The organism is Amycolatopsis stemonae (assembly GCF_054781455.1).
The window spans coordinates 1,114,477-1,169,560 of sequence record NZ_BAAGUJ010000001.1; the positions used below are offsets into that span (position 1 = coordinate 1,114,477).

58 protein-coding genes and 1 tRNA gene (2 of these 59 running past the window's edge) are annotated in these 55,084 nt (G+C 71.8%); 26 read left to right on the forward strand and 33 right to left on the reverse strand.

All coding sequences use genetic code 11. The features are described 5' to 3' along the window. Positions 1-639, forward strand: the end of a protein-coding gene (gene acs, locus ACYVLJ_RS05510) for an acetate--CoA ligase (protein ID WP_451969344.1). 1,344 nt of this gene lie to the left of the window's left edge; 639 of the gene's 1,983 nt are visible here — the last part of the coding sequence; its start codon lies off the left edge, out of view; it ends in the stop codon at positions 637-639. A gap of 141 nt (positions 640-780) precedes the next feature. Then, positions 781-1,257 (forward strand): DUF6319 family protein, encoded by a 477-nt coding sequence (locus tag ACYVLJ_RS05515; RefSeq protein ID WP_451969345.1) that lies wholly within the window; start codon positions 781-783, stop codon positions 1,255-1,257. Positions 1,258-1,356: 99 nt separating this feature from the next. On the opposite strand, the gene ACYVLJ_RS05520 is transcribed toward ACYVLJ_RS05515, so the two are convergent. After that, entirely contained in the window at positions 1,357-1,698 is a 342-nt protein-coding gene (locus ACYVLJ_RS05520) for a cupin domain-containing protein (protein ID WP_451969347.1), read from the reverse strand. 130 nt (positions 1,699-1,828) lie between these two features. Between ACYVLJ_RS05520 and ACYVLJ_RS05525 the strand changes: the two genes are divergently transcribed. Then, the gene (locus ACYVLJ_RS05525; protein ID WP_451969348.1) at positions 1,829-2,557 is read left to right on the forward strand and encodes a VIT1/CCC1 transporter family protein; all 729 of its coding nucleotides are present in this window, start codon (positions 1,829-1,831) and stop codon (positions 2,555-2,557) included. 27 nt (positions 2,558-2,584) lie between these two features. Here ACYVLJ_RS05525 and ACYVLJ_RS05530 read toward each other — a convergent pair whose 3' ends face one another. Next, positions 2,585-4,042: a peptide MFS transporter gene (locus tag ACYVLJ_RS05530; protein ID WP_460437950.1), complete on the reverse strand. Its 1,458-nt coding sequence runs from the start codon at positions 4,040-4,042 to the stop codon at positions 2,585-2,587. Positions 4,043-4,230: 188 nt separating this feature from the next. On the opposite strand from ACYVLJ_RS05530, the gene nhaA reads away from it, so the two are divergent. The 3 genes from nhaA (at position 4,231) to ACYVLJ_RS05545 (ending at position 6,949) form a co-directional block, all read left to right on the forward strand. Further along, positions 4,231-5,430, forward strand: a complete 1,200-nt coding sequence (gene nhaA / locus ACYVLJ_RS05535; protein ID WP_460437951.1) for a Na+/H+ antiporter NhaA — start codon at positions 4,231-4,233, stop codon at positions 5,428-5,430. A gap of 98 nt (positions 5,431-5,528) precedes the next feature. Continuing rightward, positions 5,529-6,023, forward strand: coding sequence for a phage holin family protein (locus ACYVLJ_RS05540; protein ID WP_451969352.1), 495 nt, complete (start codon positions 5,529-5,531; stop codon positions 6,021-6,023). 5 nt (positions 6,024-6,028) lie between these two features. Further along, positions 6,029-6,949 (forward strand): alpha/beta fold hydrolase, encoded by a 921-nt coding sequence (locus tag ACYVLJ_RS05545; protein ID WP_451969354.1) that lies wholly within the window; start codon positions 6,029-6,031, stop codon positions 6,947-6,949. Here ACYVLJ_RS05545 and ACYVLJ_RS05550 read toward each other — a convergent pair. Next, positions 6,942-8,030 (reverse strand): Rossmann-fold NAD(P)-binding domain-containing protein, encoded by a 1,089-nt coding sequence (locus tag ACYVLJ_RS05550; RefSeq protein ID WP_460437952.1) that lies wholly within the window; start codon positions 8,028-8,030, stop codon positions 6,942-6,944. The two genes, ACYVLJ_RS05545 and ACYVLJ_RS05550, sit on opposite strands and share 8 nt — an antisense overlap. A gap of 110 nt (positions 8,031-8,140) precedes the next feature. Between ACYVLJ_RS05550 and ACYVLJ_RS05555 the strand changes: the two genes are divergently transcribed. Continuing rightward, complete coding sequence (locus ACYVLJ_RS05555) at positions 8,141-9,022, forward strand: TetR/AcrR family transcriptional regulator (protein WP_460437953.1); 882 nt, start codon at positions 8,141-8,143, stop codon at positions 9,020-9,022. Here the strand turns inward: ACYVLJ_RS05555 and ACYVLJ_RS05560 are convergent. The 4 genes from ACYVLJ_RS05560 to nth are packed head-to-tail and all read right to left on the reverse strand — an operon-like array spanning position 9,019 to position 12,182. Next, the gene (locus ACYVLJ_RS05560) at positions 9,019-10,203 is read right to left on the reverse strand and encodes a MarP family serine protease (RefSeq protein ID WP_451969357.1); all 1,185 of its coding nucleotides are present in this window, start codon (positions 10,201-10,203) and stop codon (positions 9,019-9,021) included. The genes ACYVLJ_RS05555 and ACYVLJ_RS05560 overlap by 4 nt on opposite strands. Positions 10,204-10,207: 4 nt before the next feature. Next, a complete protein-coding gene (locus tag ACYVLJ_RS05565) occupies positions 10,208-10,906 on the reverse strand; it encodes an NUDIX hydrolase (protein ID WP_451969359.1) in 699 nt (232 codons plus the stop codon). Beyond that, entirely contained in the window at positions 10,903-11,502 is a 600-nt protein-coding gene (locus tag ACYVLJ_RS05570; RefSeq protein ID WP_460437954.1) for a TlpA family protein disulfide reductase, read from the reverse strand. Before ACYVLJ_RS05570 ends, ACYVLJ_RS05565 begins: the two co-directional genes overlap by 4 nt. Further along, positions 11,499-12,182, reverse strand: a complete 684-nt coding sequence (gene nth / locus ACYVLJ_RS05575) for an endonuclease III (protein ID WP_451969363.1) — start codon at positions 12,180-12,182, stop codon at positions 11,499-11,501. Before nth ends, ACYVLJ_RS05570 begins: the two co-directional genes overlap by 4 nt. Positions 12,183-12,408: 226 nt before the next feature. On the opposite strand from nth, the gene ACYVLJ_RS05580 reads away from it, so the two are divergent. The 4 genes from ACYVLJ_RS05580 (at position 12,409) to ACYVLJ_RS05595 (ending at position 16,253) form a co-directional block, all read left to right on the forward strand. After that, the gene (locus tag ACYVLJ_RS05580; protein ID WP_013230551.1) at positions 12,409-12,660 is read left to right on the forward strand and encodes a hypothetical protein; all 252 of its coding nucleotides are present in this window, start codon (positions 12,409-12,411) and stop codon (positions 12,658-12,660) included. Positions 12,661-12,807: 147 nt separating this feature from the next. After that, positions 12,808-13,482, forward strand: coding sequence for a Crp/Fnr family transcriptional regulator (locus tag ACYVLJ_RS05585; RefSeq protein WP_003081747.1), 675 nt, complete (start codon positions 12,808-12,810; stop codon positions 13,480-13,482). A 402-nt stretch (positions 13,483-13,884) separates the two neighbouring features. Next, complete coding sequence (locus tag ACYVLJ_RS05590) at positions 13,885-15,141, forward strand: MFS transporter (RefSeq protein ID WP_460437955.1); 1,257 nt, start codon at positions 13,885-13,887, stop codon at positions 15,139-15,141. A 44-nt stretch (positions 15,142-15,185) separates the two neighbouring features. Then, on the forward strand, positions 15,186-16,253 hold the full coding sequence (locus ACYVLJ_RS05595; protein ID WP_460437956.1) for a DNA polymerase III subunit beta: 1,068 nt from the start codon (positions 15,186-15,188) through the stop codon (positions 16,251-16,253). Positions 16,254-16,337: 84 nt separating this feature from the next. Here the strand turns inward: ACYVLJ_RS05595 and ACYVLJ_RS05600 are convergent, their stop codons facing one another. The 7 genes from ACYVLJ_RS05600 to ACYVLJ_RS05630 all read right to left on the reverse strand — a co-directional run bounded on the left by ACYVLJ_RS05600 (position 16,338) and on the right by ACYVLJ_RS05630 (position 20,722). Beyond that, entirely contained in the window at positions 16,338-16,592 is a 255-nt protein-coding gene (locus tag ACYVLJ_RS05600; RefSeq protein ID WP_451969369.1) for a glutaredoxin family protein, read from the reverse strand. Continuing rightward, positions 16,589-17,359, reverse strand: a complete 771-nt coding sequence (locus tag ACYVLJ_RS05605; protein ID WP_451969371.1) for an MBL fold metallo-hydrolase — start codon at positions 17,357-17,359, stop codon at positions 16,589-16,591. The genes ACYVLJ_RS05600 and ACYVLJ_RS05605 overlap by 4 nt, the downstream gene beginning before the upstream one ends. Continuing rightward, positions 17,356-18,174, reverse strand: coding sequence for an NUDIX hydrolase (locus tag ACYVLJ_RS05610; protein ID WP_451969373.1), 819 nt, complete (start codon positions 18,172-18,174; stop codon positions 17,356-17,358). Before ACYVLJ_RS05610 ends, ACYVLJ_RS05605 begins: the two co-directional genes overlap by 4 nt. Before the next feature lie 108 nt (positions 18,175-18,282). Continuing rightward, positions 18,283-19,437 carry a hypothetical protein gene (locus ACYVLJ_RS05615; protein ID WP_460437957.1) on the reverse strand — a complete coding sequence of 385 codons (1,155 nt, stop codon included), beginning with the start codon at positions 19,435-19,437 and terminating at the stop codon, positions 18,283-18,285. A gap of 36 nt (positions 19,438-19,473) precedes the next feature. Further along, positions 19,474-20,100 (reverse strand): hypothetical protein, encoded by a 627-nt coding sequence (locus tag ACYVLJ_RS05620; protein ID WP_247058879.1) that lies wholly within the window; start codon positions 20,098-20,100, stop codon positions 19,474-19,476. After that, entirely contained in the window at positions 20,100-20,555 is a 456-nt protein-coding gene (locus ACYVLJ_RS05625; protein ID WP_451969377.1) for a RidA family protein, read from the reverse strand. The genes ACYVLJ_RS05620 and ACYVLJ_RS05625 overlap by 1 nt, the downstream gene beginning before the upstream one ends. A gap of 5 nt (positions 20,556-20,560) precedes the next feature. Continuing rightward, on the reverse strand, positions 20,561-20,722 hold the full coding sequence (locus ACYVLJ_RS05630) for a DUF4177 domain-containing protein (protein WP_086679227.1): 162 nt from the start codon (positions 20,720-20,722) through the stop codon (positions 20,561-20,563). A 138-nt stretch (positions 20,723-20,860) separates the two neighbouring features. Here ACYVLJ_RS05630 and ACYVLJ_RS05635 point away from each other — a divergent pair, with 138 nt between their 5' ends. Genes ACYVLJ_RS05635 through ACYVLJ_RS05645 form a run of 3 tightly spaced genes read left to right on the forward strand, consistent with a single transcriptional unit; the run spans position 20,861 to position 23,244 of the window. Beyond that, positions 20,861-21,109 (forward strand): hypothetical protein, encoded by a 249-nt coding sequence (locus ACYVLJ_RS05635; protein WP_451969379.1) that lies wholly within the window; start codon positions 20,861-20,863, stop codon positions 21,107-21,109. Between the two features lie 21 nt (positions 21,110-21,130). Continuing rightward, positions 21,131-22,138, forward strand: coding sequence for an ArsA-related P-loop ATPase (locus ACYVLJ_RS05640; RefSeq protein WP_451969381.1), 1,008 nt, complete (start codon positions 21,131-21,133; stop codon positions 22,136-22,138). 20 nt (positions 22,139-22,158) lie between these two features. Further along, entirely contained in the window at positions 22,159-23,244 is a 1,086-nt protein-coding gene (locus ACYVLJ_RS05645; RefSeq protein WP_451969884.1) for an ArsA family ATPase, read from the forward strand. 45 nt (positions 23,245-23,289) lie between these two features. On the opposite strand, the gene ACYVLJ_RS05650 is transcribed toward ACYVLJ_RS05645, so the two are convergent. Further along, positions 23,290-23,586, reverse strand: coding sequence for a WhiB family transcriptional regulator (locus ACYVLJ_RS05650; protein WP_451969383.1), 297 nt, complete (start codon positions 23,584-23,586; stop codon positions 23,290-23,292). A gap of 344 nt (positions 23,587-23,930) precedes the next feature. On the opposite strand from ACYVLJ_RS05650, the gene ACYVLJ_RS05655 reads away from it, so the two are divergent. After that, positions 23,931-26,105 (forward strand): transglycosylase domain-containing protein, encoded by a 2,175-nt coding sequence (locus ACYVLJ_RS05655; protein ID WP_451969385.1) that lies wholly within the window; start codon positions 23,931-23,933, stop codon positions 26,103-26,105. Between the two features lie 32 nt (positions 26,106-26,137). On the opposite strand, the gene ACYVLJ_RS05660 is transcribed toward ACYVLJ_RS05655, so the two are convergent. Then, a complete protein-coding gene (locus ACYVLJ_RS05660; protein ID WP_460437958.1) occupies positions 26,138-27,820 on the reverse strand; it encodes a serine/threonine-protein kinase in 1,683 nt (560 codons plus the stop codon). A 119-nt stretch (positions 27,821-27,939) separates the two neighbouring features. On the opposite strand from ACYVLJ_RS05660, the gene ACYVLJ_RS05665 reads away from it, so the two are divergent. Next, positions 27,940-28,920, forward strand: a complete 981-nt coding sequence (locus tag ACYVLJ_RS05665; RefSeq protein ID WP_451969387.1) for a metallophosphoesterase — start codon at positions 27,940-27,942, stop codon at positions 28,918-28,920. Positions 28,921-28,949: 29 nt separating this feature from the next. Next, positions 28,950-29,023 (forward strand) — tRNA-Pro (locus tag ACYVLJ_RS05670). Between the two features lie 41 nt (positions 29,024-29,064). On the opposite strand, the gene ACYVLJ_RS05675 is transcribed toward ACYVLJ_RS05670, so the two are convergent. Next, entirely contained in the window at positions 29,065-29,829 is a 765-nt protein-coding gene (locus ACYVLJ_RS05675) for a class I SAM-dependent methyltransferase (RefSeq protein ID WP_460437959.1), read from the reverse strand. A gap of 39 nt (positions 29,830-29,868) precedes the next feature. Here ACYVLJ_RS05675 and ACYVLJ_RS05680 point away from each other — a divergent pair, with 39 nt between their 5' ends. Continuing rightward, positions 29,869-31,719, forward strand: a complete 1,851-nt coding sequence (locus tag ACYVLJ_RS05680) for a S9 family peptidase (protein ID WP_451969390.1) — start codon at positions 29,869-29,871, stop codon at positions 31,717-31,719. A 37-nt stretch (positions 31,720-31,756) separates the two neighbouring features. Here ACYVLJ_RS05680 and ACYVLJ_RS05685 read toward each other — a convergent pair whose 3' ends face one another. From ACYVLJ_RS05685 to ACYVLJ_RS05710, 6 genes are read right to left on the reverse strand one after another with little or no spacing between them, the layout of a single operon-like run. Then, positions 31,757-31,942 carry a tautomerase family protein gene (locus tag ACYVLJ_RS05685; protein WP_460437960.1) on the reverse strand — a complete coding sequence of 62 codons (186 nt, stop codon included), beginning with the start codon at positions 31,940-31,942 and terminating at the stop codon, positions 31,757-31,759. Positions 31,943-31,957: 15 nt separating this feature from the next. After that, entirely contained in the window at positions 31,958-32,995 is a 1,038-nt protein-coding gene (locus ACYVLJ_RS05690; RefSeq protein ID WP_460437961.1) for a GNAT family N-acetyltransferase, read from the reverse strand. After that, positions 32,989-34,029 (reverse strand): GNAT family N-acetyltransferase, encoded by a 1,041-nt coding sequence (locus ACYVLJ_RS05695; protein ID WP_460437962.1) that lies wholly within the window; start codon positions 34,027-34,029, stop codon positions 32,989-32,991. Before ACYVLJ_RS05695 ends, ACYVLJ_RS05690 begins: the two co-directional genes overlap by 7 nt. Next, positions 34,026-35,084, reverse strand: a complete 1,059-nt coding sequence (locus ACYVLJ_RS05700) for a hypothetical protein (RefSeq protein WP_460437963.1) — start codon at positions 35,082-35,084, stop codon at positions 34,026-34,028. The genes ACYVLJ_RS05695 and ACYVLJ_RS05700 overlap by 4 nt, the downstream gene beginning before the upstream one ends. After that, positions 35,081-36,112 carry a GNAT family N-acetyltransferase gene (locus ACYVLJ_RS05705; RefSeq protein ID WP_460437964.1) on the reverse strand — a complete coding sequence of 344 codons (1,032 nt, stop codon included), beginning with the start codon at positions 36,110-36,112 and terminating at the stop codon, positions 35,081-35,083. The genes ACYVLJ_RS05700 and ACYVLJ_RS05705 overlap by 4 nt, the downstream gene beginning before the upstream one ends. Then, positions 36,109-36,813 (reverse strand): hypothetical protein, encoded by a 705-nt coding sequence (locus tag ACYVLJ_RS05710; protein ID WP_451969887.1) that lies wholly within the window; start codon positions 36,811-36,813, stop codon positions 36,109-36,111. Before ACYVLJ_RS05710 ends, ACYVLJ_RS05705 begins: the two co-directional genes overlap by 4 nt. 323 nt (positions 36,814-37,136) lie before the next feature. On the opposite strand from ACYVLJ_RS05710, the gene ACYVLJ_RS05715 reads away from it, so the two are divergent. Genes ACYVLJ_RS05715 through ACYVLJ_RS05735 form a run of 5 tightly spaced genes read left to right on the forward strand, consistent with a single transcriptional unit; the run spans position 37,137 to position 43,133 of the window. After that, on the forward strand, positions 37,137-38,147 hold the full coding sequence (locus ACYVLJ_RS05715) for a glycosyltransferase family 2 protein (protein ID WP_460437965.1): 1,011 nt from the start codon (positions 37,137-37,139) through the stop codon (positions 38,145-38,147). Continuing rightward, the gene (locus ACYVLJ_RS05720; protein ID WP_460437966.1) at positions 38,144-39,385 is read left to right on the forward strand and encodes an ATP-grasp domain-containing protein; all 1,242 of its coding nucleotides are present in this window, start codon (positions 38,144-38,146) and stop codon (positions 39,383-39,385) included. The genes ACYVLJ_RS05715 and ACYVLJ_RS05720 overlap by 4 nt, the downstream gene beginning before the upstream one ends. Next, positions 39,382-40,629 carry a hypothetical protein gene (locus ACYVLJ_RS05725; RefSeq protein WP_460437967.1) on the forward strand — a complete coding sequence of 416 codons (1,248 nt, stop codon included), beginning with the start codon at positions 39,382-39,384 and terminating at the stop codon, positions 40,627-40,629. Before ACYVLJ_RS05720 ends, ACYVLJ_RS05725 begins: the two co-directional genes overlap by 4 nt. A 15-nt stretch (positions 40,630-40,644) precedes the next feature. Beyond that, a complete protein-coding gene (locus ACYVLJ_RS05730; protein WP_451969403.1) occupies positions 40,645-42,444 on the forward strand; it encodes a carbamoyltransferase family protein in 1,800 nt (599 codons plus the stop codon). After that, positions 42,441-43,133: a hypothetical protein gene (locus ACYVLJ_RS05735; RefSeq protein WP_460437968.1), complete on the forward strand. Its 693-nt coding sequence runs from the start codon at positions 42,441-42,443 to the stop codon at positions 43,131-43,133. Before ACYVLJ_RS05730 ends, ACYVLJ_RS05735 begins: the two co-directional genes overlap by 4 nt. Here ACYVLJ_RS05735 and ACYVLJ_RS05740 read toward each other — a convergent pair. Further along, a complete protein-coding gene (locus tag ACYVLJ_RS05740) occupies positions 43,099-43,725 on the reverse strand; it encodes a TIGR03085 family metal-binding protein (RefSeq protein ID WP_451969407.1) in 627 nt (208 codons plus the stop codon). The genes ACYVLJ_RS05735 and ACYVLJ_RS05740 overlap by 35 nt on opposite strands. A 74-nt stretch (positions 43,726-43,799) precedes the next feature. Between ACYVLJ_RS05740 and ACYVLJ_RS05745 the strand changes: the two genes are divergently transcribed. Next, the gene (locus ACYVLJ_RS05745) at positions 43,800-44,855 is read left to right on the forward strand and encodes an NADH:flavin oxidoreductase/NADH oxidase (RefSeq protein ID WP_460437969.1); all 1,056 of its coding nucleotides are present in this window, start codon (positions 43,800-43,802) and stop codon (positions 44,853-44,855) included. A gap of 27 nt (positions 44,856-44,882) precedes the next feature. Here ACYVLJ_RS05745 and ACYVLJ_RS05750 read toward each other — a convergent pair whose 3' ends face one another. The 4 genes from ACYVLJ_RS05750 to ACYVLJ_RS05765 all read right to left on the reverse strand — a co-directional run bounded on the left by ACYVLJ_RS05750 (position 44,883) and on the right by ACYVLJ_RS05765 (position 47,974). Next, a complete protein-coding gene (locus tag ACYVLJ_RS05750) occupies positions 44,883-46,271 on the reverse strand; it encodes a PLP-dependent aminotransferase family protein (protein ID WP_460437970.1) in 1,389 nt (462 codons plus the stop codon). 72 nt (positions 46,272-46,343) lie between these two features. Beyond that, the gene (locus tag ACYVLJ_RS05755; protein ID WP_451969412.1) at positions 46,344-46,820 is read right to left on the reverse strand and encodes a Dps family protein; all 477 of its coding nucleotides are present in this window, start codon (positions 46,818-46,820) and stop codon (positions 46,344-46,346) included. Positions 46,821-46,867: 47 nt separating this feature from the next. Further along, positions 46,868-47,290, reverse strand: coding sequence for an organic hydroperoxide resistance protein (locus ACYVLJ_RS05760; protein ID WP_451969414.1), 423 nt, complete (start codon positions 47,288-47,290; stop codon positions 46,868-46,870). A 135-nt stretch (positions 47,291-47,425) separates the two neighbouring features. Beyond that, positions 47,426-47,974, reverse strand: coding sequence for an NADPH-dependent FMN reductase (locus tag ACYVLJ_RS05765; protein ID WP_451969889.1), 549 nt, complete (start codon positions 47,972-47,974; stop codon positions 47,426-47,428). Positions 47,975-48,125: 151 nt separating this feature from the next. Between ACYVLJ_RS05765 and ACYVLJ_RS05770 the strand changes: the two genes are divergently transcribed. After that, positions 48,126-49,178: an alpha/beta hydrolase gene (locus ACYVLJ_RS05770; RefSeq protein WP_460437971.1), complete on the forward strand. Its 1,053-nt coding sequence runs from the start codon at positions 48,126-48,128 to the stop codon at positions 49,176-49,178. A gap of 93 nt (positions 49,179-49,271) precedes the next feature. Here ACYVLJ_RS05770 and ACYVLJ_RS05775 read toward each other — a convergent pair whose 3' ends face one another. The 3 genes from ACYVLJ_RS05775 to ACYVLJ_RS05785 form a co-directional block, all read right to left on the reverse strand. After that, complete coding sequence (locus ACYVLJ_RS05775) at positions 49,272-49,796, reverse strand: hypothetical protein (RefSeq protein ID WP_451969417.1); 525 nt, start codon at positions 49,794-49,796, stop codon at positions 49,272-49,274. Positions 49,797-50,333: 537 nt separating this feature from the next. Then, positions 50,334-50,933 (reverse strand): acyl-CoA-like ligand-binding transcription factor, encoded by a 600-nt coding sequence (locus ACYVLJ_RS05780; RefSeq protein ID WP_451969419.1) that lies wholly within the window; start codon positions 50,931-50,933, stop codon positions 50,334-50,336. After that, a complete protein-coding gene (locus tag ACYVLJ_RS05785; protein ID WP_460437972.1) occupies positions 50,914-52,440 on the reverse strand; it encodes an efflux MFS transporter permease in 1,527 nt (508 codons plus the stop codon). The genes ACYVLJ_RS05780 and ACYVLJ_RS05785 overlap by 20 nt, the downstream gene beginning before the upstream one ends. Before the next feature lie 182 nt (positions 52,441-52,622). Between ACYVLJ_RS05785 and ACYVLJ_RS05790 the strand changes: the two genes are divergently transcribed. Beyond that, positions 52,623-53,759, forward strand: coding sequence for an MFS transporter (locus ACYVLJ_RS05790; RefSeq protein WP_451969891.1), 1,137 nt, complete (start codon positions 52,623-52,625; stop codon positions 53,757-53,759). 18 nt (positions 53,760-53,777) lie between these two features. Here the strand turns inward: ACYVLJ_RS05790 and ACYVLJ_RS05795 are convergent, their stop codons facing one another. Next, positions 53,778-54,158 carry a hypothetical protein gene (locus ACYVLJ_RS05795; RefSeq protein WP_451969421.1) on the reverse strand — a complete coding sequence of 127 codons (381 nt, stop codon included), beginning with the start codon at positions 54,156-54,158 and terminating at the stop codon, positions 53,778-53,780. Positions 54,159-54,174: 16 nt separating this feature from the next. Next, positions 54,175-55,084, reverse strand: the 3' portion of a protein-coding gene (locus tag ACYVLJ_RS05800) for an RtcB family protein (RefSeq protein ID WP_460437973.1). Its footprint extends 269 nt past the window's final position; 910 of the gene's 1,179 nt are visible here — the last part of the coding sequence; the start codon falls outside the window, past its right edge — the gene reads right to left on this strand; the stop codon is at positions 54,175-54,177.

The window sequence follows — 55,084 nt, forward strand, 5'->3', positions numbered from 1 at the left end:
CCGGGCATCTCCGCGAAGGTCGTCGACGACACCGGCACCGAGGTCGCGCACGGCGGCGGCGGGTACCTGGTGCTCGACAAGCCGTGGCCGTCGATGCTGCGGGGCGTCTGGGGCGACGAGGAGCGCTTCCGCGACACCTACTGGTCGCGCTTCAAGGAGCAGGGCTTCTACTTCGCCGGCGACGGCGCGAAGTACGACAACGACGGTGACATCTGGCTGCTGGGCCGCGTCGACGACGTGATGAACGTGTCCGGCCACCGCATCTCGACGACCGAAGTCGAGTCCGCGCTGGTCTCGCACCCGACGGTGGCCGAGGCCGCGGTCGTCGGCGCGACCGACCCGACGACCGGGCAGGGCATCGTCGCGTTCGTCATCCTCCGCGGCAACGCCGTCGACGGCGGCGACGAGGCCGTCCAGGAGCTGCGCAACCACGTCGCCAAGGAGATCGGGCCGATCGCGAAGCCGCGGCAGATCATGGTCGTGCCGGAGCTGCCGAAGACGCGCTCGGGCAAGATCATGCGCCGCCTGCTGCGTGACGTCGCGGAGAACCGGCAGGTCGGCGACGTCACCACGCTGGCCGACTCGTCGGTGATGGACCTGATCTCGTCGGGCCTGCAGTCGGGCAAGTCCGAGGAGTGAGCTAGCGTTCTTCCGTCAGGGCCCTTCCGGCTTCGCACCGGGAGGGCTCTGTCATGACACCCCGAGTGGCACGCCTCGAACGCATGTTCTACGCTGTGCCGCGAACCACACCCCCTTCCCGGGCAAGGAGACGACACGACGATGACCGTGGATGTCCTGACGCACGACGAGGAAACGGCTGCTGCCGAGGCTCCGGCTTCGGCTCCGGAGGTTTCCACCGCCGAGGCGGCCGTCACCGAGTCCGCGTCCCCGGCCTCTTCGGAAGGCTCTGCCGAGCCTGCCGCCGAGGAGGCTCCCAAGCCGAAGCGCGGCCGCCCGAAGGGTGCGACGGCGTCGACGGCGAAGAAGACCCGCACGGTCGAGCTCACCCTGACCGTCACCGGCACCGCCGACGGCGAGTGGCAGGCCGAGCTCAAGAACGGCTCCAAGTGGGTCGCGAAGGGCCTCGAGATCCCGGCGGCGGCGGTCTCGCGCGCGGCGAAGGAGCTGCACGCGGACCTGTCGGGCCCGATCGACGAGGTGATCAACCAGGCCCGCGAGGCGCAGGCGGCGAAGGTCGCGGCGCTGGAGGCCGAGCTCGAGAAGGCCAAGCAGGCCCTCGCCGAGCTGGACGCCTGAGCTTCACTCCAGGAGACGCCCGGTCCCGCCTCGAGCGGGGCCGGGCGTTTCCGCGTGTTCGGAAGGTCGACACGCGTGATTGAAGGGTCGACACGGGGGTCAGGCGATGGGGGGTCTTGCCGGGAGCGGGGACTTGAACTCCACCCACATGGAGTCCGTCAGGGCCTCGACGTGGTGGGCCACCCCGCGCGGGTGCAGCACCGAGTCACCCGGGCCGGCTTCCGCCTCCAGGCCGTCGACCGCGCCCCGCAGGCGGCCGGACAGCACGTAGACGATCGAGTCGTGGTCGTGCGCGTGCGTCGGCGAGGCCACCCCCGCCGGGTAGTGGATCAAGTACGCCAGGCCGTGCTCGGCCTTCTCCAGCAGCCGGTACCGGCCCTCGCCGCCTCGCAGCGGGAGGCCCTCCACCGCCACCAGCGGCTGCCAATCCTGCTCCTCCATGCCGCCCATGATGACCCATGGCGGCTGAGAGTCCACACAGGACGGCTTAGGTAAGGCACGCGTTAATTAGGCGTACCTGACAAAAAGAACAAGTCTCGCCACGATTCTGCGTTCGTGTTTCACTGTTCTCGTGACCGAAACGATTGACGGTGACGCCGTGGAGCACGCGCACGAACCGCACGAGGACGTGGGCGGGAAGCTGAACTGGCTGCGGGCCGGGGTTCTCGGGGCGAACGACGGGATCGTGTCCGTCGCCGGGATCGTCGTCGGCGTCGCCGGCGCGACCACCGAAAGCACCGCGATCCTGACCGCCGGAATCGCCGGGCTCGTCGCCGGCGCCTTTTCCATGGCCGGTGGTGAATACGTCTCGGTGAGCACCCAGCGCGACACCGAACAGGCTTTGCTCCGGCTGGAAAAGCACGAGCTCAAGACGATGCCGGAGGCCGAGGAGCGCGAGCTCGCCGAGATCTACGAGCAGAAAGGGCTTTCGCCCGAGCTCGCCGGCCGGGTCGCCCGCGAACTGACCGAAAAGGACGCCCTGCAGGCGCACGCGGAGGCCGAGCTCGGGATCGACCCGGACAACCTGACCAGCCCGTGGCAGGCGGCGTGGGCGTCGCTGCTCGCGTTCTCGGTCGGCGCGCTGCTGCCGATCCTCTCGATCGCCTGGGCCGGGGTCTCCCTGCGCGTGTGGGCCTGCGCGGCCGCGGTCGTCGTCGGCCTGACGCTGACGGGCTACGTCAGCGCCAGGCTCGGCGACGCCCAGGTGGGGCGCGCGATCCTGCGCAACGTCGGGGTCGGCGCCCTCACCATGGTCGTGACGTACTTCGTCGGGGTGCTCTTCGGCGTCACCGTCGGGTGACGGCCGCCCGCCGAGGGCCCACCCAGCTCAGTGGACGCCCTTCATCAGCTTGCGGATGAAGGGCGTCGCCACCAGCAGGAGCACGCCGATGACGATCGCGACGCCGCCGACCGTGCCGAAGTACGGCGTCTCGTCGTCCACCGAGTAGTACTCGGCGAGCTTGCCCGACATCGCCGTGCCGAACGAGATCGACAGGAAGTTCAGCGCGACCATCTGCGTCCGGAAGGCCTTGGGCGCGAGCTTCGTCGACAGGGACAGCCCGACGGGCGAGAGGCACAGTTCGGCGATCGTGAAGACGAACAGGATGCCGACCATCGCGAGCATCGGGCTCGCGTTCTTGCCGCTGCCGACCATCGGCAGGAACAGCAGGAACGCCACGCCCATCAGCACCGTGCCGAGCACGAACTTGACCGGCGTCGACGGCTGGCGCTCGCCGAGCTTCGTCCACAGCGCCGCGATGATCGGCGCGAACACGATGATGAACACCGGGTTGATCGAGTTGACCCAGGACACCGGCATCTCCCAGCCGAACAGGTCCCGGTTCAGCCGCTGGTCGGTGTAGGCCGCGACGACCGTGAACTGCTGCTGGTACAGCGAGAAGAACGCGGCGCTGGCGATGAACATCGGGATGAACGAGAACACGCGGCTGCGCTCGTCCGACGTGATCTCGCGGCTGCTCAGGATGACCACGAAGTAGATCACCGAGATGATGCCGACCACCCAGACGACGACGTCGGCCAGGTTGTCCGGGTTGACGACGCCGGTGAGCACCAGCGCGACGATCGCGGCGACCAGGACGACGGCCGCGCCGACGGCCAGCAGGCGGCGGGACGACGGCAGCGGGTTCGGCACCTCCTTGGCCTTCTCGCCGAGGTTCTTGCGGCCGAGCGTGTACTGGATCAGGCCGAGTGCCATGCCGATCGCGGCGAGGCCGAAGCCGAGGTGGAAGCCGACCTCGGTCTGCGCGAGCCCGGTCAGCAGCGGACCGACGAACGCGCCGAGGTTGACGCCCATGTAGAAGATCGTGAAGCCGGCGTCGCGCCGCTCGTCGCCCTCGGCGTAGAGCGTGCCGACGATCGCCGTCGCGTTGGACTTCAGCCCGCCGCTGCCGACCGCGACGCACACGAGGCCGACGCCGATCCCGGCCATGCCCGGCAGCAGGGCCAGGCTGATGTGGCCGATCATGATCAGCACGGCGCTGTAGAAGAGCGTCCGTTCGGAGCCGAGCAGCCGGTCGGCCACCCACGCGCCGACGACGGCGGAGAGGTACACGAGCCCGCCGTAGGCGCCGACGACGCCGAGCGCGGCGTCCTGGTTCAGGCCCAGGCCGCCCTGGTCCGCCTTGTAGTAGAGGTAGATCGGCAGGATGCCGAGCATCCCGTAGAAGGAGAAGCGCTCCCACATCTCGACGCCGAAGAGGTTCGCCAGTCCTCGTGGGTGCCCGAAGAACCTCGTGTCCTGCTGGACCTCGGTAGAGGTGCTCACAACTCTGTCTTCCTTTGTCTCGGACTTCGTTGTCGCTTGGCATGGTATGAGTGCTCGCCGGTGAATCACCACCGGCACCCCGTGTGGCGACGGCCATAACAGTCCGTGACAAACAGGCATTAAAATGGCGTCAAGGTGCGCCGGGAAGTCTGGTCGGCAACGGTTGTCAGCGACCCGAGGAGCCGTCCGTGTCCCGTCCTTTGAACGAGTTCGCGCGCTACCTGCGCACCGAGACCACCGGCGGGCTGATCCTGCTCGGCGCGACCGCCGTCGCCCTGCTCTGGGCCAACTCCCCGCTGCGCGACAGCTACCACGCGCTGCGCGACTTCCGGCTCGGCCCGCAGTTCCTGCACCTCGACCTGACCGTCGGCGACTGGGCGAAGGACGGGCTGCTCGCCCTGTTCTTCTTCGTGGCCGGCCTCGAGCTCAAACGCGAGCTGGTGATCGGCGAGCTGTCCCGGTTCAAGCAGGCGATCCTGCCGGTCGTGGCCGCGATCGGCGGCATGGTCGTGCCCGCGCTCGTCGCGCTGGCCGTCGGCTGGGGGACGCCGGGCATCGACCGCGCGTGGGCGATCCCGGTGGCCACGGACATCGCGTTCGCACTCGGCGTGCTGGCCCTGACCGCGTCGAACCTGCCCTCGAGCGCGCGGGTGTTCCTGCTGTCCCTGGCCGTGGTGGACGACCTGGGCGCGATCCTCGTCATCGCCATCCTGTTCACCACCGGCTTCGACCTGGTCGCCGTGGGGGTGGCCGTCGTGGCGCTCGCGCTGTACGCGTTCCTGCAGCACCGCCGGGTGCGGACGCCGTGGCTGTACGTGCCGCTCGCGCTCGTCACCTGGGTCGCGGTGCACTCGGCGGGCATCCACGCGACGATCGCCGGCGTCGCGCTCGGCCTGCTCACCCGCGTCCGCGCCGACGAAGGCGAGGCGGAGGCACCCGCGCTGCGGCTCGAGCACCGGCTCCAGCCGTGGTCGGCCGCGGTCGCCGTGCCGGTGTTCGCGCTGTTCGCGGCCGGGATCTCGGTCGACGGCGACGCGCTGGGCGCGGTGTTCACGACGGCGTTGCCGCTCGCGGTGCTGGCCGGCCTGCTCGGTGGCAAGGTCGTCGGCATCCTCGGCGCCAGCATGCTCGCGGTGAAGCTGCGGCTGGCGGAGAAGCCCCGCGGGATGGGCTGGCGCGACATGGCCGCGTTGTCGGTGCTCGGCGGGGTCGGGTTCACCGTCAGCCTGTTGATCGCGGAGCTGGCGCTGCCCGAGGGGACGAGCGAGCTGGCGAAGGCCGCGGTGTTGATCGCGTCCGCGACGGCGTCCCTCCTGGCGGCGGCCCTGCTACTCCGCCGTAGCAAAGTGCACGCTCGAATCTCCGACGCTCCCTCTTCCGGGGCCTAGCCCCGGACCCCGGCCGGGGGCGAGCCCCCTGGACCCCCAAACGCGACTCGCCGTGACTCCGCCGCGCCCGCTTTCGGGACACATGGCACGATGACCCGGTGAGCAGCCCCAAACACGAACGCACCGGCCCCGACGGCGTGGGGGCCGTGCCTTACCTCCCGCTGTCCTCCGACTCCGACGTCCCCGGCGACCAGTCGATCGGCCGGCTCGTCGGCGACGCGACCCAGCACATCTCGACCCTCGTCCGGGCCGAGATGGAGCTCGCGAAGTCCGAGCTGGTCGGCGAAGTGAAGAAGGGCCTCAAGGGGGCCGTCTACTTCCTGATCGCGCTGACGGTCTTCCTGTACAGCACGTTCTTCCTGTTCTTCTTCGCCGCCGAGGGGCTCGCCGAGTGGGTGCGCTACCGCTGGATCGCGTTCGGCATCGTGTTCGTCCTGATGCTGCTGGTCGCGGGCGTGGCCGGGTTCCTGGGCTACCGCAAGGTGAAGAAGTTCAAGGCGCCCGAGCGGACCATCGCCAGCGTCAAGGAGACCGCCGCCGCGCTGAAGCCGCAGAAGGCGCCTGAAGCCGACTTGACCACTACGCGCGACTGAGTTCGTTGCCCGCGTCCCCCGACCCGTCGAGCGTCCGCCTCGACGGCCCGTGGGTCCACCGCGACGTGTCCGCGAACGGCATCCGGCTGCACGTCGCCGAGCTCGGTGACGGCCCGGTCGTGGTGCTGCTGCACGGGTTCGCCGAGTTCTGGTGGACCTGGCACCACCAGCTGCGTGCGCTGGCCGAAGCGGGGTTCCGCGCGGTCGCCGTCGACCTGCGCGGCTACGGCGACTCGGACAAGCCACCCCGCGGCTACGACGCCTGGACCCTCGCGGGCGACGTCGGGGGCCTGGTCAAGTCCCTCGGGGCGCGACGCGCGCACCTCGTCGGGCACGCCTGGGGCGGCATGCTCGCCTGGACGGTCGCGTCGCTGCACCCCCGGCTCGTCTCGTCGGTGACGGCGATCGGCGCCGCCCACCCCCTCGCCCTGCGCTCGGGCGCGGCCCGCCCGTGGCGCGGGCAGGGCCGGGCGGCCGGGCACCTCTTCCGCTTCCAGGTGCCGATGGCGCCGGAGAAGTGGCTGGTGAAGGACGACGCCCAGGCCGTCGCCGACCTCTTCGGCGGCTGGGCCGGGAGCCGCTGGCGGTCCACTTCGGACTTCTCCGGCAGCGTCGAGGCGTTCCGGCGGGCGATGCTCGTGCCGGGGGTCGCGCACAGCGCGCTGGAGTACTACCGCTGGGCGTTCCGCGCGCAGTTCCGCGGCGAAGGCCGTCGCTTCACCGACGCCGTCGGCAGCCGGATCGCGGCGCCGACGCTGCAGCTGCACGGCGCCGACGACCCCTGCATCCTCCCCGAGACCGCGACCGCGTCGGTGCGCTGGGCGGGCCCGCACACCGAGCCGGCCCTTTGGCCGGGCGTCGGGCACTTCCCGCACCTCGAAGCCCCGGACCGCACGTCGGCGGCCCTGATCGACTTCCTCAACTGAGGTCGATGGCGTTCTTCGCCCGCTCGATCGACTCCTCCGCCGGCCCGCCCGTCGGGTTCTCGGTAGCCAGGGCCTGGTTGAGCTCGGCGAACGGCCGCATCCGGCGCTCGTAAGCCGCGAAGGCCGTTTCGTGGTCCGCGCGGCCCAGCTCCTGCGCGAGGACATACGCGCCGACGAGCGCGAGGCTCGTCCCCTGGCCCGACAACGCCGAAGCGCAGTAGGCGGCGTCGCCGAGCAGCACGACCCGGCCCGCCGACCAGCGGTCCAGGTGGATCTGCGCCATCGCGTCGAAGTAGAAGACGTCCGCGGTGGCCATGGCTTCCAGCAGCTTCGGCACCTCCCAGCCGACCCCGGCCAGCCGCTCGGCGACCAGCCGCTTCTGCTCCGGGACGGTCAGCGGGGGCAACGGCTCCGAGCCGAAGCCGAGGGTGACGCGCAGTTCGGTGTTGTCCCGCACCGGGTAGACCGCGCCGCCGGTTTCCTCGTGCTGGAACCAGACCTGCCAGTCTTCGAGGCCCAGGGAGTTCGGCGCCGGGAAGATCGCCAGGTACTGGCCGAGGTGGCGGGCGAACTCCTCCTCCGGCCCGAAGGTCAGCCGCCGCACGGCCGAGTGCAGCCCGTCCGCGCCCACGACCAGGTCGAACGTCCGGGCGTCGCCGTGCTCGAACGCCACGCGCACGCCGTCCGGCCCGTCGGTCAGGGCCTTGATCGCGTCGCCGAAGACGTATTCGACGTCGGTTGCCTCGTGCAGGATCGCGACGGCGTCGTCGCGCAGCAGCTCGAAGTCGTCGCTGTCGAGCCGGCCGCTGCTGTAGGTGAACTCCTCGGTCCGGAACAGCTCCTGCCCGGCACCGTCCACCATGGACATCCCGCGCATCCGGGTGCGCACCGCGCGCATCCGGTCGCCGAGGCCCATCGCGTCGACGACGTCGAGCGCGGCGCCCCGCACGTCGATCGCCTGGCCGCCGGTGCGCGGGCCGGGCGCGCGCTCCACCACCGTCACGGTCCACCCGTCGCGCGCCAGGAACCACGCCAAGGTGCCGCCGGCGACGCCGGCCCCCGAGATCAGAACGTTTCGCATGTGCCCTCCAGAGTCGTACGCTTGTCTGCGCCCACTGTGGAGTTCATGCAGCTCGAAAGCTAAATCTGTCCTAGTACAGATGGCCGGCTGTACTAGGTCAGGAGGCAGCCGTGAAGTACGTGGCCATCGCCGACGAGCTGCGTGGCCGGATCGTGCGCGGCGAGCTCCCGCCGGGCGCCCGCGTGCCCTCGACCCGGCGGCTCGCCACCGACCACGGCGTCGCCATGGCGACCGCGGCCAAGGCGCTGGCCCTGCTGAGCCAGGAAGGCCTGGTGCGCGCGGAGCCGCGGTCCGGCACGGTCGTCGCCGGCCGTGACCGCCGCGGTGGTCAGCGCGGCCTGACGCGTGACCGGATCGTGCGCACGGCGATCGAGGTCGCCGACGCCGAGGGGCTGGCCGCGCTGTCGATGCGGGGCATCGCCGCGCGGCTCGGCGTCGGGGCCATGGCGCCCTACCGGTACGTCACCGGGAAGGACGAACTGGTCCTGCTGATGGCCGATGCGGCGTACGGCGAAGGCCAGTACCCGGCCACCCTGCCGTCCGGCTGGCGCGAGCGGCTGCTGCTCGTCGGCCGCACGCTCTGGGAGATCTTCCGGCGGCACCCCTGGCTGGCCCAGCTCACCCCGATCACCCGGCCGCTGCCGCTGCGGAACCTGGCGGCGCACGGCGAGCGCACGCTCTCGGCCTTGACGCAGCTGGGCGTCGACGCGGCCACCCTGTGCGACCTGCACGTGGTGTTCTTCAGCCACGTCCAAGGCGTGGCGATCCATCTGGAACGCGAGCAGAACGCGCTGGCGTCGTCCGGACTGTCCGAAGACGACTGGATGAACCGCCAGACCCCGGCGATGATGGCCGTGACCAGCGGGTACCCGACCTTCACCCGGATGCTCGGCGAACTCGGCGAGACCGGCTACGACCTCGTCCTGGACGACATCTTCGAGTCGGGCATGCGGGCGCTGCTGGACGGCCTCGCGCTGCGCTACGGGCGTTAGGCGGCGCAGGAGCCGGTGGACACGTTCGTCGACTGCGACGGCGCCGCGTCGACCTCCGCCCGCACCTGCTCGGCCGTGAGCGTGAAACCGGTTTCCGGATCCTCGACCGCGGCCCCGAACACGACGCCGATGACCCGGCCATCCGGCGTCACCATCGGGCCGCCGGAGTTGCCGCTGCGGATCTCCGCGCGGACCGTGAAGACGTCCCGCTGCACCGTGTTGGCGTCGTAGATGTCCGGGCCGCGCAGGTTGATCCGGCCGCGCACGCGGGCCGGCGTCGCCCGGTACGGGCCGTCGAGCGGGTAGCCGAGCACGATCGCGCTGTCCCCCGCGCGGGCGGTTTCCGGCGCGAACTGCAGGGGCTCGGCCCGCAGGCGCGGCACGGCGAGCACCGCGATGTCGACCTCCGGGTCGAAGTAGACGACGCGCGCCGGGTAGTCGCCCTGCGTCGTCTCGATGCCGACGGTGTCGGTCCCGGCCACGACGTGCGCGTTCGTCATCACCCGCTGCGGCGAGATCACGAAGCCGCTGCCTTCCAGGGACCGCGAACACGAGCTGGCGCTGCCGCGGATCTTGACGACGCTGCCGTGCAGCTGCTGGACCGTCGAGCTGGTCTGCAGGGCCGGGTCCGGCGGCGACGTGTCGGCCGTCGGGGCCTTCTGGAACGGGTCGACGATGGACGGGAAGCCGGACGCGTCGAGCAGCTTGCGCAGCTGGCTCGGGAACCCCTGGGCGGCTTCCGGCATGGCGTCGTTGACCTTGCCGAGGACCACCGAGCCGTTGATCGCCTTGGCCAGCCCGGGCAGGCCGGACACGGTCGTCAGCGGCGTCGCGATCAGCCACGCCACCACGAACACGACGGCGGCCTGCACGACCGCGCCGAGCGTCTTGTCGATGCCGGAGAGCTTGTCCGGGTTGATCTTCTGGCGCAGCTTGCGCCCCACGTAGACGCCGATCGCCTCGCCGAAGGCGACCAGGAAGACCACGGTCGCGACCGCGAAGGCGACCTTCCAGACCGGGTCGTCGAAGAACGAGACCACCACCGGCGCGAGCTTGATCCCCACGACCGCGCCGAGCACCACGCCGACCAGCGACGGCAGCGCGATGATCACGCCCTGGTATGCGCCGGACACCGCCGCCAGCACGGCCAGCAGCAGCACCAGCACATCGACCCAGTTCACCGCGTCACTCCTCGCCCGTAATTCGTGCCCGGTAGGCGGCCAGCGCCTCGTCGAGGTCCCGGACGTCGCCCGGGTCCCATTGGCGCTCCCAGCCTCCCAGGCCGAGGAGGACGGACAGCAACCCGGCGGTGAATCCCCAGACGAACAGGCCCGCGACCTCGAAGGCCGGCCCCTTCCACGGCGCGCCGGCCTTCTGGACGGTGAACCGGTTGGCCGGGTCGACGAGGTCGGCGATGGGCACGCGGGCGACGGACGCCGTCTCGGCCGGGTCCACCGCGTGCACCGGCGACGGGGTCTCCCAGTGCGCCAGCACGGGCGTCACGGCGAACTTCGAGACCGGGACGAACAGCTCCGGCAGCACCGCGACCGGCCGGACGCCGGACGGGACCACCCCGGTCTCCTCCTCGGCTTCGCGCAGCGCGGTGCCGACCGGGCCGCCGTCGCCTTCCTCGGCGCCGCCGCCGGGGAAGGCGACCTGCCCGGCGTGCGAGCCCAGCGTGTCGGCGCGGCGCTGCAGGAGGACGTCGGGCTCGCCGTCGGCCTCGCGCTCGCCGAAGAGGATGAGCACCGCGGCCGGGCGCGTGTAGGCGTCCTCGGGCGGGCTGAACCGGGTGAACGTCTTCGAATCGACTTCGCCGCTGACCTTGACCAGCGGCCGCAGCCACTCGGGGACGGAGTCCGGCTCGACCAGTGGTCCGATCACGATGCTCCCTCGACTGCCGCGCGCACCTGGTCAGTGTTCCCGAAGGTGCGTGGATTCGCGATGAACCGCACGTCACCGGCGGCGGTGACCAGGTAGGACGCCGGCAGCGACGACGGCACCTCGAGCGCCGTCCGGACGGGCCCGGTCCGCCCGTCGCCGTCGAACACCGACGGTAGGTGCACGCCCAGCTGGGCGAGGAGGTTCAAGCCGTCCTTCGCCGGGCTCTGCACCTGGACGCCGAGCACCCGCACGGCCCCCGGCTGCTTCGCGTACTCCTGGAGCACGGGCAGCTCGGTCCGGCACGGCTGGCACCACGACGCCCACACGTTGACCAGCACCGGAGCGCCCGCGAGCGCGCGCCCGACGTCGACACCCGCGCCGTCGCCGAGGCAGTCCGCCTTGACGCCCTCGAGCTGCTTCACCGGCTGCGCCGAGCCCGGCGCCGGGCACGGCTGGAGCGCCGCCGCGGACCGGGCCGGGGCCAGGTCTTCGGACGGCTTCGCGGCGCTGTCACCACCCCCGCGGGGGAGCAACGCGACGATGAGCGCCACGGCCACCACGGCGGCCGCGAGCGCCCACTTGGTGACTCTCGTCACCGGGGCGCCGCCAGCGCCAGGATGTGGTCCTTTTCGACGCCTTTGACCAGCTTCGCGGCTTCCTCGAACCCGGTCGGGCCGGTGCCGTACGACGGGCAGTCCTTGGCCAGCGGGCAGGCGCCGCAGGCGGGCTTCTTGGCGTGGCAGACACGCCGGCCGTGGAAGATCACCCGGTGGGAGAGCATCGTCCACTCCTTGCGGGGGATCAGCTCGCCGACCGCGTGCTCGACCTTGACCGGGTCCTCCTCGGCCGTCCAGCCCCAGCGCCGGACCAGCCGGCCGAAGTGGGTGTCGACGGTGATGCCCGGGACGTCGAAGGCGTTGCCGAGCACGACGTTGGCCGTCTTGCGGCCGACGCCGGGCAAGGTGACCAGGTCGTCGAGCTTGGCCGGGACCTCGCCGTCGAAGCGCTCGACGAGCGCCGCGCCGAGGCCCATCACGGAGTTCGCCTTCGCCCGGTAGAAGCCGGTGGAGCGCAGGTACTCCTCCAGCTCGGTGCGGTCGGCGCCCGCGTAGTCGGCGGCGGTCCGGTAGCGCTTGAACAGCGCGGGCGTGACGAGGTTCACCCGGACGTCGGTGGTCTGTGCGGACAGCACGACCGCGACCAGCAGTTCCAGCGGCGTGGTGAAGTCGAGCTCACAGTGGGCGTCGGGGTACACGTCGTCGAGGCAACGCTTCATCCGCCTGGCGCGTCTCACCAGAGCTAACCGGCTTTCACCAGCGGCCTCACGGGGGGCGTTCGTGGTGGCAGGTGGCACCCCGATAGCCTACGGGCGCCGTCGGACGAGCCGGTGACTGACCGGTGGACGACCGACACGCCAGAGCACCACCTCGGCGCAGTTTTCCGGCCGCCATGAGCGAGGATCTGGAGTAGATGCTTTTCATCGAGTGTTTCGGGGTCCGGTCATGACTGTCTGGTTCGTCATCCTGGTCCCGTTGGTGATCATGTTCTTCGCGCTGTTCATGGAGCGCGTCGAAAGCCGGCTCAAGCACGTCGCGGTGCAGGAGAACGAGGTCGAAGAGTTCCTCGAGCAGGCGCAGCCCAACGAGGTCCGGGCGCTCTACGGGCACGGCATCGGCCGCGCGCTCGAGCTGTTCCGGCTGCGTAGGCTGGGCGGACGGGCAGCCAGGCTACGCGCGCGACGCGTGCGGAGTTAGGCTCCACGTTCGAACGAGATCATCTGGCGGGCGCGCGTCCGACAGGCGATCTCGCGAGTACGCCCTAGACTGACGCGCAAGTGATCGGCGTCACGCCCTTCCAGCCACGGGAGGGCGTGAACGTTTCTCGACGAGGAGGCACCCGAGGTGGACGAAACCCTGGCCCGTGCGGGCATTTTCCAGGGTGTGGAGCCGGCAGCGGCGGAGGCGCTGGCCCAGACCTTGGAATCCGTGGAGTTCCCCCGCGGCCATGTCATCTTCAACGAGGGTGAACCCGGCGACAAGCTGTACATCATCCAGTCCGGCAAGGTGAAGATCGGCCGCAAGAGCCCGGACGGCCGCGAGAACCTGCTGGGCATCTTCGGCCCGTCGGACATGTTCGGTGAGCTGTCCATCTTCGACCCCGGCCCCCGGACGTCGAGCGCGACCACGGTCACCGAGGTCCGCGCGGTCACGATGGACCGCCCGGCCCTGCGCCAGTGGATCTCGACCCGGCCGGAGATCGCCGAGCAGCTGCTGCGCGTGGTCGCGCGCCGCCTGCGCCGGACGAACAACATGGTCGCCGAGCTGATCTTCACCGACGTCCCCGGCCGCGTGGCGCGGGCGCTGCTGCAGCTCGCGCAGCGCTTCGGCAGCCAGGAAGCCGGCCTGCTGCGGGTCACGCACGACCTGACGCAGGAAGAGATCGCCCAGTACGTCGGCGCCTCGCGCGAGACCGTCAACAAGGCGCTCGCCGACTTCGCCCACCGCGGCTGGCTGCGGCTCGAGGGCAAGAGCGTGCTGATCCTGGACCCCGAGCGGCTGGCTCGCCGCGCTCGCTGAGTCTCTCTCACGTCGAAGGCCCCTCGGCTTGCCGAGGGGCCTTCTTCATGGCTTGATGTAAAAACGGTGCTGGTTACAAACAAAGAGCCGGGCGCCACCCCCGACGTGGCGCACCGGCTCTTCGTTTGTCGCGCGGACCATCCCCCGACGATCCGCGCTCCCCGCCCTCCGGACCAGGCCCCGACCCATATGCCGGAGGGAGCTGGGTTCTCTGCTGTTGTTCAACCATCACGGCCCATACCCACGAATTCAAGGCCATTCACTCTCAAGGACGCTGACCCGGCTGTTTCGTTGCACGGGTTCACGGAGAATATCGCGAGTGTTACCCGATCGAGACCTGGTGACGCAGCTGACCCGCAAATAACTGGTACCCACGTACCACTCTGCGGCATACTGGTACGCGTGTCCCACTCCGAAGGTCGTACGACTCTGGCCGATTACCGCAGCGCGCTGACGACCCGCGCGGCGCGGCGGCCCGCTGTCGCGTCGGTGCTCGCCCGGCTGCCGATCGCGATGATCGGCATCTCGGCGCTGCTCTACGTCCAGCGCGAGACCGGCTCCTTCGCCGCGGCCGGGCTCGTCTCGGCCGGTTCACTCGTCGGGGTGTCGGTGGGCGCGGTGATCCAGGGCCGGCTGATCGACCGCTTCGGCCCGACGCGGCCGCTGCTCGTCGTCGCGGTCACCCTGGCGCTGTCGATGACCGCGCTGGTGACGTCGATCGAGTCGCACGCGCCGACCCCGGTGATGGTCGCGCTGGGTGCGGTCACCGGGCTGTCCGAGCCGATGGTCGGCTCGGCTTCGCGCGCGCTGTGGAGCCGTCTGCTGCCTCCGGGTGGCGCGCGCAACGCCGCGTTCTCGTACGAGGCGATCAGCATGGAGGTGTTCTTCATCCTCGGCCCCGGCCTCGCCGGGCTGCTGGTCATGGCGCCGTGGGCGGGTACCGGCCTGGTGCTGGGCGTCGCGCTGCAGTTCACCGGCGCGGTGATGTTCGCGCTGAGCCCGGCGGTCCGCTCGTGGGGTCCGTCGGCCTCTTCCTCGGGGACGCTGCTGGGTGCGCTGGCGAGCCCGGGCATGCGGACGCTGGCGCTGGCCGCGCTCGGCTTCGGCATCGTGATCGGCTTCGTCGAGGTCGCGGTGCCGGCGTCGGCCACCGAGGCGGGTCACGCGTCCGTGGGTGGCCTGCTGCTTTCGGCGTGGTCGCTGAGCTCGGTGGCGTTCGGTGTGGCGTACAGCCTGCGCCCGTGGCCGCGCCGGCTCGGCCTGCGGCTGCCGGCGCTGCTGGGCGCGTTCGGTGCGCTGGTGGCGCTGCTCGCGTGGCCGTCGTCGCTGTGGGGACTGGCGCTGATGATGCTGCTGGCGGGCGCGTTGATCACGCCGCAGTCGACGGCCCATTCGTCGGCGATCGAGGTGGTCGCGCCCGCCGGGACGGCCGCCGAGGCGTTCGGCTGGGTCCTGACGGCGGTGACGCTCGGCTTGGCGGCCGGGCAGTCGGTCAGCGGGTACGTCGTGGAGCACGCCGGGCCGTCCGCCGCGTTCCTCGCGGCGAGCGTGGCCGGGCTGGTGCTGGCGGTGGCCGTCTGGCAGCTGCGCGGGACGGTCCGCGCGCCTCGGCAAGCGTCGGCGGTCGAGTCGCCTTCGCTGGTCGGTGCGGGCCGGTAGGTCTCGCGCCGTTTTTGTCGGTGGTCGCCGCTAGCTTGGCGGGTATGGACGTCACCGCGCCTGCCCACCGCCTCTCGGCGGCTGTCTCCGCCGCTGCCCGGCTGCTGCCCGCCCGCGCCGGGCTGCGGTTGCGGGCGGACGCGGCCGGGCTGACGGTCGCCGGCAGCGACCCGGATCTCACCGTCCGGTTCGCCTGCCCGGCGACCTCGCACACCGACGGCGAGGTCGTCGTCCCGGCGGCACCGCTGGCCGAGACGCTGAAGATGCTCGACGCCGAGCTGGTCCGCCTGGTCGTCGAAGGCAGCCGCCTCGCCTTGCGGCTCGACAACGCCCGCTTCGCGCTGCCACTCCTGACCGCCGAAACGACCCCACCGGACGCCGAGCCGGTCCGGGTGTCCGAAGTGGACGGAGCAGCGTTCGCGTCGGCGCTTCGGATCGTCGCGGGAACGGCGGCGAAGGACGACCCGCTCCCGCTGTTCACCGGCGTCCGGCTCCAGGCGGCCGAGCACCTGACCCTGACGGCGTCGGACCGCTACCGGATGGCCGTGGCCCGCCTGCCGTTGCGCACCCCCGGCGCACTGGACGTCCTGGTCCCGGCGACGTTGCTGACGGAGGCCGCGCGCCAGGCGAAGGGCACGGTCGGCCTGCACGCGGGCCCGGGCCGCTTCGGCCTGAGCTGGGAGGGCGGCCTGATCGGCACGGCGGTCCTGGACGCGGGCTTCCTCTCGGCGGACTCGATCCCGTCAGGCACGGTCGACACCACGGTGACCTTGAACGCCGACGCCCTGGCGGCGGCGGTCCGCCGCGTCGGGGTGTACGCGGAGGACCGGCGAGTCCTGACCCTGGAGGTGGGCGACGCCCAGGTCCGCCTGGCGAGCACCCGCCAAGACACGGGCGAAGCGGAGGAGACCCTGAAGGCGGACGTCGGCGGAGGCCGGACCTCCCCGTCGTTCCAGGCGAGGTACCTCCTCGACGCCTTGCACGCATTCACCGGCGAGCGCGTGACGCTGTCGATCCAGCCGGGGATGCGAGCATGCATCCTCCGGGTGGCGGACCCCGGTCCCGGCGAGGTGGAGCTGACCTACTACCTGATGCCGATGCTCAGCCGATGAGCCCGGCGGTGAACACGACGCACTGGGCCGCCTTCAACGACGAAGGTGTGGGCCGCCTTCCTCCACGGAACGCGGCCGGCGCGATCAGCCCGCCGCAGCTGCCTTGACCGCGGCCTCCACCTCGGCGAAGGAGGGGTTGACCATCGCCGTCGAGCCGACGATCACGGTCGGCACGGTCTCGTTGCCGTTCGCGACCTCGCGCACGCGTGCGGCGGCGTCCGGGTCCTCCCAGATGTTGATCTTGCGGACGTTGAAGCCGCTCTTCGACATCGGCCGGTCCAGCGCGGCGCAGAATCCGCACCCCGGGCGCCAGTAGAACTCGACCTCGACGTTGCTCATCCCTGTTCCTCCGACCGCAAGTAGTCCAGCTGCGCCTGCACGCTCAGTTCGGCGGGCGCCCACAGCGCCCGGTCGACGTCGGCGTACACGACCTCGACGACCTGGCGCGGCGTGGCGTCCGCCCCCAGCGTCTTCAAGGCCGAACGCACCTGGTCCAGCCGCTGTTCCCGATGGGCAAGGTACGCACGGGCGGTAGCGGGGAGATCGGGGAGCTCTGGACCGTGCCCGGGCAGCCCGAGCAGGCCCGCCGGCAGCTCGATCAGCTTCCGCAGGGAGCGCAGGTAGTCGCCGAGGTCGTGCAACACGGTCGTGCCGCGGCCGAGGATCGTGTCGCCGGTCAGCACCTGGCCGTCGAGCACGAGCGACACCGAGTCGTCGGTGTGGCCGGGCGTGTGCAGCACGCGGATCGACAGCCCGCCGGCGTCGATGACCTCACCATCCACAAAGGATGAGGCGGCGACGCACAGCGAGGGGTCGAACGCCCGGACCGGCGCGCCGACCCGCTCGGCGAGCCACGGCGCGCCCTCGGCGTGGTCGGGGTGGAAGTGCGTCAGCAGGATCAGCTCGACCTCGCCGGCCGCGGCCAGCAGTTCGAGGTGCTCGAGGTCGCGGTAGCCCGGGTCGACGACCACGGCGGGGGTCGACGGCGTCGCGCGCAGCACCCAGCTGTTCGTGCCTTCGAGCGTCATCGACGACGGGTTGTTCTCCAGCAGCACCGAAGCCGTCTCGGACACCTGGCGCAGCACGCCGTAGGCGGGGGCGGTCATCGCTGCTCCAGCACGACGCGGACCTGGTCGTTCTCCTGGACGAGCGTCGGCGCGATCCGGACGATCTCGCGCGGCGCGTTCAGGATGTCGTCGGCCGTGGCGAACTCGGCCAGTTCGCTCAGTGTCAGCCAGGTCGGCGGCATGAGCATGCGACGGCCTTCGCGCGCGTCGGCGATCGCGGCTTCCGGGCGCTGCCAGCCGGAGCCGGCCGCCTCCGACGTCGCGCCGTCGGCGTGCTGGCCCTCGGGCAGTTTCGCGACGTAGAAGCGGGTGTCGTAGCGGCGCGGCTCCTCCTCGGGCGTGATCCAGTGCGCCCACGGGCGCAGCAGGTCGGCCCGCAGCGTCAGCCCGGCGTCGGCGAGGAAGGCGGCCAGCGACACCTCGCGCGTCTCCAGGGCCTGGCGCGCGGCCGCGTACGGCGAGACGTCGGTGAGCACCGCGTCCGCGCTGCCCGCGAGCAGCACGCCGGACTCCTCGAACGTCTCGCGGACCGCCGCGCAGGTCAGCGCCCGCGCGAGGGCGTCGTCGCAGCCGAAGCGCGAAGCCCACCACGAGGGTTCCGGGCCGGCCCAGGCGACCGACGCGTCGGCGTCGCGCTTGTCGACCCCGCCGCCCGGGAAGACGGTCATCCCGCCCGCGAACGGCATGCCCTTGACCCGGTGCTGCAGGAAGATCTCGACGCCGTCGGCGCCGTCCCGGACCAGGATCACGGTGGCCGCGTCCTTGGGGACGGCGGGCGGCCCGTCGGCGTTCGCGCGGGTGGCTACCCCGGCGCCGACGGGGATGTCGAAGACAAACTCCTTTGGCTGCTCCACCGGGGAAACATACCTCCGGTACCCGGCGTTCCGTCGCGCGGTTGTGGCACGCCGGACACGGAAAAGGCGGAGCTTTCACGGGAAAGCTCCGCCTTTTCCGAGACGGGCCTAGGGGGCGGTCCAGCCGCGCTGGTCACCACCGGACCGGGACGCGCCGTTGAGCCGCATCTTCGCCGCCTCCGCGCGTTCGCGCTCGGCCAGCTCGGCGTGCAGCTCCCGCAGCAGCGCGCGGTCGCGCTCGCTCAGGCTCGGGTCGTCCAGGTCCAGCGCCGGCAGCTCGACGACCTCGTGCATCGACGGCTTGCCCGCGGCGATCTCGCGGCCCTTCTCCGGGTCCTCGGCCAGCGCCTGCCGCAGCTGCGCGACCTCGGCCGGCGTCAGGTCGGCGGTGCGCTCGGCCCGCGTCTCGGACCGCTCCGACCGCGACTGGCGCGGCGGCTCCGGGGCCGGCTGAGGAGGCGGCGGCGAAACGATCGGCACCACCGGGGCGACCGGCTCGGGCGGAGCCGACGGGGCCGCCGTGGCGGCGCTCGACCGCATGCTGTGCCGGCTGCCCGACTCCGCGACCGGTTCCGGCGTCACCGGGGCCGGCGGCTTGACGGGCTCCGGGCGGTACGGCGACGAGCTCGACGTCGGGCTGCCCGTCACCCACGCCGGCGACGCGGCCGCCGAAGCGGCCTGGTGGTACTCGGAGTGCGCGACACCCGGACCGCTGACCTCGACGACCGAGTGGATGCCGGCCCGGCGCAGCGCCGTGTCGACGCGGAACGCGACGGCCGGCGGGTTGCCTTCCGGCCCCAGCTCGACGAGCACCACGCGCTGCGGCAACGCGCCCGGCACGCTGCCGGCCGGGGTGTTGCGCCACACCGCGTGCACCGAGCGGACGTCCGGCAGCACCTGCAGGGTGCGGTCGAGCGCCTCGGCGATGCCGAACTCCGGGGAGTTCTCGCCGGTGAACCGGTGCGTGTTGACCGGCTCGGCCTCGTCGACCAGCAGGTCGTTCGCCAGCGTCGCGTCGGACCGGCTCATCTCGAGGACCAGCGCCAGCTCGCGCTGCTCGGCGGAGCTGACCGGGATCCGGCCCGCGATGAGCGTGCCGGTGGTCAGCTCGACCGCCTCGTCGATGTGCGCCCGGGCGATCAGCTCACGTGCTTCGGTGAGTGCGCTGTCGTCGATCCGGCCCGCCAGGGCCAGTAACAGGTTGTGCAGGCGCAGGGGCACCGAGAACCCGTCCATGGGCGGGCCGTCGTGGACCTCCACCATTGCCTTGCTCCCTCCCAGCTCGCTGGCGGGCGAGCGTTATGCGGCTACTAGCCGGTTCCCCGCCACCGCGCCCACGCAGACCAGCTCTGAGTCGGCCAGCGCGGCCCGGTGGTACCCCGGCAGGTCGAAGCGCGGCGGAATGACCTCGACGCTGGGCTCTTCGTCGCCCAGCACTCGCAGCACCCGCTGCAGTTCACCGGTCAACCTCGGCAGACCGCTCAGCGCGGTGATCAGCAGGACGCGCTTGGCGGTGCCCTGTCCGACCACGCCGACGTGCCGCCAGCTCTGCCGCACTTCCCCCACATCCGGCCGTCCCCGCAACGTTGCGTGGATCAAAACGGACACGGAGTCGACCGAGTTAACCCATTCGGGCGCACTCGACGTGAATGTGTACCGGTTCTCGGTGACGTCGTCTACCCCCAGCGTCGAACTGACCTGGTGCCAGTCGGCGCCGTGCGGGATGAGCCCGGCCACGAGCAGCCGGTACTCCGTCTGGTCGAGGTCAATCCTGTGCTTAAGCAAAGACCTCGGCAGGGTCCGGGCGAGCGTGCCCATGGCACCCTCGCCGAGCCAGTCGCGGAACCGCCACAGCAGCTGGTCGGGCAGCCGCCCGGCCAGCCGGAGCAGCAGTTCGTGGGTGGACTGCTCGATGTCCGGGTCCATCACTGCACCTCCACGATCAGTTCGACCTCCACCGGCGAGCCGATGGGCAGCTCCGCGACGCCGACGGCCGAGCGGGCGTGGATGCCCGCGTCGCCGAAGACCTCGCCGAGGAGCTCGGACGCGCCGTTGACGACCGCCGGCTGGCCGGTGAAGCCCTCCGCGGAAGCCACGAAGCCGACAACCTTGACGATCCGCGCGATGTTGTCAATGCCCACCAGCGCGTGCACCGCCGCGAGCGCGTTGAGCACCGAAGTGCGAGCGTGCCCCTTCGCCTCTTCGGGGCTGATCTCCGCGCCGACCTTGCCGGTCGCGGCGAGCACGCCGTCGACGAAGGGCAGCTGGCCGGAGGTGTAGACGTGCTTGCCGCTCTGGACGGCGGGCACGTACGCGGCCAGCGGGGCCGCCACGCCGGGCAGCTCGATGCCGAGCTCCTTCAGCCGTTCGCTCCAGCTCACGCGGATCAGCCCTTCGGACGCTTGAGGTACGCGACGTGCTGCTCGCCCGTCGGGTTCGGCAGCACGGTGACCAGCTCCCAGCCGTCCTCGCCCCACTGGTCGAGGATCTGCTTCGTCGCGTGGATCAGGAGGGGGACGGTCGCGTACTCCCACTTGGTGGCGCTCATGACCCGGGAGCGTAGCCAAGCGGGCAAGCGCGCCGGGGGCCGCCGCCGGATTCGGGCCCGCGACGCGCCGTCGCGCGCGCCGACTGTGGTTCATCTCACGCTCACCCTCGCCGCCCGGGCGGCCGCTAACGTTGGTCCGTGGAAACGTGGCGCGTGATCGCGACCGTGCTGCTCGCGGCGGCCGGGCTGCCCCTCGTGCTCGTCGTGATGGCGAAGGTGCGGGACCGGACGCAGAATTCCGGCTCGGTCGCCGTCGGCGGCGTGGTGACCCTCACGCTGCTGGTCGTCATCGGTGTGCTCACCCTCACCGTGCTGCCCGGGCTCGTCGCCTGGGTGCTGGTCGCGGCGGTCGCCGCTGCGGTCAGCGTCATGCTGCTCGCCAGCTGAGCGCTGATTTAGGGTGAAGAAGTGACCACTTCCCATGCCGGCTGGACCGACGAGCTTGCCCGTGCCCGGCTGCACTTCGTCACCGGCAAGGGCGGGACCGGCAAGACGACCCTGGCCGCCGCGCTCGGGCTCGCGCTCGCCCGCGAAGGCCGGCGCGTGCTGCTCATCGAGGTCGAGGGCCGCCAGGGCATCGCCCAGCTCTTCGACACGGAGCCGCTGCCGTACGCCGAGCAGCGCATCGCGGCCGTCCCCGGCGGGGGTGAGCTGCGCGCGCTGCACATCGACGTCGAAGCCGCGCTGCTCGAGTACTTCGAGATGTTCTACAACCTGGGCTTCGCCGGCCGGACGCTGCGGCGGATGGGCGCGATCGAGTTCGCGACCACGCTCGCGCCGGGCCTGAGGGACGTCCTGCTCACCGGGAAGATCAAGGAGTGCGTCGGGCGCACCGAGTCCGACGGGCGGCACACCTACGACGCCGTCGTCGTCGACTCGCCGCCGACCGGCCGGGTCGTCAAGTTCCTCGACGTCACCAAGGCCCTGACCGACCTCGCGAAGACCGGCCCGATCCGCGGCCAGGCCGAGGGCGTCGTGCGGCTGCTGCACTCCGGCGAGACCGTGATCCACCTGGCCACGCTGCTGGAGGAGATGCCGGTCCGCGAGACCGTCGAGGCCGTGGCCGAGCTGGACGGCGCCGACCTGCGCCCGGGCGCGGTGCTCGTCAACCGGGTCCGGCCGCCGCGGCTGCCCGCCCGGTCGGTGACCGCGGCCGCGGACGGGCGCGTCGACGCCTCCCGCGTCCGCTCCGGGCTCGCGGCCGCCGGGCTGAAGCTGCCGGAGGAGACGCTGGACGCGCTGGTCGAGGAGACCGTCGAGCACGCCGTGCGGGTCGCCGCCGAGCAGCGGGCGCGCGAGCAGCTCGCCGAGGCCGACCTGCCCACCCTCGAGCTGCCGGACCTGACCGACGGCGTCGACGTCGCGGCCCTCTACGACCTGGCCGAAGCCCTGACCGACCAGGGGGTGCGGGTGTGACCACCATCGACATCGACGCGATGCTCGACGACCCGGAGAGCCGCGTGATCGTCTGCTGCGGCTCCGGCGGCGTCGGCAAGACGACCACCGCGGCGGCGCTGGCGTTGCGCGCGGCCGAGCGCGGCCGCCAGACCGTCGTGCTCACCATCGACCCCGCCCGGCGCCTCGCGCAGGCGCTGGGCCTGCGCGAACTCGGCAACCACCCGAAGCAGGTGCAGGTCGAAGGGTTCGAGCCCAAGGGCGAGCTGTGGGCGATGATGCTCGACATGCGCCGCACCTTCGACGACATGGTGCGCGTGCACGCCGGCCCGGAACGCGCCGAGCAGCTGCTGAAGAACCCCTTCTACCAGACCATTTCCACGTCGTTCTCCGGCACGCAGGAGTACATGGCGATGGAGAAGCTGGGCCAGCTCGCGGCGACCGGCGACTGGGACCTGATCATCGTGGACACCCCGCCGAGCCGGTCCGCTTTGGACTTCCTGGACGCGCCGACGCGGCTCTCGTCCGCTTTGGACGGCCGGATGATCCGGCTCCTGACGGGTCCGGCGAAGGCCGGCGGCTGGGGCCTGCGCAAGGTCGTCAACGCCGGGTTCTCGATGTTCGCGAAGGCGGTCTCGACGATCATCGGCGGCCAGCTGCTGACCGACGCGTCGGCGTTCATGCAGGCCTTCGACAGCATGTTCGGCGGCTTCCGCGAGCGCGCCCGCAAGACCGCCGAGCTGCTGCGCTCGTCGGGGACGTCGTTCCTGGTGGTCGCGGCACCGGAGCCGGACGCGCTGCGCGAGGCGTCCTACTTCGTCGAGCGGCTGTCGGCGGAGTCGATGCCGCTGGCCGGGCTGATCGCGAACCGGACGCACCCGGTGCTGGCCTCGCTGTCGGGCGCGGAGGCGCGCGCGGCCGCGGACACGTTGCAGGGCGCGCCGCTGGCCGAGGCCGTGCTGCGGCTGCACGCGGACCGCGTCGACCTGGCGGCCCGCGAAGAACGGCTGCTCGCGCGGTTCACCCGGGCCCACCCCGAGGTGGCGTTGGCCCGGGTGCCCGCGCTGGCCGGTGACGTGCACGACCTCGACGGCCTGCGCGACATCGGCGTGAAGCTCGCCGGCTGAGCGTCGTGGGCGGCGCGCCGGCAGGGCCGCGCCGCCCACGGCCGCTCAGCCGACCTGGACCCGCTCCTCCGCGTCCCGCTTGGCCGCGTCGAGCAGGTCCGCCCAGCTCACCACGTCGGGGCGGCGGCGCAGCAGCGCCCGCCGCTCCCGTTCGGTCATGCCTCCCCACACGCCGAAGTTGATCCGGCCGTCGAGTGCTTCGGCGAGGCATTCGGTGCGCACCGGGCAGCCCATGCAGACCGCCTTGGCCCGGTTCTGCTCCGCGCCCCGGACGAACAGGCCGTCCGGATCGGCGTCCCGGCAGGACGCGTTGATTCGCCAGCTCGACTGGTTGGTTTCCATACCCCCAGCTCCCTACCCTGGTGATCGACGCACCAGCGGGGAAAGGCAACTGCGCTCCTTGCCCCCGCGAGCGTGTCTCCCTCTGCTCACGTCGGTTCCCGGGCACCTCCCCGGTGCCGGTGCCGCCGTTCGGACCAGGCGAGCTCCCACTCGCGTTGATCCATCCGACGGCTTTTCTTCGTGAGACGTTGACGGACTGTAGGGGCCCTCGGTTCCCCCCGCCAAGACCTAGAATGCCTTCCGTTACCAGATGTCACCGAAGGGGGTCGGTTTTGTCACTGATTTCACACCTCCGGAGACACGGCGTCACCGGCGCCTGACTCACTCCGGGTAGCCTGGCCCTCGTGCGAAAAGCGGATGGTTTGTTCAAGCTCATCGGCCTCTGCCTGCTCGCCGGGGTGCTCTTGGCCGGAATGCTGTTCCCCGTCGTGGGGGCGGCCGGCGTCATGTCCAACCAGGCCAGCGAGACGGTGGAGAAGACCTCCTCCGACCTCGCCGACATCCCGCCACCGCTGGTCACCACGGTCACGGACAGCACGGGCAAGCCGATCGCGACCCTCTACGACCAGTACCGGCTGCCGATCACGCCGGACCAGATCAACGAGGCCATGAAGTGGGCCCTGGTCTCCGTCGAGGACAAGCGGTTCTACGACCACCACGGCGTCGACTGGCAGGGCACGCTGCGCGCGGCCGTCAGCAACAGCACCGGCGCGGACACCCAGGGCGCCTCGACGCTGACCCAGCAGTACGTGAAGAACTACCTCATCAACGTCGTGTACCGGAACGACCAGGTCGGCCAGAAGAAGGCCCAGGAGCAGTCGATCGCCCGCAAGCTGAAGGAAGCGCGGATCGCGATCCAGCTCGAGACCAAGCTGAGCAAGCAGCAGATCCTCGCCGGCTACCTGAACATCGTCGAGTTCTCCCGGCAGATCTTCGGCATCGGCGCCGCCGCGCACGCGTACTTCAACACCACGCCCGAGAAGCTCACGGTGCCGCAGGCGGCGCTGCTGGCCGGGCTCGTGAACAACCCGATCAACAACGACCCGTGGAAGCACCCGGACAAGGCCACCCAGCGCCGCAACCTGGTGCTCGACCGGATGGTGGAGAACAAGAAGCTGGCCAAGGCCGACGCGGACCGCTTCAAGGGCGAGCCGCTGGGCGTCGTGCCGGACTTCCCCGCGAAGCCCGCCGCCAACTGCATCGGCGCGGGCACCGAAGCCGGGTTCTTCTGCCAGTACGTCGAGGACTACCTGATCAAGTCCGGCATGACGAAGGACCAGCTCTACACCGGCGGCTACACGATCAAGACGACGCTGGACGAGAAGGCGAACCACGAAGCGAAGGTTTCGGCCGAGGAGCAGGTCAAGAAAACCCAGCCGTACGTGGCGAACACCTTGTCGCTCATCCGGCCCGGGAAGAACAGACACGAAGTCGTCGCGCTGGCGGCGAACCGCGACTACGGTCAGGACCAGGACGCCGGGCAGACGACGTACGCGCTCCCCGCGGGCGTCTACAACACCGGCGGTGCGGGGTCGACGTACAAGATCTTCACGACGGCCGCGGCGATGGAGAAGGGCGTCGCGGGGATCTATTCGCCCGTCGACGTGCCGGACACCTACGTCTCGCACGTCTTCACCGGTGGCGGCAACAGCTGCCCGAAGACCGGGCCGCCGCAGAACTCGCGGTGGTACTGCGTCGGCAACGCCGGTGACTACAGCCGGATCGCCCAGGGCGCGAACGTCCAGATCGCGCTCGCGACGTCGCCGAACACCGCGTTCGTCGAACTCGAGGACCGGCTCGGCAGCACCGCACCCGGCATCGACATGGCCAAGCGGCTCGGCATGCGCGAGACGATGGCCAGCACGCCCGGCGGCGGCACGGTCGACCCGAAGTCCGACGACCCGGGCAAGCGCCGGAGCCAGGCCGAGGTCTACGGGCCGGACAGCCGGTCTCCCGGATACGGCGCGTTCACCCTCGGCTTCAGCCCGCTGAGCGGACTCGAGCTGGGCAACGTCGCGGCGACGATCCTGTCCGGTGGCGTCTGGTGCCCGCCGACGCCGATCGCCGGCGTGACCGACCGCAGCGGCCAGCCGGTGCCGGTCAAGGAAGCGGCGTGCGAGCAGGCCGTGCCCGAAGGCCTGGCGAACACGCTCGCCGTCGGCATGAGCAAGGACGACCAGCCCGGCGGCACGTCGGCGCAGGCGGCCTCCGCGGTCGGCTGGGACCGGCCGATCATCGGCAAGACGGGCACGACGCAGGGCAACGTCTCCGCGACGTTCGTCGGCGGCACCCCGCAGCTGGCGGGTGCGGCGATGACGTTCAAGTTCGGCGGCGGTCAGGGCGGCATCTGCGACGCCGGACCGGGCAACGTCCGCGTGTGCGGCAGCGGGAACATCTTCGGTGGCAAGGCTCCGGCCCGCACGTGGTTCGGCGCGATGAAGAACATCATGGACGACAGCCAGCCGAGAACGGACCTGCCGCAACCGGATCCGCAGTACATGGGCGGTGGCGGCCGGTAGCCCGGCCCGGGTGATCGGCACAGCGGTGCCGATCACCCGCCGGGCATGGTGGACAGGATCTGCTCGTTCCACCAGTAGTAGAGCTGGTCCAGCTCGTCGGCGTTGGTGACCTTCGCCGACTTCAGGACGCCGGCCATCAGGTTCTGCTCGTCCGTCCACACGAGCATCGCCGGGTCGCCGAGGTAGCACGTCAGGTACTCGCCGTCGACCGGGTGGCGGGTCTCCGCGCGGTAGTACGTGCCCCAGATCTTCGGCGCCTTCAGCGGTCGGCACGCGCCTTGGGCGTCGTTGCGGGTCAGGCCCTGGGACTTCACGATGCTCTGGAAGAACGCGTCCATCGCGCCCGCGTCGGCGAACCGGAGGAACCGTGCGCCCGTCGGCTGTTTGAAGACCACGTTGCCCGACTGGGCGTCCCCGATGTTCGAGTCGGCGCACTCGACCGCCGCGACCGCGCCGGCGTCCGGGGCCGCGTCGCCGCAGGTGGCGTTTCCCTTGTACGCCAGGGGAAGCGCGTCGTACAGCTTGCCGTCGTGCGGCGCCTGCTGGTCCGAAGTGGACGGTGGCGGCGTGGACTCGGGCGTCGTCGACGTCGGGGGTGTGACGGTCACCGGTGGCGTCACCGAACCCGGGTGGCCGGTCTGGGTCGTGCTGTCCTTGGTCACCAGGTACGTGATCAGCAACGCGACCACGACGACGCCGGCCAGCGCGCCGCACAGCGCGATCCACCCGGTCCGCCGGGACTTCGGTGGTGCGACCGGCCCCGGCGGGGCGGTGAACGGACGCGGGTACGGCGCGGGAACGGCGACCGGCCCGGAGGACGTGGGCGGTGGTGCGGCGAGCGTGGGCCGCGGCGGGGTCACCGGGCCCGGTGTCGTGAGCTGCCACGTCGGGATCGGGGCCGCCGGTGCGCTCACCGCGGCCCGGACCGCCTGGGCGAAGGCCGTCGCCGTCGGGTAGCGGTCGGCCGGGTTCTTCGCCATTCCGCGCGCCACCACGGCGTCCAGTGCGGGCGGCAGGCCCGGCCGCTCGCGCGACGGCGCCGGCGGCGGCGCGGTCAGGTGCGCGCCCATCTGCGCGGCCGCGCCCTCCGCGGCGAACGGGCGGTGCCCGGTCAGGCATTCGAAGAACACGCACGCGAGCGCGTAGACGTCGACGAGCCCGGTGATCGGCGCCTCGCCGAAGCGTTCCGGGGCCATGTAGTCGAGCGTGCCGATCACGTTGCCGGTGCCGGTGATCGACGTGCCCTCGCCCGACATCGACCGCGCGATGCCGAAGTCCACGAGGTACACGAAGTCCGCGTTCGTGACGAGCACGTTGGACGGCTTGACGTCGCGGTGCACCAGGCCGTCCGCGTGGGCCGCGTCGAGCGCGCCCGCGACCTGCTCGACGATGCCGGCCGCCCGCGCGGGGTCCAGGGGCCCGGCTTCCAGCAGTTCCTTGAGGTCGCGGCCTTCGACGAGCCGCATGTCGAGGTACAGCCGGCCGTCGATCTCGCCGTACGCGTGGATCGGGATGACGTGCGGTTCCCGCAGCCGCGCGACGATCTGCGACTCGCGCCGGAACCGCGCGCGGAACGCCTCGTCCGCGACGAAGGGATCGGACAACAGTTTCAGCGCGACGACCCGGTCGTGCGCGGTGTCGTAGGCGCGGTGGACCTCGCCCATGCCCCCGCGGCCGAGCAGGCCCTCGATCCGGTACGGCCCGAACTGCTCCATCGTTCTCCCCAAGCCCCCCGGCTTGAATCCCGTCTGTCGGGCCGACGCAAATGCTAAGCGTCAGGTTCCCCGTAACGGCGGCGAAGTCATCCAACTGTTGAGCACGTATCCTGGACCTCGTGAGCACGCTCAGTAACACAAGCACGTCGGGGGCGACCGCGAAGCGCCTCGCCGCGGGGACGGTGGCGCTCGGCGTCGCGACCCTCGGTTACGCCGTCGGCATCGAACGGCGCCACTGGACCCTGCGCACCGCGGAACTGCCGGTGCTGGCGCCCGGGGCGCGGCCGTTCACCATCCTGCACGTCTCCGACCTGCACATGCTGCCCAGCCACCGCAGCAAGCAGCGCTGGGTCGCCGCGCTCGACGAGCTGAACCCCGACCTGGTCGTCAACACCGGCGACAACCTCTCGCACCGGCAGGCGGTCCCGTCCGTGCTGCGCGCGCTGGGCCCGCTGCTCGACCGGCCGGGGGTGTTCGTCTTCGGCAGCAACGACTACTACGCGCCGAAACCCAAGAACCCGGCCCGGTACCTGATGCCGCAGGGCAAGAAGAAGCGCATCCACGGCGTCCAGCTGCCGTGGCGCGACCTGCGCGCGGCGTTCGTCGAGCACGGCTGGACGGACCTGACCCACGTCCGCCGCACCATCGACGTCGGCGGGCAGCCGGTCTTCGCGGCCGGCGTCGACGACCCGCACCTGCGCCGCGACCGCTACGCCGACATCGCCGGCCCGGCGGACACCCGCGCGGCCGTCCGCATCGGCGTCACGCACTCCCCGGAACCCCGGGTCCTCGACACGTTCGCCACGGACGGTTACGACCTCGTCCTCGCGGGCCACACCCACGGCGGCCAGCTCCGGCTCCCGGGCTACGGCGCCCTGGTCACGAACTGTGAGCTGGACCGCACCCGCGCCCGCGGCGCCTCCCGCTGGGGCGCCCACATGTGGCTGCACGTCTCGGCCGGCCTGGGCACCTCACCCTGGGCGCCCGCACGGTTCGCGTGCCCGCCCGAGGCCAGCCTGTTGACCCTGGTCCCGCGCGGGTCGGAGTCGCCGGAGCCGCGTAAGGCAGCCCGCCGAAAAGCCCGCGACACCGTCCGCTAGACTTCTGCACGACCCGTTAAGCAGTACCTCGGGGTGTGGCGCAGCTTGGTAGCGTGCCTCGTTCGGGTCGAGGAGGTCGTGGGTTCGAATCCCGCCACCCCGACGAGTAAGAGCCGGTGTCTTCGGACACCGGCTCTTCTGGTTTCAGCGGGTCGCCGTCACTTCGACCCAGCACTGGCTGAAGTCGCCGTCGCCGCCGCGGGTCCACATCCAGGCCGATCGGGCCGCGCTCGCCAGCTGGTCGCGGTCGCGGCCCTCTTCCTTCAGCGCCGCTTCCAGCCGCGTCTCGACGTATCTCGCCAGGTCGCGGTAGCTCATGTCCGAGCGGTAGCGGGCTCTCGACACCACCTCCGTGAACCCCGCCGTGACGCACTGGTCGGCGATCACCCGGCCCGCGAACGGGTTGCCGCCCGCGCGGCGGCGCAGCAGGTGGTGGCCGCGCAGGGCCGCGTCGACGTTCGCCGTCTTCGGGCGCAGGCGGGCCCGGCTCCAGTCCGATGTGGACAGAGCAAGCCTGCCGCCCGGCCGGAGCACCCGGCGCAGTTCCGCCAGCGCGTCCGACGGGCGGGCCAGGTGCTCGAACAGCGCGTGCGAGAACGCGACGTCGACGCTTTCGTCGGCGAACGGCAGGTCGTACGCCGACGCCACCACGAAGTCCACTGTGGAGCGTCCGGCCCGGCGCGCCGCGGCGCGCGCGAGCGCCACCTGACCGGCGTCGAGGTCCACCCCGGTGACCCGGGACTCCGCGGCGAGGCCGAGCGTGATCGAGCCGGGGCCGCAGCCGAGGTCCACCACCCACGTACCCGGTCTGAACAGCGCTTGGGCGAACGTCGCCCGCTCCGCGGCGGTGCGCGCGGACATCATCGAAACCGCGTCTCGCCCGTAGCCCGGCGCGTAACCCTCCAGCACCCCGCACACAGTACGGCCCGGAGGTGGCAGGATCGAGGGGTGAGCACGCAGTCAGCCAACCAATATCCGCCCGCGGTGGTCCCGGACCGGCTGTTCGACGACGCCGAAGCCGAAGCCCGCTGGCGCGCCCGCTTCCACGCCCCGCGCATCTCCGTGCCCGACTGGGCCCGTGACGCCGCCGACGCCAACGTCTACGTCTCCAACGCCAGCGGCGTCTGGGAGGTCTACGCCTGGAACCGGGCGACGGGCGAACACCGCCGCGTCACCGACCGGCCCAACGGCACCCTGCACGCGACCCCGTCCCCGGACGGCGCGTGGATCTGGTGGTTCGACGACACCGACGGCGACGAGTTCGGCTCGTGGGTGCGCGAGCCGTTCGCCGCGAGCGAAGGCACCGAACCCGAGAAGGCCGTCCCGGACGTCCACGACGGCTACCCGGCCGGCCTCGAGATCGGCACCGGCATCGTCGCGATCGGCGTCTCCACCGACGACGGCAGCGAACTCTTCGCCCGGATCGACGGCGAGACCCACCGCTTCTACAGCCACGCCGACGACGCCGGCATCGCGTCGCTCTCCCGCGACGAGAGCCTCATCGCGATTTCGCACTCCGAACACGGTGACTCGCGCCACCCCGCGCTGCGGGTGCTCGCCGCCGACGGCTTCGGCGTGGTCGCCGAGAAGTGGGACGGCGAGGGCAAGGGCCTGAGCGCCTTGGAATTCTCGCCGCTGCCCGGCGACCAGCGGCTGCTGGTGCTGCACGAACGCCGGGGCCGCGAGGAGCTGCTCGTCTGGGACGTCCGCGAAGACACCGAGACCGAGCTGGAGCTGGACCTGCCCGGCGAGGTCGTCGCGGGCTGGTACCCGGACGCGCGCGCCCTGCTGGTCGTCCACTTCCACGAGGGCCGCAGCTCGTTGTACCGCTACGACCTCGACACCGCCGAACTGTCCTCCGTGGACACTCCAGCCGGCCGGATCGGCGGCGCGGGCGTCCGTCCGGACGGCACCGTCGAGTACTCGTGGTCGAGCGCCGCCGAGCCGGCCGCGGTCCGCGCGCGGACGGCCGACGGCACCGACTCGGTGCTGCTCGAGCCGCCGGGCGAGCGCGCGCCGGGGTCCGAGCCGGTGACCGACGCGTTCGTCGACGGCGTCGGCGGCCGCATCCACGCGCTGGTGTCGCGGCCTTCGGACGCGCCGGAGGGCCCGCTGCCGACGGTGTTCTCGCTGCACGGCGGCCCGCACGCGGCGGACGAGGACCGCTTCTCGGCCTACCGCGCGACCTGGCTCGACGCCGGGTTCGCCGTGGTCGAGGTCAACTACCGCGGCTCGACCGGCTACGGCTCGGCCTGGCGCGACGCCATCGAGGGCCGGCCCGGCCTGACCGAGCTGGAGGACGTCGCCGCGGTCCACGACTGGGCCGTCCAAAGTGGACTCAGCGATCCGGCGAAGTGCGTCGTGAACGGTGCTTCGTGGGGCGGCTACCTGTCCCTGCTCGCGCTCGGCACGCAGCCGACGCGGTGGGCGGCGGGCGTCGCCGGGGTGCCGGTGGCGGACTACGTCGCCGCGTACGAGGACGAGATGGAGCAGCTGCGCTCGTTCGACCGGGCGCTCTTCGGCGGCGCGCCGGAGGACGTGCCCGCGGTGTACAAGGAGTGCTCGCCGATCACCTACGTCGACGCCGTGACGGCGCCGGTGCTCGTGCTGGCCGGCGACAACGACCCGCGCTGCCCGATCCGCCAGATCGAGAACTACCTGGACCGCCTCGGCGGCCGCGACCTGCACCACGAGTTCTACCGCTACGACGCGGGCCACGGCTCGCTGGTGATCGCCGAGACGATCAAGCAGACGTCGATCGAGGTCGGCTTCGCCCTGCGCGCCCTCGGCCTGCGCTGAGCCCGGAGCTGAGCGGCACCGCCGGTGGCGGTGCCGCTCAGCGCTCGGGGTGCAGGACGCCGCCGGTGGCGAAGCGGTCGGCGCCGACCTCGACGAGCGTCACCTGGACGCCCTCGGGCTTGCCGCCGCAGGTGCGGACGAACGCGTCCGTCAGCTCGCGGACCAGGGCGCTCTTCTGGGCGGGCGTGCGGCCGGGGAACATGGCAACGCTGATCATCGGCATGACGGGCTCCTGCTGCTAGGTGGGACGCCGCGAAGCTAGCACCGGGACGGCCGCCGCGTACTGCGGGACGAGCCGCGCGCCCAGGGTCGCCTTCATCTCCGTCATCTTCTTGCCGAACACGACCGCCGTGCGCCCGTGCGCGATCGCCCAGCGCACCGCCTCGCCGTAGAAGTGGAAGTAGAGGTTCGGGCGGCCGCCGTCCGCCGGGCCGAGCGCGCCCCAGTGCCGGGCGATCGGGCGCGCCGGGTGGTCGAACAGGGTGGCGACGGCGAGCAGCCGGCCCGTCCGGGTGTCGTGGTACTCGATCACCGAGACGTCCGGCTGCCGCAGCAGGGCCGTCAGGTAGCCCACGAAGTGGGGCAGCGGGACGATCGGCACGTCGTGGTGCTTGCGCTCGTTGTGCCGCAGCACCTCCGCGACGGCGACCGGGTCGGCCTCCTTCCCGGGCACGCACCGCACCGCGACCGACGCGTCCGCGTCGAAGGTGCGGAAGATCTTGCGCAGGTTCTGCTTCCGCTTCCGGGCCAGGGAGTTCACCCAGTCTTCGCGGGAGCCGAACGCGGAGACGTCCAGCACCGCGATGTCCTCGGTGCGCCGCACCAGGCGGAACCGGCCGCTGACCGCGGGCACACCCGCCTCGCCGACCTGACGCACCAGCATCCCGCGGAACCCGGGCCCGAGCTCGGCCCGCATCGCCGGGACGTACGTCTCGAGCAGCCTGGTCACCCCGCCGTCGTCACCCGGGTCCGCGAACCACCAGCCGGGCCGGGAGCTGGCGCCGGGGGCGCGGATGTCGAGCCCGCCGAACCAGCCCCGGCCGTCGCCCGCGAAGCGGTACCGCCGCGTCCGGCCGGTGACCCAGGCCGCGCTGACGACCCCGTGCGGCGTGGCGCCCTCGCGGAACACGGTCACCGGCTGCGGGGTCCGCGCGGCCCACGCCTGCGTCGCGAGGACCTCCCAGCTCCAGTCGGCCCGGAGGCCGGCTCGCTCCCGCAACGCCGTCCAGTACACCGGTTCCGCGTCGTGGCGCGGGTCGAGGACGTCGATCACCACCGCGTCACCGGCCTCGGCACGACCACGCCGGTCATCGGGCTCGGCGTGAACCCCAGCGACGCCTTGAGGTCGGTGACCCCGCGGCCCAGCGACAGGAACTTCCGGTTGTGCTCGATCATGTGCCGCACCCCGCGCACGACGACGTCGAAGTAGAGGTGCTTCGGGCGGCCGTCGGCGGGCGGCAGCGCGGCCCAGTGCTGGTGCAGCGGCATCACCGGGTGGTCGAGCAGGTCAGTGAAGGCGAGCAGGCGGCCGCGCTCGTCGTGGTAGGTCGTGGTGACGACGTCGGGACGGCGGACGAGCTCGCCGAGGTACTCCGCGGTGACCGGCCCGCGCTGGTCGAACTTCACCGGCCCCTTGGTTTCGCGGTGCGCGCGCAGCATGGCCGCCAGCTCTCCGGGGTCGACGTCGTCGCGGGCGGTTCCCTCGCGGACGACCACGCCCGGGTCGGCGGCGATCTTGCGGATCTGGCCGCGCAGGCTCGAGCGCCGGTTCCGGCTCAGCGACGCGAGCCAGCCGTCGAGGTCGGCGAAGGTGTTCTCCAGCACCAGCGCCGGCTGGATCTCGCGGACGAGGCGGCCGCGGCCGGCCACCAGCCCGGCGGTGTCCGGGGTGGCCGCGCGGTAGACCACGCCGAGACAGCCCGGGCCGGTCCGCCGGCAGGCGGCGCGTTCGAACCGGCGCAGGATCTCGCGGCGCGCGGCCGCGTCGAGCTCCTCGGCGAACAGCCACGCCGGGTAGCACGACAGCCAGGCGTGCTGGACCTCCAGCCAGCGCGGGCCCCACCGCGCCGGACCGCCGACCGGCCCCGGCTCGGCCCCGCCGGGCCGGCAGACCATGGCGAGCACCGCGGCGACGAGCTCGTCGCCGTCGGTCACCACGGTCAGCAGGTACGGGCTGCGGGAGGGCCGCGACTCCGTGCACAGCAGGCCGTAGTCCCAGGTCAGCGGCGCCTGCTGGGCGTCGAGGAAGGCGGCCCAGCCGGCGGGCTCGGGATCGGTGCGCGGGTCGAGCACCCGGACGGCGAAGGTCATCGGCCCAGCACCGGCCTCGGTACGGCCACCGAGAACAGGCTCCGCGTGCCGAAGCCCAGCGCGGTCTTCTCCGGCAGCATCGCGCGGCCCGCGGTCAGCTCCGGCCGTCCTTCGGCGATCATGTGGGCCACGCACCGGGCGTAACAGTCGACATAGAGCCCCTTCCGACCGCCGGCCGCGCTCGGCAGCGCGGCCCAGTGGTGCACCGCGGCCCCGCCGGGGTGGTCGAGCATCGTGTGGAAGCCGATCAGCCGCCCGGCGTCGTCGCGGTAGGTGCGGGTCAGCACGTCCGGCCGCCGGACGAGTGCTTCGAGGTACGCCGGTGCGACCGGGCTGCGGGTGTCCAGGTGCAGCCCGCCGATCCGCGACCGCTGCCCGCCCGCCCACGCGCGGTCGTCCTGCCGCGCGCGGTGCGCGTTGAGCAGGACGGCCAGCTCGCGCGGGTCGACGTCCGCGCGGCCGAACGCCGCTTCGGTGGCGACGTCGGCGTCGAGGTACCGCCGGACTTCGGGCGCGAGCGTCGCGACCCAATCGTCCACCGTGGAATAGCGGTTGACCAGCACGGCGGCCGGGTCGATTTCGCGCGTCACACGGCCGCGGCCGTCGAGCGCGGGGACCAGGTCCGGGTTCATCGCCCGGTAGACCACGCCGAGCAGGCCCGGGCCGACGTGCTCCCGCAGGGCTCGCTCGAACTCCCGGATCGCCGCCCGCCGCTCCGTGAAGCCGTCGTCGAACACGGCCGCCGGGTAGCCGCTCAGCAGCGGGAGGTAGACCTCGGCCCAGCGCGGCCGCAGCCGTCCGGCGGACAGCGGGCCGAAGTCCGCGGCCCGCCAGCTCCGGCAGACCATCACCGACAACGCGCCGACGATCGCGGAGCCGCGCCGCACGACGGCGAGCACCGGCGGGTTCTTCGCCAGCCACGCCTCGCGTCGCAGCAGTTCGTGGTCCCACACCGGAGGGAGGCACCGGGCCCGGAACGCGGCCCAGCCCTCGGGCGGCGGGTCGACCCGGGGGTCGTGGATGTCCACGTGCGACACCGCGGTCAGGGTCTTCACCGGCCCAGCACCGGCCTCGGCACGGCGGCCGTGTACACCGGCCGCGCCCGGAACCCCAGCTCCTGCTTGAGCTCGAGCATCCCGCGGCCCGCGGACAGCTCCTTCGCCCCGCGCCGCGCGAGGAACCGCACCGCGCGCACGTAGGAGTCGAAGTACAGGCCCGACCGGCCGCGCTCCTCGATCGGCAGCGCGGCCCAGTGCTGCAGGCTGGGGCTTTCCGGGTGGTCGAGCAGGGTGTTCACGGCGAGCAGCCGGCCGTCGGCGTCGGCGTAGGTGAGCGTGTGGACGTCCGGCCGCCGGACGAACCGGTGCAGGAAGCCGGCCGACGGCGGCGTGCGCGTGTCCAGCGGGAGCTTGCCGTAGCGCTCGCGGTGCGCTCGGATCAGCCCGGCCAGCTCGGCGCCGTCGAGGTCGTGGCGCCCCGGGCCGCCGCGCACCACCAGCGTCGAGTCCTCGGCGAGCCGGCGGTGCCGACGCCGCAGCCCGGATCGCCGGGAACTCGGCAACGTCGCGAGCCAGTCCTGTTCGGACCCGAACCGGTTTTCCAGCACGGCCACCGGGTCCACGCGCTTGACGAGCCGGCCGCGGCCGGCGAGCCCCGCGGCGAGGTCCGCGCCGAGCGCGCGGTAGACCACGCCGAGCAGGCCCGCACCGAACCGCCGGCCCAGCTGCCGCTCGAACTCGCGGACCAGCGCGTGCCCGTCGCGGAAGCCCGGGGCGAACACGATGCCCGGGTAGCCGCTCAGCCACGGCTGGCAGACCTCGGCCCAGAACGGCCGCAGCAAGCGCTTCCCGGGCCGCGGCGCGAACTGCGGGGACAACCGGGGCCGGCAGACCAGAACGGACAGCGCGGCGACGAGCTCGTCGCCTTCGGCCGCGACGACCAGCAGCTGCGGGTTGCGGGCGCCCCACGCTTCGACGCCCATCAGCTCGTAGTCCCACACGGGGTGCGGCCGCGCGGCCCGCCGGAACTCCGCCCAGCCCGCGGGCACCGGATCGACGCGGGGGTCGTGGAACGCGAACCTCACAGGACGACCGGGGTGCCGTGCCGCGGGCAAGGCGCGATCTCCGCGCGCACGCCGGCGGCCGGGATGACGTCGACGAACCGCGGGGAAGCCTGACGCAGCAACGTGACCGCGAGCCCGCCGGCGGTCGGGCGCGCGTAGACGTGCCGCCAGTCGAGGTGCCACCGCCCGCAGCTCCCCAGCGCACCGAGGTACCCGAGCACCGGGTCGTGCAGCACGCCGTACGGCCCGGCGTCGAGCGAGTCGAGTTCGCGGTGCGGCACGGCTTCGACGCGGTCGTCTTCGATGAAGGCCGCGAGCGCCTTGTCGTCGCCGACCGCGAGGACGCGGTGGCCCCGGTTCAGCACGGCGGTCAGCTCACGCAGTACCGACGTGCTCGGCGCGTCGGGATCGGTGACGCAGCCGCGGACGCCCTTCGGCAGGTCGGCCGGCGGGCGCAGGCCGTCCGGCCCGAGCAGGACGACCAGGCTGCCGGGCCCGGGCTCGCGGGCCGTCCGCAGCACCCGGCCGAGCCCGCGAACGGGCTCCGTCCGCTGGGCGCCCCCGGCGAGCGGGACCAGGTCGACGACCTGGTGCACGGCTTCCGCGAGCGGCGCCGCGCCGCCGTTTGTCCCGGTGCGCCCGGGCACCAGCACCGGGTCTTCCCGGCCGTCGAGCGCCCAGCGCTCCCGGTAGAACGGCACCGTCGCGAACGCCGAACGCACCGCCCGGACGTAGGCAGCACGCCAAAGGACCCCCGCCCCCAGATTCCACATGGCCGGGGAGTCTGCGTCATCCGCGCCCCGGACGGAAGGAGTTCACCGGAAGGACACCCCGAATGCCGGATGGGTTAATACTTTGGTCTGGGTCTGAACGGAGGAATTCGAAGTTCTGCCGTCGCAGAACGACGATCCGTCTGCTTATAACTCCGCCACACCGCATATCGGCAAGCTGGCTTACCGGATCCGTCTGGGGGATTCATGATCACTATTCGCACTGTCGGTGACCGAACGGACACAAAACCGGGACCACGCCCCGGGCGCCGCAGATGACCAGTCCTTTCCCGGGGCCGGCCCACAGTGGACTCACCGTAGTCATTCCGTGCTTCAACGAAGTCGAGAACGTCGGACCGTCCTATCGGGAAATAACCAACGAGCTGTCCGGCTATTCACTCGAACTGTTCTACGTCGACGACGGGAGCGTCGACGGGACGTTGGACGAGATCCGCGCGCTCGCGGCCGCGGACCCGCGCGTGCGGTATGTTTCCTTTTCACGGAACTTCGGTTTCGAGGCCGCTTTCTCGGCCGGCTACCGCTACGCGTCACGGCCGTGGGTCCTGCACATCGACGCCGACCAGCAGTTCCCCGCCGCCGAGGCGGAGAAGCTGATCGCGGTGGCCGAGCAGGGCAACGACGCGGTGTTCGGCGTCCGCACGAACCGCCAGGACCCCCGGCTGCGGCGCTGGGGCACCTCGGCGTTCCACTTCCTCGGGCGGCGCGTGCTGCGCATCGAAATCCCGCCGGGGGCCACGGCGTTCCGGCTGGTCCGCGCGGAACTGGCCCGCAAGATCGTCGACCTGCGGCTCGGCACGCCGTACTTCCTGGCCACCGTGCCCCGGCTGACCAGCCGGTACGCCTGCGTCCAGGTGGCCCACCGGGCCCGGGAGCGCGGGGAGTCCAAAGTGGGCTTCGGCTTCCTTTCGTCGCACGCCATCGAGCTGTTCGTCGGGTTCACGCGACGACTGACGACCGCGGCGTCGGCGACGGCCCTGTTCGCCGCGGGGATCGGCGTGCTGGCCGCGGGCGCGGCGGCCTTCGGGCTGCTCGGCGCGAGCGTCACGGCCGCGACGCTGTTCGCGCTGCTCAGCGTGCTGCTGGTCGTGCTGTCGCTGACCGTGCGCTACCTCGTCGTGGTCGGGGCCGGCCAGGCGCGGCCCCGGCAGTTCTACGTCCGGGAGGCGAACGTCGTCGTCGACGCCGAGGACCGGCTCTTCACCCCGGTGGACCCCGAGGGTCCCCGGCTCATCGATGTGCAACTGGGGAAAGGCGTTTCAGCGTGACGAGTTCGAAGAAGGACCCCGCGAGAACCCTGGTGATCCTGGGGGGTGCGGACGGTTCGGTCAGCACCTACGAGCGGGCGCGGGAGCTGGGGTTCCGCACGATCTGCGTCGACGTCCGGCCGGCCGCGCCGGCGGTGGCGTACGCGGACGAGTTCCTGCAGGTCAGCGTGCGGGCACCGGAGCAGATCGCGGCGGCGCTGGAGGGCCGCCGCGACCTGGCGGGCGTGCTGTGCCCGGCCAGTGACGTCGGCCTGCCGGCGCTGGCGTGGCTGACCCGCCACTGGGGCATGCCGGATCCCCTGCCCGAGTACGCGGTCCGGGCGTCGACGGACAAGGCCGTCTTCCGCGCGCTGTCCGACCACCTGGGCCTCCCGAGCTACCGCAGTGTCGACGGCCGTCCCGGCCCGGAGCTGATCCACGCCGCCCAGCAGCTGCGGTTCCCCGCGCTGGTCAAGCCGGTCGACTCCTCCGGCAGCCGCGGGGTCGTCTCGTGCGCGGGCCCGGGCCGGCTGGCCAACGCGTTCACCGAGTCGCTCGCGTTCTCGCCGTCCGGGCGCCTGGTCGTGGAGGAGCACCTCGACGGCTCGCACTTCACGATCGAGGCGCTGGTCGTCGACGGCCGGATCGTGTTCCACGCCGTCACCGAGCGCGTGCTCACGCCGCCGCCGTTCTTCGTGACGTCGTCGCACCTGCTGCCCGGCGAACTGCCGGCGGACGTCGAGCTGCGGCTGATCGAGGCGCTCGACCTGATCTGCACCGAGCTCGGCTACCGCACCGGCCCGCTGACGCTCGACGCCGTGCTCGGCCGCGACGGGCAGCTGTACCTCATCGAGATGGGCGCGCGCATGGGCGGCAACGGGCTCGCGGAAGCGATCGCGCACTGCCACGGCGCCGACCTGATCGCGGCCGGGATCGCCGCCGCCACCGGCGGCGAGGTCCGGCTGGACCTGCACGAGCCGAGGCCGACGCTGGTGCACATCCTGGCGTCCGACCGCGGCGGGCACCTGTCCCGGGTGGACGGTGTGGACGACGTGCGCGCGATGCCCGGCGTGGTCGGCCTGCACCTGTTCGCCGACGCGGGGTCGTTCGTCCGGCCCTACGAGCAGGCCGGGCACAAGCTCGGGTACGTCGTGCTCACCGCCGGTTCGGTGCCGGAACTGCTCGCGTGCGAGAACGCCGTCCGCGGCACGCTGAAGTTCCTGCTCCACGACCAGGACATGGCGGTTCCGCTGCCGTGACCGTGCCCGCCACCGCCCCGCCGGTCGCGGCCCCGCCGCGGCCGGCGGTCGTGCTGCGGCTGCTCGCCGGCCGCGGTGTCTTCCGGTTGTCGGTCCAGGCGATGGGCCTGGTCCTGATCACCGCGTGGGGCGCGCACGACTACGGGCGGTTCGCCAACGCGCTCGGCCTGATGACCTGGCTGAACTTCGTGCCGGCCGCAGCGGAGAAGTCCGCGCTGAAGGCGTTGCCGCGGTTGAGCCGGACGCGGGACGCCGTCGCGGCGCTCGCGGTCCGGCTGGCCGCGGTGCCGGTGCTGGCGGTGCTGGCCGCGACGGCCGTCGCGCTGGTCGCCGCCCCGGCGTCGGACGCGGCGCTGTACCTGACGGCGGCCGCGTGGTCGATCTCGGGCGGACTGCTGATGACCGTGTCCGGTCTGCACCGCCTGCGCGGGAAGTCCACTTTGGACGCACTCGCGTTCACCGCGGGCTCGGTCGTGGTCGGCGTCGTGACCTGCGTGACGTGGGCGGTGCGCTGGTCCCCCGGCACGCACCTCGCCTTGCTGCTCGCCGGGATCCTCGTGCTCCTCGGTGTTTCGGTGGCCCTGCTGCCGAGACCGTGGTTGCGCGGCGGCGGGGTGCCGGGGCACCGGCTGCTGCCCGCGTTCGGCCGCAGCACCGTGCTGCTCGGCCTGACCGAACTGCTCGACGTCATCTCGACGTCGGTCGTGTTCGCCGTGCTCGCGCTGTCCGGGCGGACCACCGACAGCGGGCCGTTCTACCTGGCGCTGCTGGCGTCCAGCGCGTTCTGCTCGCTGCTGTACTACCAGCTCAAGCTGCACCAGCCGGCCGCGTCACGCCGGCTGCGCGGCACCGGCGCGGCCGCCGGGCGCGCGCGGGCGGTTTCGCTGCTGCGGCTGGTCGAACGGGCCGGGATCGGCGTCGCCGTCCTGCTGGCCGCGGGTCTCGCCATCCCCGGGACCCGCGGCCTGCTCACGGCCGAAGACGCCTACGTCGTCCTCGGGGTGCTCGTGCTCGCCGAGACGGCGTTGTACGCGATCGGCCTGTACGCGGGTTTCCTCATCGAAAACACCAACAGCAGGGTGCTGACGCTGACGTCCGGCACGGCCGTCGTCTCGCTCGCCGCCACCGCCGTCGCCGCGGCGCTGCTCGTCCCGCCGCTCGGGCCGGTCGGCGGGTTCGCCGCGCTCGTCCTCGCGCTCGCGGTCAAGGCGGCCGTCCTGCGCCGCCTGGTCCGCCGCTACTGAAACTGGGAGAAAGTCATGTACGTACTGGGCATCAGCCGGGTCCACGACTCGGCCGCGGCACTCGTGCGCGACGGCGAGATCATCGCCTTCGCCGAAGAAGAGCGCTTCACGCGCGTCAAGCACGACGGCGGCTTCCCCGCCGAAGCCATCAAGTTCTGCCTGGAGCGCGGCGGGATCACCCTCGCCGACGTCGACCACGTCGCCTACTACTGGCAGCGATGGAAGGAAGGCATCCACGCGGCGAAGGTGTTCGCGCGCTACTTCCCCGGCACGCTCGACGTCTTCCGCAACGCCAACGGCGACGAGGGCGGCAAGTCCGCGGGCATGGTCGACACCTTCCTGACCGGCGGCGGGAAAGGCCACGACGACTACCACGTCGGCGGCGCGGTCCTGGCCCACATCAAGCGGTCCTACACCCTCGAGAAGGACGTCAAGGAAGCCGCCGGCTGGACCGGGCCGACGAAGTTCAAGACGCACCTCGTCGACCACCACCGCGCGCACGCGGCCAGCGGCTACTTCATCTCGCCGTGGGACGAATCGGCCGTGCTCACCTTCGACGGCATCGGCAGCGACGGCACCGCGACCTACCTCGCGCACGGCCGCGGCAACCGGATCGTCGACCTGCGGCGCATCAAGTTCCCGCACTCGCTCGGCGCGATGTACGCGGGCGTCACGGGGTATCTGGGCTTCTACCCGACTCGCGACGAAGGCAAGATCATGGGCCTGGCGCCGCTGGGCGAGGCCACCTACGTCGACGCGTTCAAGCAGCTCATCCACCTCGACGACGACGGCGGCTTCGAGCTGGACCTGTCCTGGTTCGGCCACCACCGCACGGGCAAGCACGTGATGAGCCGGAAGTTCACCGACACCTTCGGCCCGGCGCGGCCGAAAACCCGGGTCACGGCTTCGAATCCCGTTCCCCAGCACTATTGCGACATCGCGTACGCGCTCCAGGTGACGCTCGAAGAAGCCGGTCTGCACCTCGCGAGGTGGCTGCAGCGGGAGACGGGTTCGAAGCGGCTGTGCGTCGCCGGCGGCGTCGCGCTGAACAGCGTCATGAACGGGCGGATCCTGCTGGAAACGCCGTTCGAGGACTTCTTCGCCCAGCCCGCGGCGGCCGACGACGGCTGCGCGCTCGGCGCCGCCCTGGACGTCTCGGTCGCCAAGTACGGCAAGCCGCGCCCGCGTGACGGCTACACCTACACCGGCCCGGACTACACCGAGGCCGAGATGGAGCTGGCCCTGCAGGACGCCGGCGTCAAGTACGAACGCGTCGACGACATCGCCGCGCACACCGCGGCGAACGTGGCCGACGGCAAGATCGTCGGCTGGGTGCAGGGCCGGATGGAGTGCGGGCCGCGGGCGCTGGGGAACCGTTCGCTCGTCGCGGACCCGCGCGACCCGGAGTCGAAGACGCGGATGAACGAGAAGGTGAAGCACCGCGAGGCGTTCCGGCCGTTCGCGCCGTCCTGCCTGGTCGAGCGCGCGGGCGAGTACTTCGTCAGCGACTACCCGTCGCCGGTGATGCTGCTGGTGTTCGATGTCCTGCCGGACAAGCGCGCCGAGGTCCCGGCGATCACGCACGTCGACGGCACGGCCCGCGTGCAGACCGTCAGCCGGGAGGACAACCCGCTGTACTACCGGATGATCAGCGAGTTCGAGAAGCTGACCGGCGTGCCGATGGTCGTCAACACGTCGTTCAACGACAACAATGAGCCGATCGTGGCCAGCCCGGCCGACGCGATCGCGTGCTACCTCAAGACCGACGTCGACGCGCTGGCGCTCGGGCCGTTCTGGGTGGAGAAGGACCTGTGACCGTTGTGGAAACGCCCGGCCTGGTCGCCGCGCTGTACCGGCGGCGGCAGTGGCTGTGGCTGGTGGCCGCGGTCCCGGCCGTGGTCACGGCGCTGCTGATCATGGTGGTGCTGCCGCCGGACCAGACGCTGGACAACGTCGGCGACTGGGCGTTCAAGCTGTGCCCGTTCGCCTTCGCGGTGCTGACGGTTTCGCTGTTCCCGCGCGGCCGGTTCGGCCCGGCGTTGATCGTGTTCGCCGTTTTCGTCTACATGTCCTATTTGGACACCGAACTGGTGATGCGGGTGCAGGACTTCGCGCGCTCGCCCGACCAGGACTTCCAGCCGGTGTACCAGTTCGAGCTGTTCGTGACGACGTTCATCGTGCTGTTCGCGCTGCTGGCCTACCGCCTGGGCGGCGGCCGGACGGCGAACGTGCTCAAGGTGGGCGTCGCGTCGATCCTGGTCGTCATCTCGGGCGTGAACGACCTGACCTTCTGGGCAGTCAACGACGTCTGGGCCGCGGGCACGAAGCCCACCGAGCTGAAGTGGGCTTCGCACATGATCGTGTTCCTCGGCGGGCCGCCGAGCGTGCCGGCCGCGGTCGCGTTCATGGCCGTGCACCTGGTGCTGGCCGCGATCGTCGTCGCGCTACCGGTGGGCCGGTGGGTTTCGCTCAGAGTCCACGCTTCACGGCCTGGAGTTTCGTGACGGCGGCCGCGTCGCCCTCGAAGTCGAGCTTCACGGCGTCGCGGCCGAACACGAACAGCAGCAGGTCCACCGGCTCGCCGACGATCGTGACGGGGTCGGGCCCGGTCTTGACCGCGGCCTCCCGGCCGTCTCGCGTCTTCAGGGTGACGCCGACCGGCGCCTTGCGGAGGTTGAGCTTGGCGGCTTGTTTCGCGGACTTCCACGCGGCGGCGTCCCGGGTGGGGTCGGCGGGCCGCGGCTCCCAGCCGGGCTGCGCTCGCCGGACGTCCTCGTGGTGGACGAGGAACTCGGCGGTGTTGGTCAGCTCGTCGAGCGGGCCGATGGCGGTCGGCCAGAACTTCGACGGCCCCCGCCGCACCTGCTCGACGAGGCTCGCCCACGGCTTGGCGGCGTAGCGGTCCTGGACCTTCTTGGTGTACCCGGCGAGCGCGGGCACGAGAATCCCGGGCGCGGTGTCCGGCCGGTGCTCGCGCACGACGAGGTGCGCGGCGAGGTCCCGCGTGGTCCAGCCCTCGCACAAGGTCGGCGCGTCGGGCCCGAGGTCGTCGAAGAGTGAGCTCAAGGCTTGGCGTTCGTCAGCAGCGACACCCATGTGGCCGACGTTACTCGCCGGTACACCCTTCGCGCGACGGGAAGAGACGCCGGGCACGCGTCGTTGATCGAAAGGTGAGCCGACTCTTCAGCCCGATCACCGTCCGCGGCCTGACCCTGCCGAACCGCGCGTGGGTTTCGTCGATGTGCCAGTACTCCGCCACCGACGGCGTGCCCGGCGACTGGCACCTCGTCCACCTGGGCCAGTTCGCCACCGGCGGCGCCGGCCTGGTCATGACCGAGGCCACCGCCGTGGTCCCGGAAGGCCGGATCAGCCCGCAGGACACCGGCATCTGGAACGACACCCAGGCCGGGGCGTGGCGCCGGATCGTCGATTTCGTGCACGGCCAGGGCACCGCCATCGGCCTGCAGCTCGCCCACGCCGGCCGCAAGGGTTCGACGCGACGGCCGTGGGAGGGCACCGGCAGCGTCCCGGAGGCCGAAGGCGGCTGGCAGCCCGTCGCTCCTTCGGCGACCGCGTTCGGCTCGTACGAGACCCCGCGCGAGCTGACCACGGACGAGGTCAGCGCCCTGCCGCAAGCGTTTGCGGACGCGGCCAAGCGCGCCCTCGACGTCGGCTTCGACCTGCTCGAACTGCACTTCGCGCACGGCTACCTCGTGCACCAGTTCCTGTCGCCGCTGTCCAACACCCGCACCGACCGCTACGGCGGCGACTTCGAGGGCCGCACCCGGCTCGCGCTGGAGATCGCCGACGCCGTCCGCGCCGAAACCGACGTCCCCCTCTTCGCGCGGCTGAGCGCCACGGACTGGACGGAGGGCGGCTGGACCGCCGACGAGTCCGTCCGGCTCGCGAAGCTCCTGGCCGAGCGCGGAATCGACCTGATCGACACCTCCACCGGCGGCAACACCCCGAACCCGGACATCCCGGTCGGCCCGGGCTACCAGGTGCCCTTCGCCGAGCGCATCCGCACGGAGACCGGCATCCCGACCGGCGCGGTCGGCATGATCACCGACCCGCACCAGGCGGAGGAGATCATGGAGAAAGCCGACGCGGTCTTCCTGGCCCGCGCCCTGCTGCGCGACCCGCACTGGCCCCTGCGCGCGGCGAACGTCCTCGGCGCCGACGTCCACTGGCCCGACCAGTACGCCCGCGCCAAGTCCTGGCACTGAGCGGCACTTTCCCGGGAAAGTGCCGCGTCAGTGGTGGAAGGAGGTCGCCGTCGACGGGTCGTTCCGGCGGCCGCCTTCCTTCTTCAGCTCCGGGAGCACGCGGGCCAGGTCCGCCAGCAGCAGGTCGGCCAGGTCGTGCGTGAAGCCGTTGCGGACGACGATCCGCAGCACCGCCAGGTCCGTCCGCTTCTCCGGGAACGTGTACGCCGGCACCAGCCAGCCGCGCTCCCGCAGCCGTCGTGACACGTCGAAGACGTCGAACCCGACGTCCGGCTTCGTCGTCACCGCGAACACCGGCAGCTGGTCGCCGCGGGTCAGCAGTTCGAACGGGCCCAAGCGGGCGATCCCGGAAGAAAGGTGCATCGCGACGTCCCGCGAAGCCTGTTGCACCGCCTGGAACCCGGACCGCCCCAGCCGGACGAACGTGTAGTACTGCGCCGCGACCTCGGCACCCGGGCGGGAGAAGTTGAGCGCGAACGTCGGCATGTCGCCGCCCAGGTAGTTCACCTTGAACACCAGCTCCGACGGCAGCGCCTCCTGGTTGCGCCAGACCACCCAGCCGACGCCCGGGTACACGAGCCCGTACTTGTGGCCCGACGTGTTGATCGACGCCACGCGCGGCAGCCGGAAGTCCCACACCAGGTCCGGGTCGAGGAACGGCGCGATCATCGCGCCCGACGCGCCGTCGACGTGCAGCGGGATGTCCCAGCCGGTGCGCTCCTGCAGGGCGTCCAGCGCCTCGGCGATCTCCGCGACCGGCTCGTAGCTGCCGTCGAACGTCGAGCCGAGGATCGCCACCACGCCGATCGTGTTCTCGTCGCAGCGGGCCACGGCCTCGTCGGCGGTGAGGTGGTAGCGGTCGCCGTCCATCGGCACCAGCCGCGGCTCGACCTCCCAGTACTCGCAGAACTTCTCCCAGCACACCTGGACATTCACGCCCATCACCAGGTTCGGCTTGCCGGTGCGCCCGAGTTTGGACCAGCGCCGCTTCAGCGCCATCCCGGCGAGCATGCAGGCCTCCGACGACCCGGTCGTCGAGCAGCCCATGATGTCCGTGGGGTCGGGCGCGTGCCAGAGGTCGGCGAGGATGTTGACGCAGCGGCGCTCCAGCTCGGCCGTCTGCGGGTACTCGTCCTTGTCGATCATGTTCTTGTCGACGCACTCGGCCATCAGCTCGCGCGCCTGCGGCTCCATCCACGTCGTGACGAACGTGGCGAGGTTGAGCCGCGCGTTGCCGTCGAGCATCAGCTCGTCGCGCACGAGCTGCAGCGCGGTGTCCGGCGGCAGCGAGTCTTCGAGCAGCTTGTCGCGCGGCATGACCAGTCCCGCGGCCAATGCCGGGTTCGCGCCGGCGTAGAGCGGGTTCGTCCCGCCGACGCGGTCCGGGCGGTCGGCTTTCCCCTGATGCAGCACCATGCCGTCGAAAGTACTGCGTGCGGACGCGAAAGGGGCCGTTCCACGCGGGAACGGCCCCTTTCGCGGGACGGATCAGGCCTGCTGCGCCTGCCACATCCAGTGCGCCTCTTCGAGTGCGCGGGTGATCTCGATCAGCAGGTCCTGCGTCACGAGGTCACTCTTGTCCGTTTCGTCGATGCGGGCCCGCAGGCGCTCGATCAGCGTCGCGAGGATGTCGACGATCGCGGCGACCGTGGACTCCACGGACTGCCAGTTGTCCGGGTACTCCGGGGCGCCCGAGCTCTCGACGACGGTCTTGGCCTTGCCGTTCGGCGAGATGCCGATGGCGTTGGCGCGCTCGGCCACCTCGTCGACGTACTGGCGCGCGGTGGCGACGAGCTCGTCGAGCTGCAGGTGCGCGCTGCGGAAGTTCGCACCCACGACGTTCCAGTGCGCCTGCTTGGCGATGAGGGACAAGTCGACGAGGTCGACCAGCGTCGCCTGCAGGGCGTTGCCGGTGATTTCCTTGTCCGCCTCGGAAAGCGGGCTCTTGATCGGAGAGTTGCTCATCTCTGGGGATCCTTTCCTCGGACTGGTCCGGAACCGCCGCCGGGCGGTCAGACGGTGGCGGAGAGCGCGACCTCGATGTTGCCGCGGGTCGCGTTGGAGTAGGGGCACACCTGGTGGGCCTGCTCGACCAGCTGGTCGGCCTGGGCCTGCTCGAGACCCGGCAGGGAGACGTTCAGTGCGACGCCGAGGCCGAAGCCGACCTCCTGCTTGAGCACGCTGACCTCCGCGGTCACCGTCGAGTCGTGGAGTGCCACCTTGGCCTGACGGGCGACCAGCTGCAGGGCGCTGTGGAAGCAGGCCGAATAGCCGGCGGCGAAGAGCTGTTCGGGGTTGGTCTTGTCCCCGCCGGGGCCGCCCATTTCCTTCGGGATGGCCAGGGACTCGTCGATGACGCCGTCCGACGAGGTCACTTCGCCGTTGCGGCCGTCGCCGCGCGCCGTCGCCACCGCGGTGTAGATCGCCTGACCCATGCTCAGCCTGCCTTCTGTCGCGAACGCTCCACAGCGAGCGTCTCACTGGGCACAACATCCCGCACCCGCGGAACCGTGCCCCCACATGGCGGGCATCACGTGGATTCGATTACCCGGCCGCGGCCGGGCGAAACGTCATGCGGCGCGCGTCACGGCGAACTCGGCGACCTGCCGCCCGATCAGGCGAAGGGTGCGGACGCTCTTCTCGTCCGAAGCGCCGCCGCCCTCGTCGAACTTGGTCTCGGCGGAGTTGATCGAACCACCCAGTGGGGTGGCCCAGCCGCGCAGCGCGTGCGTGATCGTGCGGAGCTGCTCGAGCGTCGTCACCGCGGCCTGCCAGCCGTAGGCGACGGCGGCGAGGCCGACCGCGCGGCCGTCGAGGTAGGGACGTTCGTCGTCACGCAGGTCCTCGACGTAGTCCAGGGCGTTCTTGACCAGGCCGGACAGCGCGCCGTGGTAGCCCGGCGAGACGACGATGAGCCCGTCCGCCTGCCGGACGGCCTCGACGAGCCGGGCGGCGCGTTCGTCGCGCCCCGGTTCGCCGGCGTCGTAGAACGGCAGCACCAGTTCCGGCCCGGAGAGCATCCGGACCCGGACGCCGACTTCGGCCGCGCCGGTGAGCGCGATCTGCAGCGCGCGTTCGGACTGGGAGCCCTCCCGCAGAGAGCCGCCGATCCCGAGCACGTTGATCGTCCTGGCTGAAGTCACGTCTTTCAGGCTAACCCCTCCACTTAAGTGGATATCCAGACTTTGGGACCGAGGCCCGCGTCACAGCTGGACCTGTTACCTACTGACGAGTAACGTCCCCGTCGGCACCGACGCTCAGGAGGCAACGATGGCGATCCCGCTCCCGGTCCGCGCCCAGGCCGCGGCGTCCCAGCTCGCGTTCTGGCTGCCCGCGCCGCTGCGGCGTGCGGTCGCCGGCCGCCCCGTGCGCATCGACGGCCAGGAGCTCGCGCTCGACGCCCAGCTGCTGCTCCGGCTGCAGAAGGTGTCCGGCGCGGAGCTCGTGCACGGGTCGGTGGAGCAGTCGCGCGCACTGCTCGACGTCGGACGGCACCTGGTCAGCGGCAAGCCGGTCGAGCCGGTGTCGGTGCGCGAGATCGCCGTGCCCACCCCCGACGGCGACGTTCCGGCCACGCTCTACACGCCGGTCGGGCTGCCCGAGAAGTCGCCGCTGCTGGTGTTCTTCCACGGCGGCGGCTGGGTGATCGGGACGCGCGCGAGCCACGACAACGCCGTCCGCTTCCTGGCCAAGCACGCCGGGGTGCGGGTGCTGTCGATCGAGTACCGGCTGGCCCCGGAGTTCCCGTTCCCGGCGGCGGAGGAGGACGCGCTCGCGGCGTTCGAGTACGCCGTGGCGAAGGCGGGCGACCTCGGCGCCGACCCGGCGCGGATCGCGGTGGGCGGCGACAGCGCGGGCGGCAACCTGGCCGCGGTGACGGCGCAGCAGGCGGTGCGGCGCGGCGGCCCGGCGCCGGCGTTCCAGCTGCTGATCTACCCGGCGACGGACTTCGCGAAGCGCTACCGCTCGCGGGACCTGTTCGGCGAAGGCCTGTTCCTGACCGACGCGCACATGAAGTGGTTCGAGAACCACTACGTGCCGGAGGGCACGGACCTGACCGACCCGCGGCTGTCGCCGTTGCGCGCGGAGGACCTGAGCGGCCTGCCGCCGGCCCTGGTCGTCACAGCGGGCTTCGACCCCCTTCGCGACGAAGGCGAGGCGTACGCGGAAAAGCTGCGCGAAGCGGGCGTCGAGGTGGCCCTGCGGCGGCACGAGGATCTGATCCACGGGTTCATCAACTTCACCGGCGTCGGCACCCGGTTCCGCGAGGCACTGGCCGAGATGGCGGGTGCGCTGCGGCAGGGTCTGTCCAAACGGGACTGAGCTCGGCCGGAAAGGCCCGAAAACGAACCCGGAGCCCGGCGCGGAGGAATGTCCGCGGCCGGGCTCCGGGCCCCCCTGTTTTCGGTGGCCGGGTTACGAACCTGGAACCGGCAGTGGTGGCACCGGCAGCGGCGGCACCGGCAGCGAACCGAGCAGGCCGCCGAGGATGCCCGTGACGGCGCCCAGCAGGGCCTTCAGCAGGTCGCTGACGATCTTCAGCGGGCCGGGCAGGTCCGGGATGGGCGGCAGCGGCAGCGGGGGCAGCTGGCGCGGGGTCGCCGTCGGGTCGGTCAGCAGCCGGTTCGACTCGTCGGCGCGGCCCTTGGCCAGGCCGGCGAGCTGCTGAGTGTCGGTTTGGATCGTGTAGCGCTTTCCGGCCGCGATGTCCGCGAGCACCGGGCTGAGCTGCCCCAGGTCGCCGCGCGTGGCACCGACGTTGCCCGCGTAGGCCACCTTGGTCAGGTCGTCACGCATCTGGAGCACCTGTGCGGCGAGGGCCTGGGTGCTGGAGGAACCCTTGCCCCCGTCCGGGCTCGCCGAAGCGATCCCCGCCGTTCCGACCGCCAGCAGACTCGCGGCGGCTACCAGGGCGATGGACCGCCCGAACTTGCCTTTCATTCCTTACCTCCTGGCCTCGGGAGACCTGACGGGATAAATCGATACCCCCCGTATCGGAGATAAGCCACCCGATCACCGGTTAGGGACGTTTTCTAACCCTTACGTGCCGGATGCGCGGGCAGCGAACTGTCCCGCAATTGATTAACGTCGAAACCTTGCCCGTCCCCCTGAAGATCATCATGACCGATCCCGAACGTCACCGCTGGTAGCGACCGTCCACTATGGAACATTTGGGTCACTCACGCGGGTGTAAACGGTGATCATTTAGCTTCATCACTCCGTCGGACCGCGTGTCGCGACTGCTCCAGACGGGGCGTCCCCCACGCTCGCACCGCCACCCACAAGGTTCCGCCACTGGTGGACGCGGAAATGCGAAATCAATTCCGGAAATTCGCACTTCGGGCGGGACGGAGGGGGCAACGGCGGGGGTTCCGCGCTCGGCTGTGCCGCGACGGGCGGGTGACGGCACCCCGATCGGCGGCGATGCCACCCCGCGCACCAGCCCGCCCACCGCGAACCACCCCCGGGCAACTCCCCTCAGAGCGGCAGGCCGGTCTCCAAGTGCGCCAGCGCCCGGTCCAGCACGGCCAGGGTGTCGGCCTCGGGATCGGACGCCGCCCCGGCGAACGCCGCCATGATCACGCCGACCACCGCGCCCGCCCAGTTGCGGACCTCGAACTCGTCCCGCTCGCGGCCCGTCCGCTCCGCCGCCATCCCGGCCAGCAGGTCGATGCCCTCGGCGAACTGGTCCATGATCGCGCTGCGCAGCTCCGGCTCGCGGAACACCAGCAGCTGGCGCTGACGCTCGCGGGCCCAGTCCTCGCCCGAGATCTGCTCGCGGATGGTGCCGGCCGTCGCGCGCAGGGCGGCGGTCGGGCTCAGCTCCGGCGGCTGCGCGAGCGCTGCCGCGATCAGCACCGGGTCGAACGGGTCGTAGAGGACCGTCGCTTCCTTCGTCGGGAAGTACCGGAAGAACGTGCTCGGCGAGATCTCCGCCGCGGCCGCGATCTGGTCCACCGTCGTGGCGCTGTAGCCCTGCTCGTCGAACAGGCGCAGCGCGTGCCGCTGGATCGCGGCACGCGTCCGGGCCTTCTTCCGTTCGCGCAGCCCCGTGGGCTCAGATGGCGACGACGTCATGCTCCGATTCTCGCGGCTGCGGCTCCCCGGCCGCCCGCCCGGGCAGGAACAGCAGCGCGAGCAGGGCGCCGGCCAGGCCGAGCCCGGCGCACACCCACAGCGTCGCCGCCATGCCGTCGGTGAACGCGGCCCGCGCGGAGCCGGCGAGCGCGGGCAGGTGCAGCTTCGCCGCGACGGCGATCGCGGCCGACGCGCTGCCCCGCACGGCGTCGGCCACCGGCGCGGGCAGGCCGTCGACGGCGACCCCGGCGCGGTAGACGCCGTTGAGCACCGTGCCCAGCACCGCGACGCCGATCGTCCCGCCGACCTGGCGCAGCACCTGGATCAACGCCGACCCGGCTCCCGAACGGCCCTCGGTGAGCGCGCCCATGGCCATCGACATCAACGGCGGCAGCGTGCACCCGGTGCCCAGGCCGATGACGACTTCCCAGGCCAGGGTGACGCCGTAGCCGTCGGACGGCGACGTCGTCGAGCCCCACGCCAGCCCGGCCGCGAGCAGCACGAACCCGGCCGTGACGACCACCCGCACGCCCAGCGCGACGACCAGCCGTTCGGCGAGCTTCGCCGACGCCAGCATCCCGCCGATCAGCGACAGCAGCCGCACGCCGGTCTGCAGCGCGTCGGCGCCCTGCACGGCCTGGAACAGCTGCGGCAGCACGAACAGCAGGCCCATCAGCGCGAAGGACGCCATCGTGGCGAGCACCGCGCCCCAGACGAACCGCGGTTCGCGGAACAGCGCGAGGTCGGTGAGCGGCGCGGCCACCCGCGTCTGCGTCCAGCAGAACACCGCGAGCACCGCGGCGCCCAGCGCGATCAGGCCGTACGTCACCGGGTCGGCCCAGCCGTGCTCGCCCGCGTGGACGAAGCCGTAGGTGAGCGCCACGAGCCCGGCCGCCGACAGCGCGATGCCCGGGAAGTCGACCCCGCCCTCGCCCGACCCGCGCGTGAGCGGGACCAGGAACAGCACCGCGAGCAGGCCGACCGCGGTCAGCGGCACGTTGATCAGGAACACCGAGCCCCACGCGAAGCGGTCGAGCAGCCAGCCGCCGAGCAGCGGGCCGAGCGGGATGCCGACGAACGTCGCCATCACCCACGTCGTCAGCGCCTTCGCCCGTTCCTCGGGCGGGAACAGGATGTTCAGCAGCGAGAGCGACAGCGGGATGAGGAACGCGGCGCCGACGCCGAGCACGACCCGGGCGGCGATCAGCTCGCCCGGCGAGCTCGCGTAGGCGCACCACAGCGAGGCGAGCCCGAACACCGCGAGCGCGCCGAGCAGCAGTTTCTTCGGGCCGAAGCGGTCGCCGAGCAGGCCCGCCGGCAGCAGCAGCGCGGCCAACGCCAGCGTGTAGGCGTTGCCGAACCACTGAAGTTGCGTGGTCGTCGCGCCGAGGTCGACGGCGAGCGTCGGCACGGCGACGTTGAGCACCGTCAGGTCCAGGCCGACGGTCAGCAGGCTCACCGCGAGCGCGCCGAGCGCCCACCACCTGCGTGGGTGTGGCTGAGTCATAGCGACCCCCAATTGATAGTTACTACCAAATGAGAGTAGCTCTCAAAATTACCCGGCACCAGAGGAGATGACCGGAAATAAGTTGCACGCGCGTACCACCTTGGGTTCTCATCGAGTACGTGCCTCTGCAGCCCTACCGCCGGGTGCTCTCCGTCCCCCGCGTCCCGTCGACGATGGCCCTGATGTTCCTGGCCCGGCTGCCGATGACCATGAACGGCGTGCTGATGACGCTGTACGTCGTCACCGGCCTCGGCCGCGGCTACGGCGCCGCCGGGCTGGTCGGCGCGGGCGTCACGCTCGGCATGGCCCTCGGCGCGCCCCTGCTCGGCCGCTGCTTCGACCGGTACGGGCTGCGCCCGGTCGTCGCGGTCTGCGGCACCGGCACGACGGTGTTCTGGATCGCCGCGCCGCACCTGCCGTACGAGGCCCTCGCCGCCGTCGCGGTCCCCGCCGGGATGCTCTCGGTGCCGGCGGGCTCGCTGGCGCGGCAGGTCCTGGCCGCGCTCGTCCCGCTCTCGGAGCGGCGGGCCGCGTACTCGCTCGACACGATCTCGATCGAAGCGACGTTCATGATCGGCCCGGCGATCGGCATCGCGGCGATCACGACGATTTCGCCGACGTTCACGCTCAGCGCGCTGGGCGTCCTGTTCGGCGTCACGGCCTTCCTGATCTGGCTGGTGAACCCGCCGATCCGCGAGTCCGTCGAGCCCGGCGCGTCCACCACCCGGCCGCCGCTGCGGAGCTGGCTCACCGGCCGGCTCGTGGCGACGCTCCTGGTGGCCGGCGGCACGCTGTTCGTGCTCGTCGGCACCGAGCTGGCGACCCTCGCCGCGCTGCGCGCGAACGGCGACATCGGCGTGACCGGCCTGGTCATCGCGGTGATGTGCCTGGCGTCGATCGCGGGCGGCATCGTGCACGGCGCGGTCAAGCGGTCGCTGCCGCAGGGCGTGCTGATGCTGTTGCTCGCGGTGCTGGTGATCCCGGTCGGGCTGGCGGACCGGCCGTGGTGGCTGCTGATGCTGGTGCTGATCCCGACGAACCTGGTCTGCGCGCCGACGCTCGCGGCGACCACCGAGACGGTCAGCCGGATCGCCCCGCCGCAGGTCCGCGGCGAGGCGATGGGCCTGCAGGACGCGTCGACGCGGCTGGGCCTGGCCCTGGGCAGCCCGGTGGTCGGCTTCGCGATCGACCACTCGAGCCCGGCGTGGGGCTTCGCCGCGGCGGGCATCGGCGGCCTGGTGATCGCGTCGGCGGGCCTGCTGCGGAGGCGGGCACCAGCGGCCGAGCCGACGCCCGCGTTGGCGGAGAGCTGCAACTGAGCGGTCTGCCGCGGCTTGTCAGCCGCAGGCCGCACGGAGGGCGTCGAGCTTCTTGACGTTGCGCTGCACCCACTGCGCGACGACTCCGGCGTCCTCGATGCGTTCCTTCTGCACCTCGACGTACGAACCGGCCATGCCGAGCAGCGCGTTCTTGACGTCCTGGTCCTGGACGTTCCCGGCGAGCTCGCGCAGCCGCTTCTCCTTGTCCGCGGCGCGCGCCTTGAGCTTGGCCGGGTCGACCAGGGGGTTCAGGTCGGCGAGGCCGAGCGCCTCGGTGCAGGCGCTCACCTTGTCCGCCGTCTTCGACCCCTGGTCGACCGCGTCGCTGACCTGGTCGCACCCGCTCAGCAGCAGTGCGGCCGCGGCCAGCAGCGCGGCCGTCGTTCCACCCCTCGTCATGGCGCCAAGGTACCGCTCAGCCCTTGACGCAGACCACCTGCTTGAGGTGCGCCACGACCTCGACCAGGTCCGTCTGGGCCCGGATCACCGAATCGATGTCCTTGTAGGCCGCCGGGATCTCGTCGACCACGCCGGTGTCCTTGCGGCACTCGACGCCCGCCGTCTGCTCCGCCAGGTCCTCGGCCGTGAACAGCTTCTTGGCCTTGTTGCGGGACATTCGCCGTCCGGCGCCGTGCGACGCCGACTGGAACGACGAGTCGTTCCCGAGACCGCGGACGATGTACGAACCGGTCCCCATGCTGCCCGGGATGATCCCGAGGTCACCCGATCCGGCACGGATCGCGCCCTTGCGGGTGACGAGCAGCTCGACGCCGTCGTAGGTCTCCTCGGCGACGTAGTTGTGGTGGCACGAAATCGCGTCGTCGAAGGTCGTCTGCGGGACGATGTCCTTCAGCGCCTGCTTCACGAGCGCGACCATCGTGGCGCGGTTGCGCGCCGCGTAGTCCTGCGCCCAGAACAGGTCACGGCGGTAGGCCCGCATCTCCGGCGTGCCGGCGACGAACACCGCGAGATCCCGGTCCGGCAGGTCCGCGTTGTGCGGCAGCTTGCGCGCGACGGCCATGTGCCGCTCCGCGAGCTCCTTGCCGATGTTGCGCGAACCCGAATGCAGCATCAGCCAGACGCGGCCGTCGTCGTCGAGGCAGACCTCGATGAAGTGGTTCCCGCCGCCGAGGCTCCCGATCTGGCGCGCGGCCCGGTCGTGCAGCTCCTGGACGCCGGTGTGCAGTTGCCCGAACCCCTTCCAGAACGCGTCCCAGCCGCCGACGCCGTGCACCTTCGCGGGGTTCACGGGCGTCTTGTGCAGCCCGAAACCCACGGGTACGGCGCTCTCGATCCGGCGGCGCAGCGCCCCGAGGTCGTCGGGC

Excerpts from the sequence above, each read along its gene's own strand:
- ACYVLJ_RS05515 (WP_451969345.1), top strand. The coding sequence starts at position 781 with ATGACCGTGGATGTCCTGACGCACGACGAGGAAACGGCTGCTGCCGAG.
- ACYVLJ_RS05520 (WP_451969347.1), bottom strand. The coding sequence starts at position 1,698 with ATGGAGGAGCAGGATTGGCAGCCGCTGGTGGCGGTGGAGGGCCTCCCG.
- ACYVLJ_RS05550 (WP_460437952.1), bottom strand. The coding sequence starts at position 8,030 with ATGCGAAACGTTCTGATCTCGGGGGCCGGCGTCGCCGGCGGCACCTTG.
- nth (WP_451969363.1), bottom strand. The coding sequence starts at position 12,182 with ATGAAGCGTTGCCTCGACGACGTGTACCCCGACGCCCACTGTGAGCTC.
- ACYVLJ_RS05580 (WP_013230551.1), top strand. The coding sequence starts at position 12,409 with ATGACTGTCTGGTTCGTCATCCTGGTCCCGTTGGTGATCATGTTCTTC.
- ACYVLJ_RS05595 (WP_460437956.1), top strand. The coding sequence starts at position 15,186 with ATGGACGTCACCGCGCCTGCCCACCGCCTCTCGGCGGCTGTCTCCGCC.
- ACYVLJ_RS05600 (WP_451969369.1), bottom strand. The coding sequence starts at position 16,592 with ATGAGCAACGTCGAGGTCGAGTTCTACTGGCGCCCGGGGTGCGGATTC.
- ACYVLJ_RS05605 (WP_451969371.1), bottom strand. The coding sequence starts at position 17,359 with ATGACCGCCCCCGCCTACGGCGTGCTGCGCCAGGTGTCCGAGACGGCT.
- ACYVLJ_RS05615 (WP_460437957.1), bottom strand. The coding sequence starts at position 19,437 with ATGGTGGAGGTCCACGACGGCCCGCCCATGGACGGGTTCTCGGTGCCC.
- ACYVLJ_RS05620 (WP_247058879.1), bottom strand. The coding sequence starts at position 20,100 with ATGGACCCGGACATCGAGCAGTCCACCCACGAACTGCTGCTCCGGCTG.
- ACYVLJ_RS05630 (WP_086679227.1), bottom strand. The coding sequence starts at position 20,722 with ATGAGCGCCACCAAGTGGGAGTACGCGACCGTCCCCCTCCTGATCCAC.
- ACYVLJ_RS05645 (WP_451969884.1), top strand. The coding sequence starts at position 22,159 with ATGCTCGACGACCCGGAGAGCCGCGTGATCGTCTGCTGCGGCTCCGGC.
- ACYVLJ_RS05650 (WP_451969383.1), bottom strand. The coding sequence starts at position 23,586 with ATGGAAACCAACCAGTCGAGCTGGCGAATCAACGCGTCCTGCCGGGAC.
- ACYVLJ_RS05660 (WP_460437958.1), bottom strand. The coding sequence starts at position 27,820 with ATGGAGCAGTTCGGGCCGTACCGGATCGAGGGCCTGCTCGGCCGCGGG.
- ACYVLJ_RS05685 (WP_460437960.1), bottom strand. The coding sequence starts at position 31,942 with ATGCCGATGATCAGCGTTGCCATGTTCCCCGGCCGCACGCCCGCCCAG.
- ACYVLJ_RS05695 (WP_460437962.1), bottom strand. The coding sequence starts at position 34,029 with ATGACCTTCGCCGTCCGGGTGCTCGACCCGCGCACCGATCCCGAGCCC.
- ACYVLJ_RS05715 (WP_460437965.1), top strand. The coding sequence starts at position 37,137 with ATGACCAGTCCTTTCCCGGGGCCGGCCCACAGTGGACTCACCGTAGTC.
- ACYVLJ_RS05730 (WP_451969403.1), top strand. The coding sequence starts at position 40,645 with ATGTACGTACTGGGCATCAGCCGGGTCCACGACTCGGCCGCGGCACTC.
- ACYVLJ_RS05740 (WP_451969407.1), bottom strand. The coding sequence starts at position 43,725 with ATGGGTGTCGCTGCTGACGAACGCCAAGCCTTGAGCTCACTCTTCGAC.
- ACYVLJ_RS05750 (WP_460437970.1), bottom strand. The coding sequence starts at position 46,271 with ATGGTGCTGCATCAGGGGAAAGCCGACCGCCCGGACCGCGTCGGCGGG.
- ACYVLJ_RS05755 (WP_451969412.1), bottom strand. The coding sequence starts at position 46,820 with ATGAGCAACTCTCCGATCAAGAGCCCGCTTTCCGAGGCGGACAAGGAA.
- ACYVLJ_RS05760 (WP_451969414.1), bottom strand. The coding sequence starts at position 47,290 with ATGGGTCAGGCGATCTACACCGCGGTGGCGACGGCGCGCGGCGACGGC.
- ACYVLJ_RS05770 (WP_460437971.1), top strand. The coding sequence starts at position 48,126 with ATGGCGATCCCGCTCCCGGTCCGCGCCCAGGCCGCGGCGTCCCAGCTC.
- ACYVLJ_RS05775 (WP_451969417.1), bottom strand. The coding sequence starts at position 49,796 with ATGAAAGGCAAGTTCGGGCGGTCCATCGCCCTGGTAGCCGCCGCGAGT.
- ACYVLJ_RS05780 (WP_451969419.1), bottom strand. The coding sequence starts at position 50,933 with ATGACGTCGTCGCCATCTGAGCCCACGGGGCTGCGCGAACGGAAGAAG.
- ACYVLJ_RS05785 (WP_460437972.1), bottom strand. The coding sequence starts at position 52,440 with ATGACTCAGCCACACCCACGCAGGTGGTGGGCGCTCGGCGCGCTCGCG.
- ACYVLJ_RS05790 (WP_451969891.1), top strand. The coding sequence starts at position 52,623 with ATGTTCCTGGCCCGGCTGCCGATGACCATGAACGGCGTGCTGATGACG.
- ACYVLJ_RS05795 (WP_451969421.1), bottom strand. The coding sequence starts at position 54,158 with ATGACGAGGGGTGGAACGACGGCCGCGCTGCTGGCCGCGGCCGCACTG.